A 57,671-nucleotide genomic window follows, 5' to 3' on the forward strand; every position below is an offset into this window, starting at 1 on the left:
CCCGACCGCCGCCCTGTGCCTCCGGTGCGGTGCGGACCTGAACCCGCCGCCACCGCCGCCACCTCCCCCGGCGCCCGCACCGCAGCCGGTCGTCATCGTGCAGCCACCACCACCGCCCGAGCCCTGCGGGCACCCCCGCACCTGGCTCGTCGTGCTCGTCACGGCCTGGGTCGTGGTGCCGCTGACGCTCCTGGTGGTCTGGCTCGTCTGAGGACCTAGCGGTACGCGTCGGCGCGGTGCGCGATACGCACCACGAGCAGCGTCGCGGTGGCCTCGTCGAGGGAGAAGAGCACCCGGTAGTCACCACGGCGTGCTGAGCGCAGACCCTCCAGCTCGCTGCGCAGCGGCTTGCTCATCCGCTCGGGCTTGGTCGGGAGGGTCACGGTGATGAACTCCACCACGGCAGCGGCCACCTTGGCGGGCAGGCGGTCCAGCGACCGGATCGCCCCGGGAGACACTGCGACCTGCCACGCTCGCCCTTCGCTCATCGGGGAGGCAGGCCGTACCGGGCGCGCAGGTCGGCCGCGCCGGTCGTGCGACCCTCCTCGGCTGCCGCGCGAGCCTCGACGACGTCGTCGCGAACCCCGGGCTGGGAGAGCCAGAAGATCGTCTCGTGCAAGGACTCCAGATCGTCCTCGGACATGAGCACCGCGGCACCGTGCCCGTGGCGGGTGATCCGGATGATCTCGTGCTCGCGATCCGCCTCGTCCACCAGCGCCGAGAGCTTGTCCTTGGCCTCGCTCAGTGCCACGGTCTTCATGGCGCCATTCTAGCCAGAGATCTAGCCTGAGCGGTGCCCTGAGCGCAACGGCCGGTCACGGCGTGACCGGTGGACCCGAGACGGACACGTTCGCGCTCTGCGACGCCACGAACGTCGTCGCGCCGGTGTACCGGGCTCGCACGTTCTCGGTGACCCCCGCAGCGGGCGTGTAGGTGCAGGTGGCGACCCCGGTCGCCAGCGCGACCGCGGCGCAGGAGGCGATGGGCACCGCGGGACCGGTCGCCGGGACGACCTCGAACACGACGTTGCCGGTGGCAGCCGCGGGGGTCACGGTCGCGGTGAGGACGCCGGCGGCGGCCGCGAGCGCGGTGGTCGTCGTCCGCTGGACCGTCACGGTGAGGTCGGGGCTGGTCGAGGCCGCCCAGGACCCGGCGCCGGAGTACACGACGCGGAGCGTGGCGACGCCGCTGCCCCAGCCGTCGGCGGTCGCCGTGAGGGTCTGGTCCGCGCCGGTGGCGACCGGGTCGGAGCCCACGTCGACCCAGGTATCGGTCGCGGTGCGGCGCTGCAGCTGGAGGGTGCCGGTGCTGACCGTGGCGCTGCCCGTCGCGGGCTGCACGCGGGCGGTGACCGTGACGGTGCCGCCGGTGACGACAGTCGGGGCGTCGATGCTGGCGGTGGTCGTCGTCGCGCGGGCGGAGACGTCCATGGTGACCGCGCGGAACGTGGTGCCCGCGGGGATGGTGCCGCCGGTCACGGTGACCACCCAGCCGCCGCTGACGGTCGCGGTGACCGTCGCGGCGGTGTCCGGCAGGAACAGGGCGGAGTCGCCGCCGCCGACGGCCACCGTCACGGGCGTCGCGGTGCCGCCCTGCGTGACGGTCGCCAGCACGGTGGCCGGCACGCCGCTCACGCTCGACGTGGCGCGCAGCGCGAGCTGCGTCTCGCGGACGGTCACCGCGGCCGGCACCGCCCCGGTGCCGGTGGCCGGGACGACGACGGTCCCGGTGTGCGAGCCGAGGTGTCCCGACGGACCGGAGACGGTGACGGTCCAGGTGCCGGTGGGCACCTGGTTGAACGTCGTCGTGTACGTGCTGGCGCCCGCGCCCGTGCGCACGACCGGCTGCGCGGCCGGCCCCGAGGCGGTGGCGCTGGTGAGGCTGACCAGCGCGCCCGTGAGGTCCGTGCCGTTCGCCGACGTCACGGTCACCTGCACCTGGCGGGTGACGTCCTGCAGCAGCAGGTCGACGACGATGCCCTGACCGGGCTGCACGGCGACGTTGCGGGTGGCCCCGAGCCCGTCGACCGTCGTGGACACGGTGTAGGTGCCGGACACGACCGCCGGGAACGCGTACTGGCCGTTGACGTCGGACGTCGTCGTCCGCGCGGTGCCCGTCTCGGGGGTCAGCGTCACGACGGCGCCCTCCACCAGGTCCGTGCGCCCGTTGGAGCGCTGGTGCTGGACGAGGCCCTGGATCGAGCCCGACGGCGTGGTCATCGGCACGCTGATGGACGTCGAGCCGCCCGGTGCGATGGTCACCGGCAGCGTGAGCGGTGAGTAGGTGTCGCCGGAGATGTTGAGGTTGTAGGTCAGGGGCGGCACGTCGAAGAACACGTACAGCCCGCCGGGGCAGGGCGCGGTGCTGTCGTCCGGGCCGCACGTGGGCGAGATGGTCCGCGGACCGGTGGAGTCCAGGTAGCTGAGCTGCATCGTCAGACCCGGCACCACCGTGGCGCCGTCGTAGGCCCGGACGCGCAGCTCGCCGTTCTTCGCCGGGAGCAGGATCGGGGGCACCGTGACGTCCAGGCCCGTCACCGGGTCCGGGACCGTCACCGGGGTGGCGGCCACCGCGTCGTGGCCGGGAGCCGTGGCCGCGACCAGCCACTCGCCCTCCGCCAGCCCGTCGGTCACCGTGGTGCCGGTGACGCGGTACGCGCCCGTCGGCCCCGTCGTCCCGACGAAGGGCGTGCCGCCGACGCCCTGGCGCACCGTCACCTGCGCGTCCGGCAGGTCCTGCTCGAGCCCCGTGGTCAGCACCGACCGCACCAGCCCCTGGACCAGGCCCAGCCGCCGGACGGTGACGACCTTCGGGTTCTCGGGCCGGTCCCCCGCGTCGAGCCGGACCTGCGTGGTGGTCCGTGCGTGCCCCGGCGCCCGGACCTCCACCGTGTACAGGCCGGTGGGCAGGTCGCCGAAGTCGACGTACGTGTCACCGGGGTTCGCCGCCCGCTGCTGGGTCACGCCGCTGGCCAGCGTGAGGGTGACGATCGCCCCCTGGACCAGCACGCTCGGGTCCTGCGTGGTCGCGACGGAAACCCGCAGGAACCCGAACTTGCGCAGCGTGAAGACGAGCGCGTCCGGGTCGGGTGCCGCCGGCATGGCGACGCCGGGGTCGACCGTGAAGGTGAGCTGCTCCAGGTCGTAGCCCGGCAGGGTGGCGGTGACCGTGTAGGTGCCGGGGCGGATGAGGCGGCTGCCCGCGGGCCCGGTGGGGTCGTCGCCCTGGGCGGAGTCCGACCACACGACGACCGGGGTCGAGCCCACGAGCACGGCGCTCAAGGAGACCTGGCCGGCGCCGGGCGGGGCCGACTGGACGGAGAACCGCACGTTGCGCACGGCGTCCTCCAGAGCGGTGCCGGTGAGCACCGGGTCGAAGGCCATCGTCCCCGAGAAGGCCACGCCCGCGGGCGACAACGTGATCGTCGCCAGTGCGGACGTGGGCACGTCGGAGGCGGAGAACGGCTGGAAGCCGTCGGCGGTGACCGTCACGTCCACGCGCGGCTGCACCAGCGGCAGCAGGATCGTGCTGTCGGGGCTGGTGGTCTCCTCGAGGCACGTACCGCCGGTGCACACGGTGAAGACGCCCTCGGCCGGCGTGACCGCCGTGGCGGACGCCCGCACCGGCGTCAGCCCGGAGAACCCCGTCGTGCCCGTGACCGTGACCGTCGCCCCGCGCACGGGCGTCTGCTTGCCCGCGACGAGCTGGGTCACCACGGTGCCGGAGAACTTGTCGACCGGCTGCGTGAGGACGATCTGGACCGAGACCTCCTGGTTGAGGCCCACGGTCACCGGGCTGGCCAGCGAGCCCGTGCTGTCTCCGGTGGCGGTCACCTGGTAGTCGCCCTGCTCGAGCCCGATCACCTGGGTGAGCCCGTTGAGGTCCGTGCGATCCGTGGGCGTCGACAGCACCGACGGGGGCTGGGTCGTCACGGTCGCGAGCACGGCCGGCACCAGCGAGGAGCTCCCGTTCGAGCGCATGACGGTGACGCTCAGCCGGCCCAGCCGGTCGAGCACCGCGTCGAACCGGCGCGACGACCCGGGCACCAGCGCCACGCTGCCCGGAACGGGCGGCAGGTACTCCCCGCCGGCGGGCGGCACGACGAACACGGTGTACGGACCGGCGGTGAGGCGGTTGATCTCGTAGGAGCCGTTGACCCCGATGAAGCTGCACGCCCCACCGGGCACCGCACAGGTCGTCGTGTCGCCGGTGCACGGGTCGGTCGGGAGGGCACCCGGGGTGCCTGGCACCGCGATGACGCAGGTGCCCGTGGACACGGCACCGACCCGCGCCTGGACCGTCCCCACGATCGACGGTGACTGCTCGAGCGCGACCGGGGTGGCCTCGACGACGCGACCCAGGGGCACGGTGACGTTGACGTGACCGTCCTCGTACCCGGGGGCCGAGATCGTCAGCCGGTACAGGCCCGGCAGGAGACCCGGGTCGGCGGCGGCCGGGAAGGTGTAGTCGAGGTCGGGCTCGGTGTAGGCGGTGAACGGACGGGTGTCCCCCGTCAGGTCGGTGACGTCACCCGTGACGGTGATCCGGCAGTCCTCGCCGGGCAGGATGTTCGGGCAGGTGACCTGGCCGCCGGTGCTCGCGTCGCGCACGCTGCCGCGGATGCGGGACGTCGCGACGAGCCCGTCGCCGGGGATCGGCGCCAGGACGAGGTCGGCCCGCGCGGTGCCGCCGCTGGCCACGGTGACCTGCGCGGACCCGGGCTCGTGCCCGAACACGGTGGCGGTGAGCACGTACTGCCCGGGCTCGATCCCGGACAGCCGGAAGGTGCCCGACCCGTCGGACGCCGCCATCGTCTTGTAGGTGCCGGTCGGTCCGTCGAGCGTCAGACCGGCTCCGGCCAGGCCGTCGCCGTCGGTGGACGTGACCGTGCCCTCGACCACCCCGCCGACGGACGTCATGACGATCTCGAGCGGGTCGACTCCCCCCGGGCCGATGTCGACCTGCCGCGTCTGCGTCGCGTAGCCGGCCCCGGAGACCGTCACCGTGTACGAGGCGGGCACGGGCAGGTCGGGCAGGACGACCGTGCCGGCGCGGTCGCCCGTCACCGTCGTCGCGGTGCGCGTCACCTCGCCCGCCGACGCCGTGACCGTCAGGCCGCCCAGCCCGCCGAACCCGCCGAGGGAGTCGGTGCCCCGCACCGTCCCGGACAGCGTGGCGACCCCGCTGCGCAGTGCCAGGTTCACCGTGCGCGCGCCGTCGGCCTCGAGCCGCAGGAGCACGGACTGCGCGCCCAGGCGCTCGGTGCCCGCGGTGACCAGGTAGGTGCTGGGGGTGGACAGCCCGTCGACCTCCCAGTACCCGACGCGCCCGCTGGTGGCGGTCCGGGTGGTGACGGTCGTCGTGCCGTCGGACAGCGTGATCTCGACGCCGCCCGCCGGCCCGTCCGGACCGGTGACGGACCCGGACATCCGCCCGTTCCCGGGGACCATCTCGAGCGTCAGCGGGGCGGCGGCCGCCTCGGCTCCCGTGACCAGGAACCGCTGGGTCTGGTACCCGGGCTTCGACAGCACGATGAGGTAGCGGCCCGTCGCGGACAGGTCGGCGAACGCCCACGTGCCCTTCTCGTCCGTCGTCGTGCTGCGGCGCTGCGACGCCTCGTCGGTGAGCTCGACCGGCAGCCCGAGACCCAGCACCTTGCCCGCGCCGGTCGACGGCGTCGCGTCGGCGGCCGCCACCCGGGCCGCGGCGGCCCGGGCGGGCGAGGCGACGGCGGAGAGCCCGCCCGCGAGCGCGACCAGCCCGTCGTCGGTGCCAGCCGCGGTCGCGGGCGGTGTCGCGGTGCCCTCCGGCGCGAACGCCGACGCCGGTGCCACCTGCACCTGCACGCCCGCAGGCTCCGATCCGGTGACCTGCCCGGCCACGCGGACCCCCGGGACGGTCGGGACCGGGCCAGGAGGGGCTCCCTCCTCGGCGCCGGCATCGGGTCCAGCCTCGACGCCACCGTCCTGCGGTGGCTGTGCCGGTTCCTTCGCCTGCTCCTGCGACCGGTCGGCGACCACCTGCGACACCAGCGGCAGCGCCGCCAGCACACCGCCGATCCACAGCAGCGACACCATCGTGATCGCGACGGCCTTGAGCGCCGTCGAGGTGAGCAGCGGACGCAGCGCGACCGAGCCGTCGAACCGCTGCGGTGCCCGCGCCCCCGTCGCGACCACGTGGAACGGCGACCGCCGCGTGCTGCCGACCACGCGGGGCCGCAGCGCCCGGACCTGCCCGGGGATCCGGATGGTCTGGTGCGCGGCGAGGTCGACGTCGGCGGCATCGAGCCGGACCGCGAGGTCGGCGTCGCCGAGCGCCTCGAGACGCACCCGGACCGGCTGCTCGCCGGTGTTGGCCAGGACCACCTGGATGGGCCGCTTCCGGACCGCCCGGGAGTCCGCGGGCTCGACGCTGAGCACCAGGTCGCTGACGCCGTCGACGCGCAGCACGACCTCGGCCAGCGACGTCGCGGGTGCACCGCCGGAGCCGCGGGCCTCGACCGCCACGACGAACGGGTAGTCCCCGGGGGCCGCCCCGACCGGGGGCATGAGCGGCAGCTCGACCGTGACCGTCGCGTCCGCGGGGACGCCGGGGACCGCGACGGGCGCGGGCAGCCAGCCGCCCTCCAGGCCGATCACGGAGAAGGCCAGGTCCTGGGCCAGCGACGTGATGTTCCGGGCGTGCACCCGCAGGACCGCGACCTGGCCCGGGGACGCGTGCGCGCCGGGCTCGGCGAGGACGCTCGGGGCGCCCTTCGTGGTGCGCTGCGGTGCGACGGCCACGTCGATCCTCGCTCAGTCGGTGGGGATGGACAGGTCGACGGTCAGCTGCTGGCTGGCGCTGACGGTCTGCGGGGTGGAGGTGACCAGCACGGTGCCGGTGGGTGTGGTGCGCACCTCGACGATGTACTGCTCGGGGGCGCCGACGTCGCCGAACGTGTAGGTGCCGTCGGCGCCGGTGGTCGTGGTCGCGATCGGACCCGCGGCCGTCCCGTACTGCGCCGCGAGGTACAGCAGCACGGAGCGTCCGTCCTGGACCGGCCTGCCGGACTGCGTGACCGTCCCGGAGATCGAGGCGGGTGCGACGAGCACCGGGCTGAGGTCGCGGACCTGCGCGGCCGCCAGCACGACGATCGTCGAGGTCGGGCGGGTGCCGGCCCGCGAGAACGTCACCGTGTACGTGCCGGGCGGCAGGGTGTCGACGACGTACCGCCCGACCTCCGAGGCGGGCGTGGACGCGGTGGTCACCACCCGCTGGGTGGTCCCGGAGCTCACCGTCACGGTCACGTTCCCGACGGGGCTGGTCACGCCGCTGGTCGTGCTCTGCCGGACGACCCCCGAGATGGTGCCGTCCGCTGCGCGCAGCGTCGCGTTCACCTGGGTGGCGCTCGGCGCACCGGACGTCACGGTGCCGAACCCGTCGATGCTGACCGAGAGGACCTGCGACTCCAGGTCGGCCCGGGAGAACGTCACCGTGTACGTGGACGGCACGCGCAGACCGGTGACCTCCCAGCTGCCCGCGGGCGCGGACGACCGCGTGACCGTCTGTGCCGTGACGGCGCCGTCGGTCACCGTCACGAGCACCCCGCTGGGATCGCCGCCCGGCACCGTCACGAGCCCGCCGATGCTCGACTGGTCCTGTCCCAGCAGCACCGAGACGCCCGTGAGCTCCTGCGCGGGCGTCAGCGTGAGGTTGAGCGTCGCGGGCGCGAACCCCTCGGCGGTGACCACGACCGTGTACGTGCCGGGCGTCGGCAGCCCGCGCAGCGTGAACGAGCCCACCGGGTCCTCGGTGAGCGTGACCGTCTCGACCACCACCTGCCCGGCGCTCGCGACGACGGTCGCCCCGCCGACCGGCCCGGCCGCGCCGCTGACCGAGCCGGCGATGGACCCGTCGCCGGTGAGCAGCGACAGCTGGATCCCGCTGCGGTCCTCCCCCGCGGCCACGTCCACGCGCTGCACCGCGCTGGCGAACCCGGCCTTCGACACCACGAGGTCGTACACCGCGGGCGACGGCAGGTCGGCCACCTCGAACGTCCCGTCCGCGCCGATCGGGACGGTCCGCACCACCGCGCCGGTGCTCCCGGTCGCGGTCGCCTCACCCGGCTCGGGCCCGACCTCGCCCTCCAGCGGCGGCACGTCCAGCGGCAGCTCGACGGTCAGCTGCGCACCCCCGACGTCCGCGCCCGAGACCGTGCCGGCCAACGTCGCGGGGACGCCGCCGACGACCACCGTGAGCCCGCCGACGGTCTGCCCGGTGGTCAGCTCGACCGGCTGCGCGTCCGGCTGAGCGGCCGCCGACGGGTACCAGACGGGGGCGAACCCCGCGCCCGTCACCTGGATCGTGTACTCCGCCGCAGGCAGGTCCGACATCGAGAACGTGCCGTCCGCCCCCGTGGCCTGCGTCTTCACCGGCTGCGACGGGTCCTCCGCCCCGAACAGCAGCACCGTCACGTCCTGCGCCGGTGCCCCCGTGCTCAGCTGGATCACCGTGCCCTCGACCGTCGACGTCCCCGTCTGGGCGGCGGCCTGCCGGGCCTGCGCCACCTGGATGGCCAGGTCCCGGTCGGCCGCCGAGCGGCCCACCACCGAGCTGAGCGCGATCGTGATGATCAGCGCGAACGTGGAGATGGCCAGCAGGAGCCCGAGCAGCCCGAGCATGCCGCGAGACAGCAGCGGCTTCTGGACGAAGACCCCCGACGCGGCCGGCGGCGCGTCCGTGGGCGGCGCGGTCGGACCCTCGAGCCGCAGCTCGAACGGCCGCAGCAGCGGGTCGCCGACGAACGGCCGCTTCGCGCTCGCGGCCAGCGCCACGGAGGTGCTCTGGCCGGGCGCGAGGCTGAACCCGTCGGGGTCGAACGTGTACCGCGTCGCGGCCTCGGGGTCGCGCGCGACGAGCCGGGCGTGCTGGACGGTGTTGCCGTCGTTGCGGACCACCGCGGCGAACGCGGCGACCTTCCCGGCCGTCACCGTCGCCGGCTCCAGGCTGACCGTCGTGCGCGGCAGGGCGGGGACCTCGATCGTGACGTCCTCGATCGCGATGGCCGCCTGGTCCGTGACGTCGCGGACCTGGACGGACACGCGCCGGTCGCCCGCCGGGATCCCTTCCGGCAGCGTCAGGATGATGCCGACGGACACCGACTCGCCGGGGAACAGCCGCGGCGACGGGTCCTCGATCTCCACCCACGAGGGGTCCGCGCCGAGCACCCGCAGCACGTACCCGGAGATGACGTCGGAGCCGTTGGTGACGACGACGCCCAGCGTCGTGGGCGTCCCCGGGGCCGCGACGGCGCGCCGCGGCTCGACCGACAGGCGCATGTCAGCCGCTCCCGGCGATGGGCAGGTCCTGCGACGTCGAGGCCCCGGGCCGGACGGTGACGACGGCCGTGGCCAGCACCGCGCCCCCGTTCGTCACGGACACGGTGTAGGTCCCGGCGGGCAGGTCGGGCAGCAGGTAGGTCCCGGCGCCGAACGCACCGGACGCCGTGGTGGTGGTCGTGCGGGTGATCGTCCCGTCGGTCGCCTGGACCGTCGCGCCCGGGACGCCCGCGCCGTCCTGCGTCACGCGGCCGGTCACGGTCCCGAGCGCCGAGGTGAGGGTCACGCTCACCGGTGCCGGCGGCCCCGCGTCGGTCAGGGTCACCGGCACGCTCGCGGGGGTGTACCCGTCCTTGGTGAACGTGAGCGTCACCGACCCGGTGGCCAGTCCGGTCAGCGTGAACGACCCCACCGCCCCGGCCGTCAGGGTCGTCGTGGTCACGGTGCTCGCGGACCCGCCCGCCGTCACGGTCACGCCACCAATCCCGGCGCCGCTCGCGTCGACGACGCTCCCGGTGACCGTCCCCGCGCCCCCCGAGAGCACCACCCGCAGGTCGGTCCGCTGCTCGCCGGGGCCGAGGTCGACGACGACCGTCTGCGTGCTGAACCCCTTCTTGGTGAACGTCAGCACGTACGTGCCGGGTGTCCTGAGGTTGGGCACGACGAACTGGCCGACCTGCCCGATCGTCGGGGTGCCCACCACGACCGGCTTGCCGTCCATGGTCGTGCTGACCTCGACGCCACCGACGGGTGCGGACCCGTCCGTCACGGTCCCCGAGATCTGCCCGGTGCCGGCGCCGAGCCGGACGTCGAGCGCGAACCGCGACTGCCCGCCCAGCACCCGCTCGGACAGGCTGCTCGGCTGGTAGCCCTCCGCGACGAAGCTCAGCTCGTACGTGCCCGGCGCGGGCAGGCCCGCGAACGTGTAGGCGCCGGCGGCGTCGGTCGAGGTGACGTACTCGGTGGCCGGGTCGGCGCCGGTCCACGCCGGCTTCGCGGTCACCTGCACCACGACGGCACCCGGCGCCTCGCCGGTCTCGACGCTGCCGCTGATCGAGGCCGGGGCGCCGGTCACGGCGAGGTCCACCCCCGTGGTCACCTCCTGCGCGAGCGCGTCGACCTGGGTCGCCGTGGCGAACGACGTGCCCGCCTCGTACCAGGCGGGGTCGTACCCCTCCGCGGCCACCTCGAGCGAGTACGGCCCGGGGAACAGACCCGCCAGCGCGTAGCTGCCGTCGGCCTGCGTGGCCGCCGACGACACCTCGACGGGGCCGTCCCGGCCCTGCCGCCACGCCGTGACAGTGACCCGCCCGACACCCTGCTGGTCGGTCGCGCCGAGCACCAGACCGGTGAGGGTCGCACCGGTGCCCGCCGGGACCGGGCCGTCCTTGGGCATCGCGCCCGCGGGCATGCCGTCCGGCATCGTCCCCTCGGCGGTCGCGGTGTTCACGAAGAACGACGGCGGCGCCACCTTGGCGAACGGGTCGGCGCCGAGCACCTCGCGCATGCCGAGCACGAACGCCAGCGCCCAGGCCGCGAGGATCGACAGCAGCACCAGCGCCGTCAGCAGGCCGCGGCTGAACGTCGACTTCTGCCGCAGGACCAGCTCGACGTCCGCCGTCGTGTCCGTCGCCTGCGCGACCACCCGCAGGGGCCGGTCGCGGTCGGAGCCGAGCAGCTGGCGGGGCCCGCGCACGAGCACCGTGCTGGTGGCCACCGCCCCGGCCGGCACCGCCATCGTCGAGGGCGTGAGCGAGGTGCGCAGCGTCCGGTCGGTGTCGACGGCCCGCAGCGCGACGTCGAGCGGCACGTTGCCCTCGTTGCGCACCTCGACGGTGAACGCCGCGCGTCCCCGCGTCCGCACGCGCGACGGCGTGGCGGTCAGCGCCAGGCGCGGGTGCGGCGGCACCACGAGGTCGAGGTCGTGGAACGCCTCCGCGGCACCCGGGGCGCTGCCCGCGATCACGAACGTCAGCGGGTAGGTGCCCGCGGGGAACGCGTCGGGCAGGTCCAGCGTCAGCGTCAGCGCGCCGGACGCCTCCGGGAAGAGCGCGAGCGCCCGCGGCTCGGACCGCACCAGCGCCTCGGGCAGGCCGATCGCCCGCACCGACAACGACTCGATGACCTCCGAGGTGTTGATGACCTCGAGCGGGACCACCCCGGAGCTGCCCGGCGACACGTCCAGCCGCTCGACCGTGCTGCTGACCCTCACGGGCTGACGCCCGCCCGCATCGGGACGGCCGAGCCGGACACGGAGGTGACCTCGGGTGCGGTCGCCTCCCAGTCGTACGCGTCGGCGGCGACCGTGACCAGCAGCGTGAACGACGCCTTGAGCGAGCCGCCCAGCCCCGACCACACGTCACGCGGCCGGTTGTGGTCGTCGGCCGCGAGCGCCAGCTGGACGGTCGACGACAGCGGCCGCGGCAGGTGCTGCGCGGGGAGCAGCTGGTGGGCGAGCAGCCGGGTCAGCGCGTCACCGAGCAGCAGGTGCTCGTCCCGCGACGAACCGGCCCAGGCGCTGACCAGGTAGGACAGCTGCACCATCGGCAGCGCGTGCCGGCGCTCCGTCGAGCCGTTCGCGGCCGCCCGCGTGGCCGGCCCGCGCGACGGCTGGCCGCTGCGGGCCACCCCGTACAGGAAGAGGTTGACCGTCAGCCGGTTGACCTGCGCGGACCACGTGCTCGACGGCGGCTCGAACGAGATGTCGCCCTGCTCGGTGGACAGGGGCAGCGTGGTGCGCAGGAGGCGCTCCAGACCGTCCTCGACCACCGGGATCAGCACAGCCTCCTGCCCCCTCACATCCCGTCGATTCCCCGCATGACCAGGCACGACGGGACATCCGCAGGCTATGCAGCGGCCCTGCGCGGCAGCATCGGTAATCGCTACCGAAGTTGCCCGCGTCAGCCTTCGAGGGTCTTCATCGCCCCCGGGTTGAGGATCTGGATGACGCCCCCGTACGCGCACTGGCAGGTGGCGCCGAGCGTCAGGGCGGGCTTGCCACCGACGAGCGTCTGCGTCGCCCCGTTCATCCACGGCGCGACCGTCGCGGGGATGCACGGCATGGGCGTGAGCACCCCGAGCGCCGCGGCCGTCGCAGCCGCGACCGTCGGGTTGGCCAGGCTCGTGCACATGCCGAAGGGCGGGATGTTGACCGCGGGCACCATGTCGGTGATGGCCGCGGCCGGCTTGCCCTCCACCAGCACGCGCGCCAGCGGCAGGACGACGAGCGTCGACGGGGCGATGCCGAAGCTGCACTGCAGCATGGCCGTCGCGGTCGCGGCGGGCTTGCCCATCAGGTCACCACTCCGTCCCCTGCACCGACCGGGTCAGCTGCGCACCGTCGGTCGTGGTGACGAAGCACAGCGTCGTGCGGTCCTCGTCCTGCTCCCAGCTGCGCGGCGACGGCAGCAGGTACGTGAAGAAGAGCTCGGAGTCGCGGTAGTCGACGCCCACGTAGTCCGCGTACTCCTGCGCGCAGGCGCCGTCCGCGAACGACTTCAGGGCGGCCTCGCCGGGGAACGTGTCCGGCGTCGTCTCCGTCCCGGGCTCGGTGTACGTCGCGAGGGCGTACGCCTCCTGCTCGTGGGGCACGTCGCACTCCACGCGGTCCAGCGACGTGAACGTCGTGGTGATCTCCTTCGGCGCCGTGAAGCAGTCGCCCACCTCGACGTCGAAGACCGAGACCTGGTCCGTGCCGTCCCGGTCGAACAGCGAGCAGCTCGAGAGCACCAGCACCGCACCCGCGGCCAGCAGCCCGCCCCACACCCTCATGGGTCTGCAGCCTAGGAGCGGGCTCGGTGCCGTCCATCCGTAGTCGTTGCGTAACTTGCGCCCGACAAGAGACCTCCAGCGCCCCGTGGCAGGATCGCGGGATGACGACCGAGCAGACGGCAGCGCCCGACATCACCCGGAACGCGGGCGGCACAGAGCTGTGGGTGGAGCGCACCGGGAAGCGCCTGTACACGGGCCGCAACTCGCGCGGTGCCGAGGTGAGCATCGGCGGCGTCGAGGTCGACGGGGCGTTCAGCCCGGGCGAGCTGCTGAAGATCGCGCTGGCCGGCTGCAGCGGCCTGTCCGCCGACTCCAAGCTGGCGCACCGGCTCGGCGACGACGTCGACGTCGTCATCAAGGTCTCCGGCATGGCGGACCCGGACGAGGACCGCTACCCCGCGATCGCCGAGGAGCTGGTGGTCGACCTGAGCTCGCTCGACGCCGAGGCCCGTGACCGCCTCATCACCGTGGTGCACCGGGCGATCGACGCGCACTGCACCGTCGGCCGCACCCTCGACGCGGGCGCCCACGTGCAGCTGACCGTGACCGGGGAGCGCTGATGCCGAGCATCGTCGAGGCGGCCCTCGCGAAGGCCGTGACCATCCCGTCGTCCACCATCCACGCGCACGTCGAGTCGCTGCGGCGCAGGAACCCGGAGGCGTCGCCCGAGCAGCTGGTGCGCCTGCTGGAGAAGGAGTACCTGCTGGTCGTGCAGGGCACCGGCGGAGCCGTGGGCGCGACCGCGGCGGCCCCGGCCGTCGGCACCGGTGTGGCCCTCGCGCTCACCGCGAGCGACGTGGCGACGTTCTTCGGGGCGTCGGCCGCCTTCGCGCTGGCCGTGGCGAGCGTGCACGGCATCGAGGTCGAGGACGCCGACCGGCGTCGCGCGCTCCTGCTGACCACGATCCTCGGGGACTCCGGCGCCAAGATCGTCACCGACGGCGCGGAGCTGACCAGCGTCAGCGTCGCGCGGGCGCTGCTCACGCGGATGCCCATGGCGACCGTCCGCAAGGTGAACACGACGATGACCCGGCGCTTCGTGCGCACGCAGGTCACCAAGCAGACCGGGCTGGCCTTCGGGCGCCTCATCCCGTTCGGCATCGGCCTCGTGGTCGGCGTCGCGGGCGCCCGGGCGCTGGGCAAGAACGTCATCGAGGGCGCCCGGCGGGCGTTCGGCCCGCCGCCCCTCACGTTCCCCCGGGTGATCGAGATGGCGGGGCCCGACGACAAGCCGGTGGTCCTGCCGGCCGACGAGCAGAAGCGGCTCACCGGCCGGTTCAAGGCCATCGGGTCCCGGAAGAAGACGTCCTAGCCGCTACCAGCGGACGTGCACGTGCTGCCGGATCCGCCCGTCGTAGATCCCGCGGAGCCCGTCGAGCGTCTCCTCGTCGACGGGCGGCAGCGCGGCCGCCTGCGCGTTCGCGACGGCCTGGGCCGCGGAGCGGGCGCCGGGGATGACCACCGACACACCGGGCTGGTCGATGATCCACCGCAGGGCCAGCTGCGCGGTCGTGGCACCCGCGGGCGTCAGGTCGGCGACCTCGCGCGCGGCCGCCACGCCGACCTCGAACGGCACGCCGGCGAACGTCTCGCCGACGTCGAACGCCTGCCCGTCCCGGTTGTAGGACCGGTGGTCGTCGTCGGCGAACTGCGTGTGCTCGTCGTACTTGCCGGACAGCAGCCCCGACGCCAGCGGCACGCGCGCGATGATCCCGACGCCCTCGGCCGCGGCCAGCGGGAGCACCTGCTCCAGCGGCTTGCGCCGGAAGACGTTGAGGATGATCTGCACCGTCGCGACGTTCGGCCGGACGATCGCCTCGAGGGCCTCGTCGACGGTCTCCACGGACACGCCGTACGCCGCGATCCGGCCCTCGTCGACGAGCACGTCGAGCGCGTCGTACGTGGACTCGCGGCGGAGCACCTCCGACGGCGGGCAGTGCAGCTGCACCAGGTCGAGGGTGTCGGCGTCGAGGTTCTCCCGCGACCGGTCCGTCCACGCGCGGAACCAGGACAGCGTGTAGGCCTCGGCGGTGTGCGGGTCGGCGCGGCGGCCCATCTTGGTCGCCACCGTGATGCCGTGGTTCGGCCCGCGCGCGGCCAGGAACGAGCCGATGAGCTTCTCGGACCGGCCGTCGCCGTAGACGTCGGCGGTGTCCAGGAACGTCACCCCGGAGTCGACGGCCGCGCCCAGCACCTCGAGGGCCGCCTCGTCGGACACCGACCCCCAGTCCGCACCGAGCTGCCAGCACCCCAGCCCGACGACCCCGACCGACCTACCTGTCCTACCCAGCAGCCTGCTCTCCATGGACAGGGACGCTACCCGCGCGGACGATGGGCCGCGTGACGAGTCTGCCGATCGACGCCGTGGTCCGGTCCTTCCCGGTCGACGCGGCCACCGCGTGGGGCCTGGTCGCCGACCTGCGCAACCACGAGCGCTGGATCCCGATGACGCGGGTGTCCCTCGACCGGCCGGCCGCCGCGGGCGCGACGGTCACCGCGGTCTCCGGGCCGTTCGCGCGCCGGGGCTTCCCCGGTCTGGCCGACGTGATGACCGTCGACCGCTACGACCCGCCCGTGGGCGCGGAGCCGGGGGTCGCCACGTTCACCAAGGTGGGGCACGTGCTCAAGGGCCACGCGAGCATCGTCGTCGTGCCGGCCGGCCCGTCGTCGAGCCGGGTGCTCTGGAGCGAGAACGTGTACCTGGCCGGCCCGCTGCCGCGCCGACTCACCGAGGCGGTGCTCAAGCCGTTCCTCGGCGGGATGGTCCGATACGCGCTGATGAAAGCGCGGAACGAGGCTCGCGCAACAGATCGCAACGCTTAGCGCGATTCACGCAACGGATCGCGGCCCAGCGCACAACCTGAGTTGACCGGTCCGGACCGTACCGACTCGTAGCCTTGTCGCAACGACACGCCACGAGGAGCACTCATGACCCTGATCGCCCCCGGACGTACCGATCGCCGCTACCTGATGTGCGAGCCCGTCCACTACACGGTGTCCTACGAGATCAACCCGTGGATGGACAAGACCAGGCACACCGACGCCGACCTGGCCGTCCGCCAGTGGCGCACGCTGCGCGACGTGTACCTGGACCTCGGCCACACGGTCGAGACGATCGACCCGATCCCCGGCCTGCCGGACATGGTCTACGCCGCCAACGGCGCGACGGTCCTGGACGGTGTCGTCTACTCCGCCAAGTTCCGCTACGCCGAGCGCCAGCCCGAGGGCCCCGCGTACCAGAAGTGGTTCGCCGACCGCGGCTATGTCACGCACACCGCCGGCGAGACCAACGAGGGCGAGGGCGACCTGCTCGTCGTCGGCGACCTGGTGCTGGCCGGCACCGGCTTCCGCACCGACCGCGCCGCGCACGCCGAGCTGCAGGAGCTCTTCGGCCGCCCGGTGATCTCCCTCGACCTGGTCAGCCCGCACTACTACCACCTGGACACCGCGCTGGCCGTGCTGTCCAGCGACCCGGCCGACCCCCAGATCGCCTACTACCCCCCGGCGTTCTCGGCCGGCTCCCGGTCCGTCCTGCGCCAGCTGTTCCCCGACGCGGTCGAGGCCACCGAGCGCGACGCCGTCGCCCTCGGCCTCAACGCGGTCTCCGACGGCCTGAACGTCGTCGTCGCCCCCGGCGCGGTGGACCTGGCCGCGGCGATCGCCGAGCGCGGCTACAACCCCATCCCGGTGGACACCAGCGAGCTGCTCAAGGGCGGCGGCGGCGCCAAGTGCTGCACGCTGGAGATCCGGCCCGCGTCCGGCGCCGGGCGATGACGCTCGTGGCCGCGGGGACGTCGGCCCTGGCCCCGAACTACCACCCGCTGCCGGTCACGCTGGTCGAGGGCCTCGGGTCGTGGGTCACCGACGACGAGGGCCGCCGCTATCTCGACCTGCTGTCCGGGTACTCCGCGCTGAACTTCGGCCACCGGCACCCGGTCCTCACGGCCGCCGCGCACGCCCAGATCGACCGGCTGACCCTGACGTCGCGGGCGTTCGACCACGAGCTGCTGCTGCCGTTCGCCGAGCGGCTCGCGGCGCTCGTCGGCCCCCTGGTCGCCGGTCCGCCCATGGTGCTGCCGATGAACACGGGTGCCGAGGCCGTCGAGACCGCGATCAAGGCCGCCCGCAAGTGGGGCTACGACGTCAAGGGCGTGCCCGCCGACCGCGCGACGATCATCGTGGTCGACGGCAACTTCCACGGCCGCACCACGACGATCGTGTCCTTCTCCACCGACCCCGACGCCCGTCGCGGCTTCGGCCCGTACACCCCGGGCTTCCGCGTGGTGCCGTACGGCTCGGTCGACGCGGTGCGTGACGCCATGGACGAGACGACCGTGGCCGTGCTGGTCGAGCCGGTCCAGGGCGAGCAGGGCGTCGTCATCCCGCCCGACGACTACCTGCCCGGCCTCCGCGCGCTCTGCAGCACGCACGACGTGCTGCTCGTCGCCGACGAGATCCAGTCGGGTCTGGGCCGCACCGGCACGACGCTCGCGTCCGAGCTCTGGGGCGTGAAGCCCGACCTGGTCACCCTCGGCAAGGCCCTCGGCGGCGGCGTCCTGCCCGTGTCGGCCGTCGTCGGGCGTGCCGACGTCCTCGGCGTGCTCACCGCAGGCACCCACGGCTCGACGTTCGGCGGCAACCCGCTCGCGTGCGCGGTGGGTCTCGCGGTCGTCGGCCTCCTGGAGACCGGTGAGCTGCAGGCCCGCGCCACGACGCTCGGCCTGCACTGGGGTACGCGCCTCGACGCCCTCGTCGACGAGGGCCTGCTCGCCTCGTCGCGACGCGTGGGCCTGTGGGCCGGCCTGGACGTCACGCCGCCGGTCACCGGCCGCCAGCTCTGCGAACGCCTCCTGGCCCGCGGCGTGCTGGCCAAGGACACCCACGGCAGCACCATCCGCCTTGCTCCGCCGCTGACCATCAGCGTCGAGGACCTCGACCTGGCGACGGATCACCTCACGGCCGCCCTCCGCTGACCACCGGCACGCGAACGTCCGCACTCCTGCGGGCTGGACCCTGCACGAGCGCGGACGCAGCGCCGTCACACGCCACGACGTCCGCACTCGTGAGGGCCTGAGCCTCCTCGAATGCGGACGTCGGGGTGGTGTCAGCTGAAGCGGACGGCGCCGAACAGCCAGCCGTTCAGGCTCGCGCCGCCGACGGACATGCTGGACACGTCGGTGCGGCGCATCTGGGCGTCGTGCCCGGCGGACTGCGACCACGCGGACACCATCGAGGACGCCGAGCCGTTGCTCACGCAGGCCACGATGTTGTCCCCACCGGAGTGCCAGATGCCGCCGGAGTTGGCCATGTCGATCGCGTGCGACACCAGGCCCCCGCTGCGCGAGACGGACAGCTCGGGGAGCCCGAGCGACGACCGGTAGGCGTTGATCGCCGACCCGATCGCGGAGATGCTCGACTCCCCCGCGCCGGATCCCCCGGACCCGCTGCAGACCTTCCCGCCGGCCGGGACCCCGCCACCGGTCGACGGGGCGGGCGCGCCACCACCGGACGAGCTGGGCGAGGCGGGCCGGGCGGTGGTCCGGCTCGGGGCGCTCCCGGAGGAGCGCTTGGCAGCAGCAGCAGCGGCAGCAGCGGCCTGCGCGGCGGCGGCCTGCTCGGCGGCGATCCGCGCGTCCTCGGCTGCCTGCCACGCGGCCTGCGCGTCGATCGCGGCCTGCTCGGGCCCGGCGACGCCAGTCGTGAGCGTGCGCAACGACCGGGCGCTGACACCGGGGGCCGCCAGCGCGGTGCCCACCGCACCGGACGCGCCGGCGAGGGCTGCCCGGGGCGCGTCGCCCGCGTTCGGGACGGCAGCGAGGGTGGCGTTCGCGCGGTCGACGGCGGCCTGTGCCGCGGTCGCCGCGTCGGTGCGGGTGCTCAGGTACGCCGCCTGGGCGACGGCGACGTCGGTGCTGCGCTCGGCGGCGGCGTCCTGCGACGCGGCGAGCAGGTGCTCGTCCACGCGCAGCCCGGCGGCGAGCGCCTCGGCCTCGGCCCGCTGGGCACGCTGGTCGGCGGTGTAGACGCCTCCACCGGCCGCGACGGCGAGCACGACCCCGGCGGCCAGCCCCACCCAGACCGCGCGACGGGCGCCACCCGGTCGAGCTGCGACGGGGGCGGGCGCAGGCTGCGGCTCGACGAGCGGCGACGGTGGCGAGTGTGGCTGTGGGACGTCGGCGACTGCCGGTGGGTCCGCGATCACCGGTGTCGGTGCACTGATCACCGACGGCCGTTGGCTCGGGACAACATCAAGCCGCTTCTCGGTCTCCTTGACCACGTCGCCTCCCCCTCATCAGACCCCGCTTCCTGGGGCCTCCCCTGATGTCGGCACGCGCGGCGTCCGCCTTGAGGCAAGTTGCCGCTTTTGTTGAATCACCCTTTCGGCCTAGTGCGTGCACATTGTCATCGTTTCGATGACCACACCAATCGGGAGGCATGTCGGGCGCGTCGCGCCCCGACGGTCCGCGATGATGAGGGACGTGACCGACGACTCCGGGCTCGACGCCCTCGACACCGCGATCCTGCGCGTGCTCGCGCTCGATGCCCGGGCGACGTTCGCCCAGGTCGGGGAGCACGTGTCGCTCTCCGCGCCGGCCGTGAAGCGTCGGGTCGACCGCCTCCGGGAGCGCGGGGTCATCCGCGGGTTCACCGTCCGGCTCGACCCGGCCGCGATGGGCTGGCAGACCGAGGCCTTCGTCGAGCTGTTCTGCCAGGGCTCCACCAGCCCCGCCACGATGCGCTCGGCGGTCGAGCACTATCCCGAGGTCGTGGCGGCGAGCACCGTGACCGGGGACGTCGACCTCATGGTGCAGGTGCGTGCGCGGGACATGCGGCACCTGGAACGGGTGGTCGAGCGGCTCGCCGCGGAGCCGTTCGTCGCCCGCACCCGCTCGACCGTGGTGCTCTCGGCCCTGGTCCGCCGCCCGGACGTCCCGCCGGCTCCGGAGGGCTGAGCGCTCAGCCGGCGATGCTCTCCGCGGTCGCGCACCGGTTGGTGACCACCATGACCGGGCAGTCGGAGTGGTGCAGGACCGCCTGGCTCGTGGAGCCCAGCAGCAGTCCCGCGAAGCCGCCCCGGCCGCGGGACCCGACGACGATCAGGTCGGTCGCGACGGAGAACTCGGTGAGCAGCTCCGCGCCCGTCCCGTCGAGCGCGATGCGCCGCACGGTCAGGTCCGGCACGTCCGCCAGCGCGCGGTCCACGACGACGTTCAGGCCCTCGGTGACGTCCCGCAGCACCTGCTCGTGGTCGACGGCCGCCGGCAACCACGCGAGGACGCCGGACATCGAGCCCACAGGGACGCCCGCGACCGTGGTCAGCTCCGCACCCCAGGCCTGCGCCTCACCGATCGCGTAGCGCAGCGCGTGCTCTGCCTGCGGGGAGCCGTCGACCCCCACGACGATCCGCTTCACCGGGCGCGGGGCGGGGATCGGCGCGTCGTCAGGCAGCGTCTTGCCGGCCTCCCGCAGGGGGACGACGACCGTCGGGCAGTACGCGTGCGCCGGCAGGGCCGACGACACCGTCCCGAGCAGCCGGTCCGCGAACCCGCCGCGCCCCCGCGTCCCGACGACCGCGAGCCGGACGGTGTGCGACATCTCGACGAGGACCCCCGCGGCGTCGCCGGTCAGCACCTTGGCACTGACCGGGACGCCCATCGAGGACACCCGCTGCGTCGCCTCGGCGAGCACGGCCTTGGCGCCCTCCTGGATCGCCGTGTCGTCCAGCGCGGCGTACCCGCCGTCGAGCGAGGCTGCCGTGAACGACGGCAGCGAGTAGCTGCAGACGAGCCGGACCGCCCACCCGTGGGTACGCGCCTGAGCCGCGGCCCAGTCGAGCGCGTGCAGGCTCGCCGCTGACCCGTCCACCCCGACGAGGACCACATCGTCACGCGTCATCCGGAGCCTCCGTGCTCGTACCGAGCCCGCCGTGCGCTCGTCCCAGTGTCCTCCTCTGGAGCGCAGATGCGCCCTCGAGTTCCCGGAATGATGCCATACGTTGGTGGACGCTTGACGAAAGCGAGACTCAGGCAACCACGTACTGGGACCACAACGGCTCGGAGCGCACCGACGTGGTCCCGAACGCCACCGACCACCGCGGCGCCCGGGGGACGAACGCGAGCTCCCAGCCGATCTCGTGCAGCAGCCGGTCCGCCTTGCGGTGGTTGCACCGCACGCAGGCCGCGACGACGTTGGTCCACTCGTGCCGCCCCCCGCGCGACCGCGGGTGGACGTGGTCGACCGTGTCCGCCCCGCCCCCGCAGTACGCGCACCGGTGGTCGTCCCGCTGCAGGACGGTGCGCCGCGTGGGGGGCACCGGCCGCCGCACGGGGACGTGGACGTAGCGCGTGAGGCACAGGACGACCGGCAGGGGCACGGCGACGTGCTCGGAGTGCAGCACGCGGCCGTCGGTCTCGAGCACGGTCGCCTTGCCGGTCATCACGAGCACCACGGCACGCCGCAGGCTCACGATGCACAGGGGCTCCATGCTGGCGTTGAGCAGCAGGGTGCGTGCTCCGGACGCGATCAGCCCTGGTGAGCCGACCTCGGGCACTGCCCCACCGACGGCCTCGGTGGACAGCTTCGACGCATTCATGAGCACGGCGTTCTCCCGACCTCGGGGGTCGGACCGGCTGGCTGCCGGCCCGGCGAAGCGAAGCAACAGCGTGGTGCACGGCCAGAGTACGCGCCGCCCCCTGCAGAGGCCGCACGCGGTGCCGGGATGCGACGAGGCCCCGACGACTGGTGTCGTCGAGGCCTCGTGGTCGGAGGGCTGGGGTCAGCCGATCCGGATGAAGACGGGAGAGCTCTGCCAGATCGCGCGGAACTGGACCGTCTTGCCCGGGCGGGGCGAGTCGATCTGCTCGTTGCCACCGGCGTAGATCGAGATGTGGCCGGGGCTCCAGATGAGGTCTCCAGGCTGGGCGTCCGCCCGCGAGACGACGGTGCCCGCGGCCTTGATCCCGCTCGACGTGCGCGGCAGGTCGATGCCGAGCTGCGCGTAGACGTAGGAGACGAAGCCCGAGCAGTCGAAGCCGTCGGGCGAGGAGCCACCGGACACGTACGGCGTGCCGACGTAGCGGGCGGCGATCTCCAGGACCGCGTTGCCGGCAACCGACTGCGGTACCGCGGCGCTGGTCGCCTCGGCGGGGGCCGCGGTGGCGACGGCGGCGCGTGCCGCGCTGCGCGACGTGGTGGCCGCGCGAACGGGCGGCGGCGGGGGCGGGGGCGTCTCCGCCGTGACGACGGGAGCGTCGAAGGTCCACGCGGCGTCGACCGGAGCGGTCACGACCGGGGAGGTGTTGAGGACGGCGCGCGCCGACGCGGTCAGCGCGGCGGTGTCCACGGCAGGAAGGGCACCGGCGTCACCACCGGTGGCTGCGCTGGCGGACGAGCCGAGCATCGAGACGACAAGTCCCGACGTCCCGACGACGACAGCAGTCCGGCGTCCGACGGTTCCCATCTGGTCCGAGGCGGCCGAAGCGAGCTCGGTCAGTGGCGTCGAAGGACGGCGCGCCGCACGATGGCGGGCGCGAGTGGTGCTCACGGTCACGCGTTGCCTCTCCTGATGCCTACGAGGTCAGCTGTCGGGTTCGGGTGGGAGAACACCCGGCCGTGTCCCCGATCGAGATCGGTTCTCCGGCTTCACCCCAAGGACACCGAACTTCCGGTGCCCGCAATTGGGTCCCCCGCCCCTGCCGGCGGTCAGTGCGGACCTCGGGGCGGCGGCAGGGTTAGGCGTTCCGCTCGAGGGCTTCTCTGGAGGAGGGTTCCGGGGAAGCAGGTCGAACGTACAGGACCCTCACGGCCATTGTCACGTTCTGGTCACGAGAGATTTGGTTCTTGTCGGACAGCCGTCCTGGAGCCTCCGACGGATCGCCGAGGTGACCTGCAAAGACGCCGGTCATGGGTGTGGGAGCGCGCGCACAGGCGGCCTGAGCCGGTCATGGCAAAGATCACGGCCGACGGCTCAGGGCGCTCCCAGGCGGCTCACAGACGGGCTCCTGCCAGGCTCGTGGCAGGCTCCTGCGGGCCTAGCGCGTGCCGACGAAGATGTGCCGGGCCACGTCGTCCGGCAGGTCCAGCAGCGACTCGGAGCCCGGTCGCGAGACCGTCACCGTGCCGAGGCTGCGCTCGATCGCGATCTCCTGGTGGGGCAGCACGCCCGCCTCCGCCAGCCGCGTCAGCAGCTCGACGTCCACCTGCAGGGGCTCCGCGATCCGGGCGACCACGGCGCGCTCGGAGCCGTCGGCCACGATCTCGCCGCGGTAGGCGACCAGGGACGTGACGCCGTCGAGGAACGTCTCCCGCGTCGTCTCCTCGCCGATCTCGCTCAGCCCGGGGATCGGGTTGCCGTAGGGGTCGAAGTGCGGGTGGTCCAGCAGCGACGCCAGGCGCTTCTCCACCCGCTCGCTCATGACGTGCTCCCAGCGGCAGGCCTCCTCGTGCACGTACGGCCACTCGAGGCCGATGACGTCGGTGAGCAGGCGCTCGGCCAGCCGGTGCTTGCGCATGACACGCACGGCCTTGCCCTCGCCGACCGCGGTGAGCTCGAGGTGGCGGTCGCCGGTGACGACGACCAGACCGTTGCGCTCCATGCGGGCGACCGTCTGGGACACCGTGGGGCCTGAGTGCCCGAGCCGCTCCGCGATCCGGGCGCGCAGGGGGGTGATGCCTTCCTCGGTGAGCTCGTAGATCGTCTTGAGGTACATCTCCGTCGTGTCGATCAGGTCGCTCACTGCTTGGCCTCCCGCGTCGCGTCATCGTCGCGCGGCACCCGCTCGAGGGGCGGGCCGCCACGCTGTGCACAGGTTAGTTGGTCGCACGGACAGCGGTGGCCCCGCACCGCCTATCCTCGGCCTCGTGCCCGCTGCTCACGAGATCACGATCCCCGCGCACCTGCTGCCCGCGGACGGCCGGTTCGGCTCCGGTCCCTCCAAGATCCGGCGGGCCCAGGTCGACGCCCTGGCCGGCCCCGCCGCCGCGCTGCTGGGCACGTCGCACCGGCAGGCGCCGGTCCGCGGCCTCGTCGGCCGGGTGCGCACCGGCCTGGCCACGCTGCTCGGGCTGCCCGACGGGTACGAGATCGTCCTGGGCAACGGCGGCTCGACCCTCTTCTGGGACGTCGCGACGCTCTGCCTGGTCGAGGACCGGGCGGCCTTCGGCACGTTCGGCGAGTTCGGCGCCAAGTTCGCCGCCGCCGCGACGCGGGCGCCGTTCGTCGGCGAGCCCGTCATCACCTCCGCAGCACCCGGCGGCGTGGCGGTGCCGGGCCTCGCGGACGGCGTCGACACGTACGCCTGGCCGCACAACGAGACGTCGACCGGCGTGGTCGCACCCGTCCGCCGCGTCGCCGGTTCACGCGAGCAGGGCGCGCTGGTGCTCGTCGACGGCACGTCGGGCGCCGGCGGGCTCGCCGTCGACGTCGCGCAGACCGACGTCTACTACTTCGCGCCGCAGAAGTCGTTCGCGTCCGACGGCGGCCTCTGGCTCGCCGCCGTCTCCCCCGCGGCCGTCGAGCGCGCTGCCCGGGTCGAGTCGAGCGGGCGCTGGGTCCCGGAGTCGCTGTCGTTCACGACGGCCCTGACCAACTCACGGCTGGACCAGACGCTGAACACGCCGGCCATCGCGACCCTGTTCCTGCTGGCCGAGCAGGTGGACTGGATCCTCGGCAACGGCGGGCTGCCCTGGGCCGCGCAGCGCACCGCGACGTCGGCGGGCCACCTGTACGGCTGGGCGGAGTCGCGGGACTGGGCGACGCCGTTCGTCACGGACCCGGCGCTGCGCTCGGACGTCGTCGGCACCATCGACCTCGACCCGGAGATCGAGGCGGCCACCGTCACCCGCGTGCTGCGCGCCCACGGGGTCGTCGACGTGGAGCCCTACCGCAAGCTCGGCCGCAACCAGCTCCGGGTCGCCATGTACCCCGCGGTCGAGCCGGACGACGTCCTCGCGCTCACCGCCTGCATCGACCACGTGGTGGACCAGCTGGCCTGAGAGCCGCGCCGGCCCCGGACATGACGGACGCCCGCCCCCCGTGGTCAGCACGGGAGGCGGGCGTCTGTCGTCGGAGCGGTCGCTCAGGAGGCCGTGCGACGGCGGCGGGCGACCGCCACCAGCGCGACGGTCAGAGCGCCGACGACGAGGAGCCCGGCGCCGACGGCAGCCAGCGGGCCGACGTCAGAACCGGTCGCAGAGAGCACGGCCGAGGTCGGGTTGGACGAGAGGACCTGGCTGGCCAGGACCTGCTTGCCCGGGGGGTTCGTGTTGCAGTTGGGGCTCGACGGCGGGTAGCCGACGGTGACGGTGTCCTCCGGGTTGACCTGGAAGTTCACGTCGACGCTGGGGCGGACCCAGTCGAACTCGTCGCCCTCGACCCAGGAGCCGTCGGCCAGCTGCGTCCAGCCCGGCCAGTCGATGCCACGACCGGTCGAGTCCTGGACCGCGCCCGGCCAGTTGACGGTGCCCTGGAGCGGGAGGTCGGCGTACACGACGTCCGGCCCGGTCGGGTTGATGAACGTGACGGTGACCGTCGTGTTCGGCGTGCCCTGGGCGACGACCTTGTACTGGAGCTTCGGCACCTCGTTGTCGCAGATCGGCGTGAGGATCTGCACGTTCAGCGTGCACGACGGCGGCACCGGGTAGCCGTCGGGCACGATGCACGACGTCGTGTCGTCGGAGGGGCTGGGCGTCGGTGCGACGAGGGCCTGGGAGGGCAGTGCGCCACCGAGGCCCACGAGAACCGCGATGAACGCGACGACGGCGCCGCGGAGGAGTCTGGCCATGATGGGATCGCCTCGTCTAGGAATTGGACATTTCGCCCATTGTTCCCCGGCGAGCGACCGGATCCGTGCGAACGGACGGGTGATTTCGTCTGATCTGTCCGTTTCACCCGTTTGCCTCAGCAGGAGGCCGTGACGAATCCGGGGCTCGTGAGCGTGGGGGTGGTCCAGACGGTGACCGCCCCGTCCCGCACGGGAACCGCGACGCGGTAGGTCTCCGAGGCGCCGGGCTCCAGGCGCGAGGTCACCACCTCCACCTCGCGGCCGGCCGTCGTCGCGAGCGTCCCCCCGACGTACCCGTCGTCGAGACGCAGGTCCTGCAGCGGGGACCCGACCGGTGCGTACACGGTGATGTTGGTCGACAGCACGCCGACGGGCAGGCCCGCCGTGCCGGTCACGTAGACCGGCAGCGGAGACAGGTCGTCGGGCGGGTCGTAGGACAGGTCGAGGCGGACGGTCGCCGACGGGTCGGGGCCGCTGCACCGCAGGTCCTCGACCGTCACGCTCGTCGTCAGGTAGTAGCCGAGCTTGCCCGCGGTCCCGTCGTTGAGGAACACCCCGACGGCGTCGGGGACGTCACCGGAGAGGAACGCCGCGCCGATCGTCGTGCCCACGAGCGTGGCCTGCTCGTCGGGGTGCGCGGACCAGAGCCGGATCCGGCCCTCGCTCCCGGCCCGGGCGAGCGCGGTGACGAGGTCCTGCTGGTCCCCCTGCCCCGCGCCGACCGCGCGGAAGATGGAGACCGCCACACCCGCGTAGAACGCGTCCGCGGCCGCGGGGTCGGCGATGTCGCGGTAGGCGTCGCGCAGCAGGACCTGGAGCAGGTCGTCGGCCGTGATCGTGGCGCCGCCCGGCCCCGTCACCGGACCCGTGGCGTCCAGCACGTACCGGGCGCCCACCGGGTCGGCGGCGATCACGCCGTCGACCGTCTGCCCCATGTCCTGCGCCCAGCGGGCCGCGAGCAGCTGCGCGCTGCGCGGGAAGTCGGGGGTGATCACCGCGTCCTGCACCCAGCGACCCAGCCGGTCGGTGTCGAGGGCCAGCTCCTCGTCCGTGAGCGGCAGGATCGGGGCGTCGATGCCCTTCAGGTCGATGGTCGAGCGCTGGTCCGTCAGCGAGATGCCCCCGTCCTCCGCGTGCAGCACCGCGAACGCGCCGACGATCCCCCCGGCGCTGCGCAGCTCCGCGGAGTTCAGGGAGACCAGCAGGTACGTCCGCGGGCCGTCGGCGCCGAGCATCGGCGGCAGCAGCGTGGCCACCTGGGCGCCGGCGTCGAGGGCGCCGGCGACCTGGGCCATCCCGTCCTGCAGCTGCTCGACGGGGCCGACCAGCTGCGGGACCAGGGCCCCGGTGTCGATCGCGGCCACCGCTGCCTGCGCCCGGTGCGCGCCCTCCGCGGCCGAGACGATGTCCGGTGCCGCCGCGAGCAGCGGCGCCAGGTCGATGCGACCGTCGGCACCCGGTGCCTGGCGCGACGCCAGGACGTCGTCGACCTGCTGGAGCGCCGGCAGCGCGTCGCGCACGACGTCGTCGAGGGACACCGTGACCACGCGGACCGCCTCGAGGCTCGGTCCCGCCCACGGCAGGTGCTCCGCGACCCGCCAGAGCGGGTCCGCGGTCGCGGTGCGCGCCGTCGAGAGGTCCGCCCGCAGGTCCGGGACGCGCGCCTCGAGCTGGTCGGTGTCCCCCGCGGCGACGTCGGCCTGCAGCTCCTCCACCGAGTCCTTCGCGGACAGCAGCGCGGTCCCCGCCTGGTACCCGCGGAAGGCCAGCCACCCGGCGGCGACCAGCACCAGGACCAGGACGGCCAGCAGGCCGAACGCGACGCGTCGCGCGGTGACACGGCGGGGTGACCGCTGGGCGGGCGCCGGGTCGTCGTCGGGCGAACTGACCTCGGGCGCACGGGGGTCGTCGACGGAGGCGCTCACCCCCAGAGCGTGACATCCCGGACATCCCGGACGGCACCACCACGAGGCAATTCACCCGGGCATCCACCCGGTCGGCCGTCAGGCCGCGGTCTGGCGGTCCGCCGCCTCCTGCGCACCCAGCCGGGCGGCCGTCTGCGCGCGCTCCTCGTGCGGCGCCGGGTACAGCACCTCGAGGTGGGGCCGCGAGCGCACGTGGTACCGCACCGTGACGTCCCACTTCTTCCACGCCCACAGCGCCGCGCCCGTCGCGACGAGCAGCGCGGAGATCGACCCGACGCCGATGGCCCAGCGCGCCCCGAACGTCTCGCCGATCCAGCCGACGATCGGCGACCCGATGGGCGTCGCGCCGAGGAACACCATCATGTACAACGCCATCACCCGCCCCCGTACGGCGGGGTCGGTGCTCAGCTGGATGGTGGCGTTGGCGGCCGTCATCATCGTCAGCGAGGCCAGCCCGACGGGGATGCAGGCGATCGCGAACGTCAGGTACGTCGGCATGAGGGCCATCACGCCCGTCGCGACGCCGAACGCGAACGCGGCGCCGATGACCAGTCGCACCCGGGGCCGCTCCCGCCGGGCCGCCAGCAGCGCCCCCGTCAGGGAACCGATGGCCAGCACCGAGCCGAGGATCCCGTACTCCCCCGCACCCATGCCGAACTCGCTGCGCGCCATCATGGCGCTGGTCAGCTGGAAGTTCAGGCCGAACGTCGACACCACACCGACGACGACCATGATCACCAGGATGTCGCTGCGCCGGCGCACGTAGGCGATGCCCTCGCGCAGCTGCCCCTTGGCACGCGGCGTCGTCGGCATCGGGCTCAGCTCGGACTTCCGCATCCGCGTGAGCGAGAAGATCGTCGCCGCGAACGTCACCGCGTTGATGAGGAACACCCACCCGGTGCCGACCGCGGCGATCAGCAGACCCGCGACGCCCGGCCCGATGAGCCGGGCAGCATTGAACGACGCGCTGTTCAGGCCCACCGCGTTCGACAGCTTGCTCTGCGGCACCAGCTCCGCCACGAACGTCTGCCGCACCGGCCCGTCGATCGCGGTGACGCACCCGAGGACCAGCGCGAACAGGTACACCTGCCACAGCTGCGCGTGCCCGCTCAGCACCAGGACACCCAGCCCGGCCGCGAGCACCCCCTGACCCACCTGCGTCGCGATCAGCAGCTTGCGCCGGTCCACCCGGTCCGCCAGCAGACCCGCGTACGGCGACAGCAGCAGCACCGGCGCGAACTGCAGGGCCGTCGTGATGCCGACCGCCACCCCCGACTCGTCGGTCAGCTCGGTCAGGACCAGCCAGTCCTGGGCGACGCGCTGCATCCAGGTGCCCACGTTCGCCACCAGCGCCCCGGCGAACCACAGCCGGTAGTTCCGGAACTTCAGCGAGGAGAACGTGGGACTCATGAAGCGGCGATCCTCCGCAGGAGCTCGGCGGCGTCGACGAGCAGCGTGCGCTCGTCCTTGGTCATCTGGGTGAGGCGCTCCGCCAGCCACGCGTCGCGTCGGCGGCGGGTCTCCGTCACCTCTTCCGCGCCGGCATCCGTGAGGCTCACGACCACCTGGCGGCCGTCGGTCGGGTGCTCCGCCTTGGCGACCAGCCCCAGCTCCAGCAGGCCGTTGACCGTGCGGGTCATCGACGGCGGCTGGATCCGTTCCCGCTCGGCCAGCTGGCCCGGCGTCAGCGGGCCCTCCTTGGTGAGCCAGGCGAGCACCACGAACTGCGGGTCCGTCAGGCCGGCCTCGCCCCGCTCCGCCCGGATCCGTCGTGAGGCCCGGCCGATGGCGATGCGGAGCTCGCCGGCGAGGTCACGGGAGGAGGGCATGTATTTACTCTACATCATTACTTTGCGTAATGACTTGCCGACGATCGACCATCCCGCGCGACCCGGCAACGTACCGTGGAGCGCATGAGGAGGCAGCTACGTCGCTGGGTCGTTGCCCTGCTCGCCGTGTGCTGCGTGGCGGCCCTCGTGATCGTGCTGAGCCCGTGGCCGCTGCAGCGCGTGTCCGGTGGCGTGACATACCACGCAATCGCCGCGCTCCACGAACGCGGCGTCCCGTCCCAAGTCGACTACGGGCTGATGGAGTTCCTCGCCAACATCGCGCTGTTCGTGCCACTCGGCGCGCTCGGGGTCGTGGTCCTCGGCCCACGACGCTGGTGGGCGGTGCTGGCCGTCTCGGCCGCGCTGTCGATCACGGTCGAACTGGTCCAGGCGGTCGCGCTGCCGCACCGTACCGCGTCGGGCTGGGACGTGCTCGCCAACACGGTCGGCGCGGCCGTCGGCCTCGGTCTGGTCGCCGCCGTCCGGCGGGCGCGGAGCCGGCGCGGGCGCACCGCGTCCGAGATCTCCGGCTCGCCTGTTGCCTGATTCGTCACTCGCCGAGGAACACCTGGGAGCAGAGCATCTCGTCCTCGTCGACCAGGCACCCGATGCCGACCTCCCGCACCGACGGGTCGAGCAGGTTGGCCCGGTGGCCCGCGGATCCGAGCCACGCGTCCACCACGTCCAGCGGGGGTGCCGCGGCGCGCGCGAGGTTCTCCGCAGCCGATGACGACGGCGGGCACGCCTCGATAACAGGGCTCAGGGATTCGTGTTCGAGGTCCTTGCCACCGGCGAGCGCGGTCGCCCGCGCGAGCGCCTCGGCCGTGGCGCAGTCCGACACGGTGAGCGGGGCGAGGCCTTCCTCCGACCGGGCGGCGTTCGTCGCGTCGACCAGAGCGGCCGCGTACTCCTCTGCGGCGACACCGTCGGGCGACCACGCGTGCTCGACCTCGCCCGCCGGCCGCACCACCAGGAACACCGCCACGGCCCCGATGACAAGACCGGCACCGAGCAGCCACCACCCGAGGCGGGCTCCACGCGGCACGATCAGGGACGACCCAGCGCCCGGTAAGTCCAGCCGGCCGCCCGCCACCGGGCCGGCTCGAGGACGTTGCGACCATCGAGGATCCGCGTGTGCGCCACGACCCCCGCAAGGGCGTCGGGCTCCAGCTCGCGATACTCCGACCACTCCGTGGCCAGCAGGACCACATCAGCGTCCTGCGCGGCTTCGAGGGCCGTGGCCGCGAACCGTAGGTCCGGCCACTTGGCGCGGGCGTTGTCGACCGCCTGCGGGTCCGTCACGGTGACGTGCGCGCCCTGCAGCTGCATCTGTGCCGCCACCGAGAGCGCCGGGGAATCCCGCACGTCGTCGGAGTCCGGCTTGAACGCCGCCCCGAGCACCGCGATGCGCTTGCCGACGATGGATCCGTCGCACACCTCGCGTGCCAAGTCCACCATGCGAACGCGCCGCCGCATGTTGATCGAGTCAACCTCGCGCAGGAACGACAAGGCGTCGCTCACACCAAGCTCACCGGCGCGCGCCATGAACGCCCGGATGTCCTTGGGTAGACACCCGCCGCCGAAGCCCAGTCCCGCGTTGAGGAACCGCCGACCGATGCGAGCGTCGTATCCGATGGCGTCCGCTAGCCGCGTCACGTCCGCACCCGTCGCTTCGCAGAGCTCGGCCATCGCGTTGATGAACGAGATCTTCGTGGCGAGGAACGAGTTGGCCGCGACCTTCACCAGCTGGGCTGTCGCGTAGTCGGTGACGACCAGCGGGATGTCCTCGGACAGCGGTGTCGCGTAGACCTCGTCAAGCACCGCGCGAGCCTTGCTGCCCTCGGCGGTCGGCTCGCCGTCGCCGTCCGTCGGCAGACCGTAAACGAGGCGGTCCGGGTGCAGTGTGTCCGCGACCGCGAACCCCTCGCGCAGGAACTCAGGGTTCCACGCGACCACCGCACCGGTGTCGCGCAGCGCCTCGGCGATGGCTTCTGCCGTCCCGACGGGAACGGTGGACTTGCCCGCCACGACGTCCCCGGACCGCAGGTACGGCCGCAGCGACGCCACCGCGGAGTTCACGTACGTGAGATCGGCGCGGAACTCCCCGTGCACCTGCGGGGTGCCCACGCAGATGAAGTGAACGTCCGCACCGGCGGCGTCCGCCATGTCGTCGCTGAACGTCAATCGGCCCGTGGCGCCGACCTCGGTGAGCAGCTCGGGCAGCCCTGGCTCGTAGAACGGTGCCCGCCCGGCGCGCAACGCCTCAATCTTGCGGCGGTCGACATCGATCCCGATTACCTCGTGGCCGAGGTGGGCCATGCTCGCCGCGTGGACGGCACCGAGGTAGCCACAACCGATGACAGACAGGCGCACGGGATCTCCAGTGGGGGTGGTACGGACCTGAGGCGATCGCTCGGTCGTTCGTCGTGGCGAGCCTACAGAGCGCGAACAGCCTCCCGGGCTGGCCGTCTGGCACTTTCACCCAGGATCAGACGGCCGGGCGCCACCTTCCTGAGAACCATGATGATCGCGATGGATCCGACGATGCCGAACATCAGGCCCGCGGCGAAGAGCACTTCGATGGACTCGACACCCGACCGTCGCAGCACCGCGCGCACCCCCGCGATGACGAAGGAGTGGACGAGGAAGATGCCGGCCGAGTAGGCACCGATGCGGGCCAGCAGGCTGCTGCGCATGTTGAGAGACAGGAGGGCGAGGCAGCCGAGGACACCAAGCGCCGTGCCGATGATCTCGTTCCTGTTGTGGACGCGAGGGATGACACCGAACAGACCCAACTGTGTCAGCCCGAAGAGCATTAGTGCGGCGATACCGACGAGCCACTTCCACCGCGCGCGCGCACGTGACCAGTTGAACCGGGCCGCGGCTAGGCCTGTCAGGAAGAAGGTGGACAGGAAGAGCGCGGACCGCAGGCTGAGGAACTCGTAGGAGCGGTCCTGGGCAGGAACGACGACGTCGACGAGGCCGACGACGACGATCGCGGTGATAACGACCCGCAGGTCGTCCAGCCACCCGCGTGTGTCCACCCACGCGATGACGGCGAACACCCAGAATGTGGCGATCAGGAACCAGTAAGGGCTGAGGGAGTAGACCAGCCACTCCCACGGGGCCAGCTGGGTGGGGTTGTTTGCGTCCGGGACGATGCTCTGCGCCAGCCCGATGAGTGGGACGAACACGAGGTACGGGATCAGCAGGCGTCGTGCCTTCTTCCCCATGAACCCGCGGTAGGCGCTGCGGGCGCGCAGAGGGCGCCACCCGTACACGAACCCGGCCAGCACGCTGAACAGGGGCATCCGCAGGTACATGAACGAATCGGCGAACCAGCGGTAGGCGGAGTCGTCGTCCACGCGGATGCCGGCCGTGCTGTTGTGACCGATGACGTGCATGGAGACGAGCAGAAGGCATGCGACGCCGCGCAGCGTGTCGATCCGGATGTCGCGGTTCGCACGTCGTGCCGGCGCGACCGACTGATCGGTAGCCGTCATCTAAGAATCCCCCTGAGAAATGCGTGCCATGAAACTCTAACAACGCGAAACGCCTGCGTTTTACCGTCAACTACCCTGTCTCCTGTGGCGAGAACCCGGCGACAGCGCGTCAGCGCGAGCGTCGCGCTCGCCGCCTACCTCGCGGTCGTCGCCCGGATCACACTGTCCCCAGAGCCGGCATCGGATGCCACATTCGCCGTCGTACGCGGCGTGCTGGCCTGGCTCGTCGAGCACGGCGTCCCACTGACGTATCCAGTCCTCGAGGCCGTCGCGAATGTCGTCATGTTCGTGCCGTTCGGTGTCCTGGTGGGCCTGCTGGTCCGCCGGGCGTGGGTCGTGGTCGCCCTGGCGACCACGACGTCGGCAGCGATCGAGCTGAACCAGCTCCTCTTCCTGGCCTCGCGCGTCGCGACGGTGCAGGACGTCGTGCTGAACACTCTCGGCGCGGTAGTCGGCCTCGGCATGCTGCGGGTGCTCGCCCGTCGGCGCGCGTCATGCCGACCGTCCGCGTACTTCGGCGACGGCCCGGCGCGCGTCGCCGAGGACCCGCTTGCCGAACGGCAGCGTGAGGACGACGACGGCGATGTAGCCCGCGCAGACTCCCGCGGTCACCAGCAGGGCTGACCACGGCGACACGAGCAGAATCGAGGCGCCGAACGCGAGAGCACCGAGCGGAGTGGCGAAGATTGCCACGCTCCAAAGGCCGTCGCGCAGCAGCGCCCCGGAGTCGAAGCCGGTGGACCGGCGGACCTGCGAGAGGCTCAGCAGCCAGTTCAGCGCATACCCGACTGAGTGCCCGACCGCCACACCGACGATGCCCCAAGGCAGCCCGGCAAGCATGATCACCGCAACCAGCGGCTGGGACCACAGGTAGAACCGGAACTGCTGCGTCGAGGCCCCTAGCGACAGGAACACCCAAAAAGTCACCTGGTTCAGCGCTCGGAACACCCCCCCGATCGCCAGTGCCTGGAAGACAGGCACCATCTCCATCCATCGTTCACCGAAGAGGATCAGGATGAGCGGGGACGCCGCCCCGGCTGCAATCGCGTAGAGCGAGCCGAGGAGGACTTCCGGGATCGTCGCGACCAGCCGCACGTACCGCAGGTGACGCCCAAGGTCGGAGGCGACGCGGGACAGGATGGGCACATAGACGCGGGTGAGCGGTGCGGAGATCTGGCTCATCGGGGCCATGAGCAGCTGGTAGGCACGGCTGTAGACGCCGAGCGGTGCGGCGCCCCAGACGTAGCCAATTGCATAGTTGTCGACGTTGCGCGTGAAGTACGCGACGATCTGCGTACCGAACAGGCCGATGCCGTACCGCAACAGGTCACCGATCTTCGCGGCACGGGACGGCAGGCCCGGGAGCCATCGCGCCAGCACCACCGCGAGCAGGCAGCCGGTCAGGGCGATCACCAGGTACTGCGCGACGAGGACCCATATGGTCCGCTGCGTGGTGGCCACGGCGAGCGCCGCGGTGAACCCGAGGACTGTGGGCACGGTGTCCACGATCATCAGCGCACGGAACCGCAGCGTCCGGTTGATCTCCGCGCGGAACTGCGCGGCGAGCCCGTTGACGACGAACGTCCCGGACACGACCATCAGCGCCGGCTGGAGGGTCGGCATGTCGAACAGGTCGCTCAGCGGCCCAGCGAGACCGTAGGCGACGGCGGCCATCACCACGCCGAGGGCGGTGTTGACCCAAAACAGGTTCGACCGCTGCGCTCGCGACAAGTTCGCCTCGCGTGCCGCCGCCGTCGTCAGACCAAGCCCGTACACCAGCTCGCCGAACGCGACGACGCTGGTGACGACCGCCATGACGCCGAAGTCGTCGGGGTCGAGCAGGCGGGCGAGGACGACGGTCGAGACGAGCAGCACGATGGTCCGGACGCCCTGGCCGAGGACCGTCCACGACGTTCCGGTCGCCGCGCTGCGACCAAGGCTGTCGCCGGCGACGAGCGGCTCGCTCACCGGCGGCCACCGGGATCGAGGAGCTCACGCAGCAGGGTTCGCTGGGCGGCAAGCGCCCTGCGGGCGGCGATGACGGCGGTCCGGGTGTCCACGGAACGCACGTCGAGCAGCGCCGCGTCGAGCGGCGGCAGAGAGGATGCCGGGACGCCGTCGTGCTCACCGACCCACGGCATGCCCGCGGCGTCGAAGTGCCGTCGCACCTTCCCCGTCCCGCTCGGGACGGCGCCCAGCGGCACGGCCCCCTCAGTGCACGCGACGACCAGCACGTGGAGCCGGTCACTCACGACGAGGCGTGAGCGGGAGTACACCTCGCGCACGAGATCCTCCTGCTTGCGGTGGTCGGAAGAGCTCCAGGGCACGACCTCGACGTCGGCCTCGATCCGGGCGGCGATCTCGGCGCCGCGGCCGTCGTCACGCGCCACCTGGCTGACGACGACGAGACGAAGCCCGAGGGCCGCAGCCGACTCCTCGATCCAAGCGAACCAGCGGGCGTCGGGCAGCGGCCGGTCGAACCGAAGCGACAACGCGAGGACGTCACGGGTGTCGTCTGCCGGCCACGCGGCGACGGACGTACCGAGGGCAAAGCCGAGATCAGGGACGACGTCTCCGCCGCCCATGGTCAGCGCGGTTCGGGCGTCGCGCCACGACACCACCCGGCAGAGGCGAGCAGCGAGCCGGTACACCCACCGCAGCCCGCGGCGCTGCACGGGCACTCCCGCCCCGACCCACACGCCGCCAGCGCCCCGCAGCCGGCTCAGGGCGAGCAGCGGGAACAGGGCACCGACCCGGACGGCACCCCCGCGCGACACCGGAACCTCGCCGGCGTTCAGCACGGGCACGGCGCCCGAGCGCCACACGGCGGCGAGGGTGTCCCGGTACCACGCACCGAACGAGGCGTGCTGGACGGCACCGTCAGGGAGGCCGAGCCCCGAGACGAAGCCGGGGCTCGCCGGCCCGACGAAGACCGAGAGACGACCGGAGCCGTCGACGGCCTCGACCAGCGCCCGCCGCAGCAGGGAGTCGCCGATGTTGTCGTCCTGACCTGTCGCCCAGAGGCCGACCTCGCGCACCGTCATGTCCATCCGATCTGTCGACGCACTCGCGAGACGACCTTGCCGAACCCGCCGACGGGATTCGCGGCAGCGCACTTGACCCACTCGAGCGCGCATCCGACCCACTCCCCGGAGTGGGAGTGCGCACGCGCGAGCCGTGCGTGCGCACCCGCCGAAATCTCCGCCTCCGTCATCGGGGTGATCCCGATGTCGAGGTGCTGTGCATAGTGTGCTCGGACGGCTTCCTTCGCGACGAACGCGGCCCGGGCGTTCCGCACGGACTTCCCGCCAGCCATCGAGTAAACGCAGGTCGGGTCGTCCCGCACGTCGACACCGCCCACCATGGACAACCGGATCAGCGCCTCGTAGTCGTCGGCGAACCGTGGGTGCAGCGGGGCAGGGTCGATCTCCTGCGACGCACGGAACGCGTCGGCCCGGACCACCTGCGCCGCGGGTGGCCACGGGCCGAAGCCGCGCTGCAGCAGAGTGCGGGTGGTGACCGGGCGGTACCGGACCGGGAACCGGCGTCGCCGCACACCGTCGCTGGTCCCGATCACGGTGCCAGCCGCGACGGCAAGCGCGGGATCCCCCGCGAGGACCCCGACCGACCGTCGCACCCCGGCCGGCACCAGTTCGTCGTCGGAGTCGAGGAAGACGAGGTACGTGCCCTTCGCCCGCCGGGACCCGTTGACGCGCGCCCGGCTCGCACCGCCGTTCTCCTGGCGCACGCACACCGCGCCTGCGTCGCGGGCCGCCTCACCGGTCGAGTCGTCCGAGCCGTCGTCGACGACGATCACCTCGTCGGCCCCGCTGGCGAAGGCGGAGGCGACGGCGCGGGCGATGGTCCGCTCCGCCCGGTACGCGGGGATGATGACCGACAGGCTGGCCTCGCTCATCGTGGTGCCCCGACACCCGAGGCGGCTCGGCGGACGGCGTCCACGACGACCTGCCGCTCGGCGCCGAAGCCCGCACGTGCCGCGGTGACGGCCTGCTCGTAGTCGGCGCGGGCGGCCTCGTCGTCCAGCAGCGACCGCACCTGCTTCTCGACGACCACCGGGTCGAAGCGGAACGAGTTGTGCACGTACTGCTCGAGACCGAGGTCCTGGAACGCTCCGTAGCCCTTGCGCTCGTACGCGAGGTGGATCACGAGGTGCCCGGCACGCAGCGCCATCAGTGCGCCGTGCAGCCGCATCGCTACCACCACCCGGCGGGGCGTGCCCACGTCCTCGATGAGGGTCGCCCGCGGGAGCACCTCCCGCGGGTTCAGCCCGTGCATCGGTGCGGTGTCGTCGTTGCCGCCCGTCTGGCTCTGCACGTACCCGTCGAACGTGCCCAGCCGTGCGGCGAGCGCGACGACGTCGGGTGGCACCGCCCCCCGCACCGCACGCACCGACAGCACCGGGACGTCGTCGGGTGCACCGGGTCGGGACCGCCAGTCGTCGCCCAGGAGCGCCATGTCGGGAGCGCGGACCACCCCTGCGCGCTCGAGCTCGTGCAGGCTGCGCGGATCGCGGACGAAGACCGTCTCGATGCGGGCCAGGGCCGCGCGCACGGGCAGCGAGACGCCGTAGCGCAGCGGTCCGATGCTCTGCGGCAGGTACACCACGCCGCGGCCGCGAGCCGCGGCCGCGAGCAGCTGCGGCCCGTGAACGAGGCCGGCCTTCGCCAGCTCCAGCGGGTGCCCGGCACGCTGGTAGCCACCGCCCACGGCAATCACCATGTCGTAGTCGCGCAGACGGAACAGCTCCGACAGGTACGCGCGCTGGTAGCCACGGCGTGTCGGCTTCGAGCACAGGAGGCGGGCGCCGGTGTACGCGAACGACTCGGTGTCCGACGCCGCTATGGTCAGGTCGAGGTCCGACCCGAAGGCTTCGTGCAGGATGTCGAGGCACTCGTCGACGAGCAACCCGTCGCCGGCGTTGAGCGCGCTGTAGGCGTGCAGGACGAAGACCTTCATGACGTCAGAACCCGTTCGTAGACCTCGATGTGGCGGTCGGTCGACCGCGCCCAGCTGAAGCTGTCACTCCAGATGGGACCCTCCTGCCGGCAGGCTGCCAGCCAGGCCTCGTCGCCGAGCGCGTCGGTGATTCCCGCGGCGATGCCGTCCGCGTCGAGGCTGGTCAGCATCCGGGACGGCCCGGCGACCTCCGGCAGCGAGCCGCGGTCGGACGTGATCACCGGCGCGCCGGCTGCGAGCGCCTCGAGGACCGGGAGCCCAAAGCCCTCATAGAGGCTCGGGAAGACGAACGCCGTGCAGGCCTGGATCAGGGCGACCTTCTCCGACTCCGCGACGAAGCCCAGGTAGGTCACGCGAGGAGCGTCGGCGATCGCGCGCATCGCGTCCTCGGAGTTCCAGGCTGGACGGCCCGCCACGACCAGCGGGGGGAGGCTCGGGTCGGCCGCGTGCGCACGCACCAGCTCGACGAGGTTCTTTCGCGGCTCGATGTTCCCGACGTAGAGAAGGAACTCCTCCGGGAGGGTCGTCGCGAGGTGCGCGGGCAGCCCGACGGGCGTCCTCAGCGAGGCGGTGTCCACACCGTGCGGAATCACGGTCAGGGAGTCCCGTGCGATGCCGAAGATCGCCGCGACGTCGTCGGCGCTCGACTCGGAGACGGTGATGACGTGATCCGTCCCCGCGATCGCCCGGGCGACTCGTCGCCGCCAGACCGACTCCTGCCGGGCGTTGCGGGCGCTGCTGATCCACCGGCTGGCGACGCCGTGCACCGTGACGACGGAAGGGGCCCGTGTGCCGAGCAAGGGCCCGGTGTCGGCGACATAGTGGACGACGGTGCTCTCTGGCCGGTTCCGCAACCCCTCGACCGTCTCCCAGGCAGCCGTGATCGCCGCCCGGGAGCTGTACCGCATCGTCGACACCTCGATCCCGCGCTCGACGAGGCCCGCTCGCACGGCGCGTGCGTAGGTCGTGTTCCCGCCGACGTGACGGTCGAGGATCCGACCTGGCATGACGACATTCCGAACAGGAGACAACGACGATCCTCTCGTAGTGCGCACCGGCGGTCAGCGCAGGTGTACGTGAAACGTGCGGGCGGTCAGCCCTGTCGGCGGCCAGGCCGCACGAGCGAGCTCGTCACGACAGGCGCTTGATTGCTGGACCGGAGAGCCGGTGGCGTCGAACGAGGGTCGCGCACCGCGCCTCCCGTCCTCCGTACCGACGACGGCAGGGCGGCGAATGCGAGCAGCAGGGGGATCCAGTACTGGTACTGGACGAGGAAGGCGGCCGATCCCGCGTAGACGAGAATGGCGGCCACGACGGCGACCGGAAGCGCCCACCGGCCTTGGACGATTCCGTTGACAACGGCGAGCGCCCCCATCGAATACACGACTAGCGCCACGACCGCGAGCAGGACACCGCCTTGGAACCACGCACGCAGCGGGTAGTTGTGGACCACCGTGACACCGTTGAAGGTGCCCGAGCTCTCACCGTCGAGGCCCCGGCCGATGACTGGGTGCGTCCGGATGCTCTCGATCGCGTAGTTGTACGTCTGCTCCCTGTCGAGCAGCGACCCGGTCGCGTCATCGCCCACGCCGCTCACACTTGACACGCGCTCGCTGACGCGGTCGCCGAGGAACGCAAAGCTGGCGCCACCGGCGGACGCGACCGGCACGACGATCGCCACGACCAGCAGACCCGCCGAGACGATCCGTGTGACCGCCCGCTGCGCCACGAGCAAGACCGGGAGCCCGACGACCAAGGCCATGGTGCCGCTCAGGCTGCCGCTCGTCACGAGCGTGCCGAGGTGGATCGGGACCAGCACGACCAGCGCGGGCAGCCATCCCTTGTTGCGGCCGATGACCCAGCGCAGCACCGCCAGCAATGCGAGCGACGACATGAGCCCAAGAATGTTGGGGTGCCCTGCGAGGCCGTTCGCGCGACCCCCTCGCGCGACCTGGCCGAGGACCGCGGCGCCACCGAACTGGAGGAATCCCGCGAGCGCTGAGACGGTCTGCACCGCCACGAAGGCCCACGTCGCCCGGATCGCAAACCTCGGGGAAGCGCGAACGTAGAACGCGAGCACGAATGGAGCCAACCCGATGATGATCGCGAAGCGGGCCCCGGTCCAGAAGCTCGCGGTCGGGTTCACGCCCGCGCCCGTGAGCAGCCCTGCTGCCAGGGAGAGCAGGGCGAGAACCGGCCAGACGGAGGAAAACGCCGGTCGTGCGAGCCGGCCGAACGCGGCGCACGCCAGGATGGCGACCAGCACGCCGTGTGCGGGCAGCCCACCGAAGGAGAACGAGATCGTCCGCTCGACGGGCGTCAGCGCGACGATGGCGATCCAGACCGCGCTCCCGAACGCCACGCGTCGCGGTCGGTCGCCGGAACCGCCGCGCAGGCTGGTCCCTCCTTGCGAGCCCGTCATGCTCGTCGACACCACTAACGAGGTCACGAGCGCGCCCCCTGGCCTGCAACCGTGAGGGTGATCTCGGTGGTGGCTCGCAGGCTCTCGTCGGCGGACCGGTTCTGCAGCACGTGAGCGCGCCCCGACACTGCGAGCCGCTGTCGGCGGTCTCCGTCCCGTGCGAAACGAACGAGTGCCTCGGCAAGGAGATCGACGTCGTCGGGTACGAGGGCGGCTTCCTCGTCTTCCACGAGCTCGCCGAACCCACCCACGGCCGACCCGACGACCGCGCGTCCCATCGCCATCGCCTCGAGCGGGACTAGCGCGGCCCCCTCCCAGCGGGACGGCATGACGACGAGGTCAGCGGCGGCGTACCAATCCCGGGGATCTGTGACCGCGCCGACCAGGCGGACGTGATCGGACGCGTCCGCTGCCAGGCGCTCGCGCCAGGGGCCGTCACCGACGAGGACGAGGACCGCGCCGGCCGGCAGGCTCGAGCGCGCTCGCTGCCACGCGGCCACCAGCACGTCCTGACCCTTCTGCCGGCACAGCCGTCCGACGCAGGCCACGACGAACGCGTTTGCAGGCAAACCGAGCGTGCGTCGCGCGGTCCCGGAGTCGACCGGTTGCCACCGGCTCACGTCAATTCCGTTGTGGACGGTTCGCACGGTGTCGACCCCGAGCGCCGCTGCCCGCTGAGCCTCGGCGTCACTCACGCAGATCGTTACGTTCGTCCATCGGTCCGCGTAGCGCTCCCACGCCCGGACTGCCGTCGAGACGGGCCACCGAACCGCCTCGTCCCCCCAGGCGTGCGGCTGGAACAGGGTCTGCGTCCGACCGCGGAGCACGAGACGCCCGACGAGTCCCGCCTTCGAGCTGTGCAGGTGCACCACGTCTGGCGTCCAGGCCGCCAGGATCGACCGGAGGCTGACCGCTTCCGTGCGGAGCCCCCGGACCGGGGACCGGCGCGCCGACCAGTCGACCACGGGCACGCCCTGCGACCGCAACCGCGCAGCGAGCGGCCCGGCGCAGGCGACCGCGACGTCCACGCCGTGCCGGTGCTGGTGGATGGCCAGATCGTGCACGACCGCTGCGACGCCCGCATCCGTCGGTTGCGTGACGTGCAGAACCCGCGGCGCTTGCCGGTCGCCCACTCAGCGGGCCCCGTCGCCGGTCAGGACGACCTTCACGGTCCGCGCGACGATGAGGACGTCCCCGAACAGAGTCCAGTTCTCGACGTAGTTTACGTCCATCCGGATTCCCTGCTCGACGGACAAGCCGGAGCGGCCGGACACCTGCCACAGCCCTGTCAGTCCCGGCTTGACCAAGAGCCGGCGGTGGGCTGTCCGGTCGTAGAGTGCCACCTCCGCGCCGATCTGCGGACGGGGTCCCACGAGACTCATGTCGCCGCGCAGCACGTTGAAGAGCTGCGGCAGCTCATCCAACGAGTACTTCCGCAGCACGGCTCCGACCTTGGTGACCCGCGGATCGTTCTTAGGCTTGTAGAACAGGCCGACGCTCTCGACGCCCTCGAGTGCGAGAACCTCGCTCAGGCGGTCGTGGGCGTTGGACACCATCGAGCGGAACTTGATCATGCGGAAGCGTCGGCCGTCCTTGCCGATCCGCTCCTGCGTGTAGAACACAGGGCCTCGGCTGGTGGTCGCGACCAAAATTGCCAGCACGAGCAGCAGCGGAGAGATGAGCACGGTGATGAGCGCCGCGCCGACCCAGTCGAAGACTGACTTCAAGATGTACCGGCCACCGGTGAACCTGGGCTCGTCGACGTACATCAGCGGCAGTCCGGACACGGGCTGCATCATCACGCGGGGACCCGCGACGTCGAGAAGCGTCAGGGTGAGTGCAAGGTCGATCCCTTTGCCCTCGAGGTCCCACCCCAGCCGCCGGACCGTCTCCGAGGTGATCGCGTCTGCACCGGTCACTGCGACCGCAGACGCTCCGATCTCCTGGGCGACGCGAGCAGCGCTCTCCATCGACCCGAGGACGGGGACCTTGCGGATCTTCTCGCCCTCCGCGACTTCTCCAGTGGGCACGCAGACACCGACCACTCCGTAGCCTGCGTGCGGGCTGCGGTGCAGCTCGTCGATCAACCGCGCTGCCTTGTCGCGGTGGCCGATCACCAGGAGGCCCGACTTGAAATCGCCTGCCTCGCGACGACGCTGCAGCCATCGACGCCACCCGAACCGCCCGGCCATCACGAGCGCCAGGCCGAGAGGGGCCGCGAACCCCAGATAACCTCGGCCGATCTCCATGCGCAGCAGGTAGGCGATGACGGCGACCGCGGCGAACAGGCGCCAGGTCACGCCGAACACGCGGGAGTACTCGGCCGGCCCGCTGCCGACCACGCGACGGTGCCGGGTGCGGCCGATGGCCAGAGCCACCAGCCAGGCCGAGGCCAGCACCACCGAGACTGAGAGGTAGGACGGCGAGAACTCACCGGAGACTGACGCCAGCCCGGAGTCGAACCGCACGACGTACGCGACCGAGACGGCGATCAGGACCGCTGCCGTGTCCGTGGCGATCAGACGCGCCGCGTACCGCCGCCACCACCGAGGCGAGTCTGCGAGTAACGGGACTGCCGCCGGACGGTCTGCTGCCGACTCCCGTACGTCTGCCACTCCTCGCGCGCGAACGTCTTGATCCGTCATGCCTACCCCCCCGGGTCACGCGCATACCGTCGCAGGCACCGCAGTATTAGCCCCAGGCTACCTCTTCGATAAGACGCTCAATTCCTTCACCTGGCGCATCCGGGACAATTCGCCCCGTTCTTCTGCACATCGGACGCTGATCGTGTACATCGCGCGTGAGACACTCGTTCCTGAATCGCGCACGGTGCGCACGGGGGACGGGGAGTATCGGTTCGTGGAGATTCAGGACTATCTGGTCATTCTGCGCAAACGTTGGGTGTCCATCCTCGCGATCACCCTGATCACCGGTGCAGCAGCCTTCGCCTTGTCACTCACCATGACTCCCCTTTACCAGTCGAAGACTCAGCTGTTCGTCTCGGTGCAGGGCGGGTCCTCCACGAGCGAGCTGCTTCAGGGATCGAACTTCACCCGCCAGCAGGTGACCTCTTACACGCAACTGGTCACCAGTCCCCTCGTGCTCGGTCCGGTCATCGACGACATGGGTCTCGACATGCGCGCCGAGGACCTGGCCAAGCGCGTCAGCGCCAACTCTCCACTCGACACCTCACTGATCAATCTCGAGGTCACCGACGAGAACCCGGGCATCGCCGCCGCGCTAGCTGACGCTATCGCCAGCGAGTTCAAGTCGGTCATTGCCGACCTCGAGACACCGGCGGACGGCGGCACGTCCGCTGTGAAGGTCTCCATCGTCCGCGACGCCGCCGCAGCAGGCACCCCCGCATCGCCAAACATGAAGCTGAATACGGCGCTCGGGCTGTTCCTCGGGCTCGTCGTCGGGGTTGCCATCGCCGTGCTTCGCGAGGTCCTCAACACCCGCATCCGCGGGGAGTCGGACGTAGCCCGGGTGACCACGACCTCCGTCATCGGCATCATCCCCGACGACCCCGACGCCCCCGTGCACCCGCTCATCGTGCAGAGCAGCCCGCACAGCCAGCGGTCCGAGGCGTTCCGGCGGCTGCGGACGAACCTGCAGTTCCTTGACATCGCCGATCGGCCGCAATCCATCGTCATCACGTCGTCGCTGCCGGGCGAGGGCAAGTCGACAACGTCGATCAACGTGGCGATCACGCTGGCCGACGCCGGGACGCGCGTCGCGCTGATCGACGCCGACCTGCGGCGCCCGTCGGTCGCCAAGTACATGGGGCTCGAGGGCAAGGTCGGCCTCACGACCGTCCTGATCGGTCGCGCGAGCGTCGAGGACGTCATCCAGCCGTGGGGCAACGGCTACCTGCACGTCCTGCCTGCCGGTCAGGTACCGCCGAACCCCAGCGAGCTGCTCGGTTCGCTCGCGATGGCGCACCTGCTGGAGAAGCTGACGTCGCAGTACGACGTCGTCATCGTCGACACGGCTCCCCTGCTGCCGGTCACCGACGCGGCGATCCTGTCCAAGCTGACCGGAGGCGCGCTGCTGGTCGTCGGTGCGGACAAGCTGCACCGCAACCAGCTGGCGGAGTCCGTGGGAGCGCTGGAGACGGTCGGCGCCCGGATCCTCGGCATCGTCGTGAACCGGCAGAAGCGCAAGCAGAGCGACCAGTACGCGTACTACGACTACACGCCCACGCCGGCCACGGCGGCCGACTCGGGCCGCGGCGGTCGCAAGAAGCGCAAGGGCGCCCCGCCCGCCCGGGCGCCGCAGCCCTCAGAGCCGTCGGTGGTCACCGGTCCGACGACGTTGTGGCCCGGTGACTCCCTGAGCGACACCCAGCTGCTCGACTTCCAGCGTCAGCAGGCGCAGAACGCGCCCGCACAGCATCAGCGACCGAGCACCTGAGCAACCACGCGCTGAACGGCCGACGGCCCCGGACCTCACGGTCCGGGGCCGTCCTCGTGCGGGAGGCCCGTCGGTGTGCGATGCGTCGATCCGCTCGGCGTCGCCCTCGGCTGCGGGGTCGGAGGCTCGGGGAACTGGGTCCCGGTCGGGCACCGGGAGCGCCTGGGCGGGCACCGAGAGGTTCTGGCACCATCCCACCCGTCGATCGTCGCGTCCCGGCGGTCCGTCCAGCCGTCGCGGACGCGGTACGGCGGATCGGACTCGCCGTTCCGGATCCTCGCGGCTCGAGGAGCCGGCCTGCAGCCGGACCTACCCCGGACACACGAGAGCCCCGCACCAGGTCGGTACGGGGCTCTCGGTCAGTGCGAGGTGCTTCAGGCTGCGGCATCCGCCGAGCGGCGGCGGGCCATGACGACGCCACCGGCGCCGACGAGCACCAGAGCGCCGGCGCCCAGGGCGATCGGCAGCGCGTTGGAACCGGTCGAGCTCAGGTTCCCACCGGGAGCGGCCGCGGACGCGCCCGCGACGGTCACAGCCTGCGTGCTCAGGACGGCGCCCGACGCGGTGTCGGTGGCGACGAGCGTGTAGGTGCCGGCCTGGCTGAGCGTGACGGTGAAGACCGCGGTGCCCGCGGAGTTCGTGGTCTTGGTGAGCGCGCGCGTCCCCGCGATGGTGATCGCGGAGTCGGGGATCGAGGCCGGGTTGCTGGTGATGGTCAGCGTGACGTCGGCGCCGGCGGGGCCGACGACCGTCACGGTGAAGCTCTCACCGGCGGCGGGCGTGGTGTCGGAGACCGTGCCCCTGTTCGTGTAGTCCTGGGCGCCATAGGCCATGGCGGCGGACGGGACGAGCGCGAGTGCAACGGCAGCAACAGCGACCAGAGCGGTGCGGCGAATCTTCATGTGGGTGTCCCCCCGGACGGTCGTGTTACTGGAGTGGCGAGATGTGACTAGAGGCAACCGTACCTGTTACTTACCGCAGGCGGAAGCGACGATTGCGTCACCCTTTTGGCGGGCAGTCGGCGTCGAGCGAATGTGCACGTCAGCGCGCTGTTCCTTTCCGGTGACGATGTCCAGGTCGAGAGTCCCACTTTCCCCCGGTATGAAGGTAAATGTCCGACCTCCTACCCCGAGATCATCATGAAGCTGCGCATGTAGGCCCTGCGGATCGGGTTTCACCCGAACCGAATCGATTCCGCCACCGTCGGGCGCATATACCAGGACGTTTGTCCGAATGTCACCGAGGGGCACGATGTTGTCCAGCCCGACGAGGTAAGGGGGCAGCCCGGCAGCGTCCGGAGGTGCGTCGTACTGCAGCGTCACGACGGCGTGCACGATCTGCGAGCCGTCCGGCCGGCACTCGGTCGCCTCCGCGTCGATGGTCAGGTCGAGGTAGTAGCCGAGCTTGGCCTGCGTGCCGTCGTTGAGGAAGACGCCGATCACGGCCGAGTCGCCGTCGACCCCGCGCAGCGCGCCGCCGAGGACCGTCGGCGCCAGCAGGTCCTGCTCGCCCTCGAGGGTGGACCACACCATGAACCGGCCCTGGCGTGCCGCCTCGGCGAGTGCGTCCATGACGGCGGGTGCGTCGCCCTGGCCGCCCACGACCGCAGCGAAGACCGACGACGCGGTGTCGGCGAAGAAGGCGTCCTGGTCCTGCGGGTCCTCGAGGTCGAGATAGACCTGGTTCAGCAGCCGCTGGGCGGCGTCGTCACCGGAGAGCGTCGTGCCGTCGGAGAGCTCGACCGGACCGGTGGCGTCGAGCACGAGGCCGAGGGCGACCGGGTCGACGGACAGGACGCCGTCGATGGTCCCGCCCACCTCCTGCTCCCAGATGGCCTTGGCCAGCGCACCCGAGCGCGGGAAGTCGGGTGTGAACGTCACGTCGCGCATGTCGGTTCCCAGCAGCGGGCCGAAGAGGGAGAGCTCGGCGTCGGTGAGGGGCAGGGCGGGCTCGGTCAGCCCGCTGAGAGAGCCGCCGGCCCGGGTCTGGACCACCGTGACCGCGCCGGCGTCCGCGCGCAGGTGCAGGACGGAGCCCGGGATGCCGCCGGTCGCCCGCTGCTCGGCGTTGTTCTGCACGAGCACCAGGTAGTTGCGCGGCCCGTCGGCGCCGAGCATCGCGGGCACGAGCTGTGCGGCTCGGGAGGCGGTCGCCGTGGTCACCGCGACGTCGGCCACCTGGTTGCGCAGGGTCTCGACCGGCTCGGCGACGAACCCGAGCAGGGCCGACGTGTCGAGGGCGTCGAGCTGCTCGGCGGTGATCTGCACGGACTCGTCGGCGGCGACGATCGCGGGTGCGGCCTCCTGCAGCGGGGCGAGGTCGACGCGACCGTTCACCGGTGCGAGCGCACCCGGGTCGACGAGCGTCGTCGCCTGCATGAGCGACGGCAGGGCGTGCTGGGCGAGGTCGTCGACGGCCTGGGCAACGGTCTGCACGGCGTCGACGTTGGCACCCACCCACGGGACGCTGCCCGCGAGCGTCCAGACGGGCCCGGTGGTCGCCCGGGCCGCGGTCGAGGAGTGCGCCTGCAGCTGCAGCAGCGTCCGGTCCGCGGACTCCGAGTCGCCGGCCCGCACCTGCTCCTGGAGGTCCTGGACGTCGGTCCGCGCGGCCTGGAGGGCGTCGGCGGCACGCTTGGCGTCCACCGCGAGCCAGGCACCGAGACCGATCACGACCACGAGCGCGACGGCGCAGCCGACGAGGACTCGGCGGAGGTTGCGGCGGCGGCGCGCTTGGACGTAGCTGGTGCGTCGGCGGCGGACCGTCTCCGGGTGCTCGGGCGCCTCCGGGACCGGCTGCGCGTTCCAGTCGTCTCCCCATCCCGGGTGCGTCACGACGTCTCTCTCCCCCTGGCCACAGCCGCCGCCCGGGCAGGCGACCGCGGTCGGAATGGTACCGGCGCCCCCTGGGTCGGCCGGTCAGGCGCGGAGGACCCTAGGTCGGACGCGTGGCACGCGACGCGATCGACGGTGAGCTTCTCCGCAGGAGCCCGCACTCGACGGGGCCGTCGACATGTCGCGCGCGCGCCGCTGTCCCGAGCGGCGCGGCGCCTGGAGTCAGGAGACCTGGTTACGCCGGGCGAGCACGACGATCCCGGCACCTACGGTGATGAGCGCGGCGGCGCCGAGCGACAGGGGCAGGGGGTCCACGCCGGTCGAGCTGAGCTCGGTGGGCGTGGCCCGTGCGACCGCGGAGACGGACTGGTTGAGGAGCACTGCGCCGGTGGCCTGGTTCGACACCAGGATCGTGTAGGTACCGGCGGCGTTCAGGGTGACGACGCCTGCCGCCACCCCGTCGGCACCCGCGGTCTTGGACGTCGCCTGCCGGCCCGCGATGGAGATGGCGGAGTCCGGGGTCGCCGGGTCGGCCGACGTGACCTCGATGGTGATGGCGGTGCCCGGCGCCAGCCCCGCGCAGCCGACCGTCAACGAGCTTCCGACGGACGTCGTGGTCACGCTCAGGGTGCAGGACGCGGTTGGTTGCGGGACGGGGGTCGGTTCAGGAGTGACCGTCGGCGTCGGAGTCGGCGTCGACGTCTCCGTGGGGGTCGGAGTGATCGTCGGCGTCGGGGTGGCCGTCGTCTCGTTGGGATTCGGAACCCCTACAGCGACGGCCGCGGTGATCGCCAGCGGCGAGAGTGCGAGAGCGGCCACCGCGACGGCAGTGACGATCGTGCGCGAGCTTCGCTTCATCCGGCAGTCCCCCGTCCGCGCCGCCCCTGGCGCGCTCGTCCATGCCCGAAACCGACAATAGCGACGATTCGCCCTTCGGCCTACCCTCCGTCGACGGTCCGTCCGCGGGCATGCTCCGGTCGAAGGTGCAGCTCGCCCTCGTGTGCCGTCTGCTCTCGGCACGGCAGGGGCGCGGACAGCAACCCGGCGCACGACTCGCACGAAGGCGCATGCGGGTGCACTTGCTGCGCCGATCGGGTCACGCCATGCCGGTATCCGACGCCCGGGGCCGCACTATAGAGACCGTGACCCCCACCGACCTGGCCGAGCCCTTCCGCGTCCTCGTCGTCTGCACCGGCAACATCTGCCGGTCGCCGGCGGCGGAGCGGCTGCTGGCTGCCGGTCTCGGTGCGGCGTACCGCCGGCCCGATGCCGTGGGCGGGCTGACCCCTGCGATCGAGATCGGCTCGGCCGGGACGGGAGCGCTCGTCGGCTACCCGATGACCGACGAGATGGCGGCGATGGTCGCCGGGCAGGGCGTCGACCCGCAGGGGTTCGAGGCCCGCCAGCTGGTCCCCGCGCTGGTGCAGCAGGCGGACCTCGTGCTGGCGCTGACCCGGCGCCACCGGTCCGCGATCGTGGAGATGGTCCCGTCGGCGGTCCGGCGCACGTTTACGCTGCGCGAGCTGGCCCGGCTGGTCGCCGACGTCGATCCCGCGACGCTCCCGGGCTCCAACGCGACCACGGCGGACCGGGTGCGAGCGCTGGTGCCCGTGGCCGCGTCGCGTCGAGGGCTCATGGCGCACCGGCCCGCGGACGACGACGTCGTCGACCCGTACCGGGGCAACGCGGCGCTCTACCAGAAGTCCTTCGGGCAGCTGCTGCCCGCGATCGAGACGATCGTCGCGGCCGTCCGCCGCTGAGGTACGACGAAGGCCGGGCCCTCGCCAGGGCCCGGCCTTCGTGGTCTCTAGACGCCGAGGACGTTCTTGATCGGGCCGATCAGGAAGTACACGACGAACATCGCCGAGGCCACCCACATGAACGCGTGGATCTCGCGGATCTTGCCGACGGCCAGCTTGATCACGACGAACGTGATGATGCCCGCGCCGATGCCGGCGGTGATCGAGTAGGTGAACGGCATCAGGATGATCGTGAGGAACGCCGGGATGGCGAGCTCCCAGTTCTTCCAGTCGATGCCGGTGATCTGCGTGACCATGAGGAAGCCGACGACGACGAGCGCCGGGGTGGCCGCCTCGAACGGGACCATGGAGACCAGCGGGGCCAGGAACGTGGCCAGCAGGAACGCGATGCCGGTCACGACGGAGGCCAGGCCGGTGCGCGCGCCGTCGCCGACGCCCGACGCGGACTCGATGTAGCTCGTGTTGGAGGAGACGCTGCCGGCGCCACCCGCTGCGGCGGCGATCGAGTCGACGACGAGGATCTTCTGGGTCCCGATCGGGTTGCCCTCCTTGTCGAGCAGCTTGGCCTCGCTGCCGACCGCGACCATCGTGCCCATCGTGTCGAAGAAGTCCGCGAGCAGGAGCGAGAACACGAGCAGCAGGACGGCGACGATCCCGATGGACTCGATCGAGCCGAACAGGGAGAACTGGCCGACCAGCGAGAAGTCGGGCGCCGCGATGATGCCGCCCTCGGGCCAGGACGGCACCTCGAGGGCCCAGCCGCCGGGGTTGACCACGGCGCCGGTCTCGTCGGTCTTGCTGCCGATGTTGCCGACGAGCTCGACGACGAAGGCCAGCACGGTGGCCGTGACGATCGCGATGAGGATGGCGCCGCGGACCCCGCGGACCATGAGGATGATCGCGGTGAACAGGCCGACGACGAAGACGAGCAGCGGCCAGCTGCCCAGCGACCCGGCGATGCCCAGCTCCACGGGCGTCGCCATGCTGGCGGGGATGCGCACGAAGCCCGCGTCGACGAGGCCGATGAACGCGATGAACAGGCCGATGCCGACGCTGATCGCCGTCTTGATCTCCACGGGCACCGCGCGGAACACCGCCGCCCGGAAGCCGGTCAGCACCAGCAGCAGGATGATGAGGCCCTCGAGCACGACGATGCCCATGGCGTCCTGCCACGACATGTCCGGCAGGGAGGCGATCGAGTACGCCACGACAGCGTTCAGCCCGAGCCCCGCCGCGAGCGCCAGCGGGAAGTTGGCGACGACGCCCATCAGGATCGTCAGCACGCCGGCGACGAGCGCCGTGGTCGCCGCGACGGCCGCGAGGTTCGGGGTGTCGCCGCCGCCGAGGAACTGACCGTCGCCGGAGCGGACGGTGCCGATGATGAGCGGGTTGAGCACGATGATGTAGCTCATCGTGAAGAAGGTGACGAGACCACCGCGGATCTCGGTACCGATGGTCGAGCCGCGCTCGGTGATCTTGAAGTAGCGGTCGACAGCGTTCGTCGGGGGCGCAGGACGGTCCGTCTGCGCAGGGGAAGTCGAAGACATGCGCGCAGTGTCGCAGACCGATGTTTCGGGCGTCGTCGGCTTCCGCACACCGCCTCGCCGCGGGCAACTAGGCTCTGCCGGTGCCCTCGTTGATCGCCCGGCTGCTGCACCCCACCCGGACTCCCCCGCCCCCGGTGGACGTCGACCTGGGACGGGTGATGCTCGTCGGGACAGGCGTGTGGACGGTCGCGTTCGTGGTCGCCGCGGTGCTGGCGTGGGGCGAGGACGCGTCATGGATGCCGGCCTGGGTGTGCGCGACCGGGATCGTCCTCGGTCTGCTCGGCATGGTGTGGGCGCGGCGGAACACCGCGCGCCGGGGCTGACGCCCGGTCAGGCCACGAACACCTGGGCGCACAGGAAGCCCCGCGGTCCCTTGGTGCAGCCGACGCCGATCTGCGTGTAGCGGGGGCTGAGGATGTTCGCGCGGTGCCCCTGGGACCCCATCCAGCCGGCGACGACGGCGGTGGCCGTCGGGTAGCCCAGGGCGAGGTTCTCCCCCACGGCGCGCGCGGCGCAGGCCTGCATGATGGGCTCGAGCGGGTCGTGCTCGAACCGGCCCTCGGCGACGAGCAGCGCCGTGCGGTCGACCGCCTGCTGGGCGGCGCAGTCGGAGACGGTCAGGGCGGGCAGCCCGGCCGCGGCCCGCTCCTCGTTGGTGCGGGTGACGATCTGCTCGACCATGGTCGGCTCGGCGGGGACCGGGGCAGGGACCGGCACGGGGACCGGGACGGGTGCGGGAGCCGGTTCCGGCACGACCGGCGGCGCCACGGCGGGGTCCGAGGTCGTCGAGGCCGGCGTGGTCGGCGCGGGTGCCGTCGGGGACTCCGTGGGTGCCGCCGTGGTCGCAGCGGGCGCCGTCGGCTCCGTCCGGCCGCCCGAGCGCGACACGGTGACGCCGTCGCGCGGGGCGGCCAGCTCGAAGGCGTCCGGCGCGTCGAACGGGACGACGACCGAGGTGCCCAGCACGAACGGGGCGGCGACCAGGACGAACGTGCAGACCAGCGCGAGGGAGGCGGTCCGGAGCGGGTGCCGCCGCGGCCTGCCGGCCCGCCGCGCGCGTCGACGTGGACGACTGTCCGGGACGGCGGGGAACGGGTGCACCTCCGGGAGGTTATCTGCTTCCGGACAGATCGGACAGTCCGCCCTCGGACCGGCTCCCCTCGACGACGTCCAGCGCGATCTCCGCGGCCCGGTCGGGGTCCGTGAGCAGGACCTCCACGGCGTAGCGCAGGTCCCAGCGGCCGGCCGCCTGCGCGAGGCCCGCGGCGAGCCCGGCGAGGTGGACCGCGTGCACGACCGAGTCCACCACCCACCACTCGACGGGGGCGCCGTCCACGAGCAGGTCGTCGTGCTGCACCCACGTGGCGGGCGCGTCGGGGAGCAGGGTGCGCACGACGGCGGGGACGTCGTCCTCCTCGCCGCCGGGTGCCGGCTCACCGTCGGCGAGCTCGTCGACGACGGGCAGGTCGAGGAGCGCGGCCGTCGCCTCGGTGCCGGGCACCAGGGCGGCCACGTCGGTGCGCTGGTACCACATCGGGTGGTCGGCGACGGCGGCGTCCTCGGCGTGCACGACGGCCACGCGGCCGGGCCCGACGATCGCGGGCAGCCGCTCCGGGGGCTCGTCGGGGGCCATGGACCGCCAGACGGCGACGGCGAGCTCCGGGTCGACCGGCACCCCGACCGGCCCCCAGCCGTCGAGCAGCTGCGTCCAGCCGGGACCGTCCAGCTCGTCCAGCCCGGCCACACCGCCGAGCGCCCGCTGCACGGCGGCGTCGAGGTGCGCGACGTCGTCCGGGGCGGCGGGCAGCAGCGCGGCCAGGGGCTCTCCGACGGCGAACGGGTGCCCCAGACCGAGCTCGGACCGCTCGCGCAGCCACCACGCCGTGTAGGACGGCGCGAGGGCCGACGACTCGCCGCGCACCGGGTCGACGAGCGCCCGGCGCAGAGCCGGCTCCCCCGCGATGCGCGCGAGCACCTTCGCCCACGCCTCCGGGGCGACCGCGTCCAGGTCCGCGACCGCGACGACCTCACCGGCGTACGCACCCCGGCCGAGCCGCTCCCCGAGGTGCGCCAGGTAGTCGTCCCAGCCGTCCAGCGACTGCGCGGCCAGGGTCGCCGAGTCCGTCGCGCCGTCCCGCAACGACGCCGGGTCGGCCAGGACGTCCGGGACGCGGACCAGCACCAGGTCGGCACGCACCCCGACCGCCGTCAGGGTCTGCGCGCCCCACCGGTCCACGACGTCCACGGACACCGTGCCCAGCACGCGGTCGTCGAGCAGCTCTGCCGCGGGCGACCCGGGCAGCACGAGGCTGTCCGCAGGGGTGGGGTCGCCGTCCGCCGCCGGCAGCGGGAGGAGGCCCAGCCACGGCAGCGCCTCGCTCGGCAGGACCCCGTCCGCGGCGTCGACGAGCGCGAGGACCGTGTCGACGACGTCGTCGGCCTCGGTGTCGTCGTCGGCGAGGTCGAGCACGGCCCGCCGCACGGTGTCCTGCGCGAGCAGCCCCGCGGCGTCCGGGGCCAGGGCGCCGAGCCGCTCCAGCACGGGGTGCGCCGCCACCGGGTCGACGACGCGGACGCCCCAGCGACCCAGGATCCCCACCGCTCGCTCCCCGAGGCGCTCCACGAGCTCCGGGTCGAGCACGACGGTGCCGCGCGCCCCCCGCACCACGCGCCCGTCGGCGAGCGGCACCGGGACGGCGCCCAGCGCCTCGCGCGACTGCGGGTCGTCGGCGAGGAGCGCGAGGGCGTCGTAGAGCTCGGCCCAGCCGCCGTCGTCCACGGCCGGCAGGTCCTCCACGACGTCCGCCAGGGAACGGATCTCGACCCCCACCGCCCGCGCCTGCGACTCGCGCCCGGTCGGCAGGACCACCAGCGCGGTGACGCGTCGGCCCAGCGCCGCAAGGGCCGCCGTGTCGTGGACGGACGAGCCGGCGAGCGCGACCGCCCGCTCCGGGACCACCAGCCCGACCGCGTCGGTCGGCGCCGCCGCGGGGAGCAGCGGGGTACGGGTCAGCCGGTCGACGACGCGGTCCCGCAGGGCGGCGTCCAGCGCACCGGCCGCCAGACCCGTCGGGACCAGCCCGAGCGCGTCGTGGCCCGCCGCCGCCCGACCGTGCGCGAGGCGTGCGTAGACGTCGGCCGCGTGGTCGAGCACCGCGTCGGTGAGCGGGCCGGGGGCCACGTGCCGGCGCGACGGGTCCAGCGGGAAGGTCGCGACGAGCAGCGCGGGGACCGTGCACGGCTCGTCGGTGGGCGTCGGCGCGTGCACCACCTGGTCGGCGCGGGCCAGCCCGGCCCCACCCCGCGGCAGCGCCCACGTGACCCGCCACGCGCGGGCGGCACGCTCCTCCACCGGACGGTCCGCCAGGAGCGCCAGGGGCAGCTCGCCCTCCCCGGTCGCGACCGTCCAGCGCTCCGCCACGTCGGCCAGCCGACGGACCGGGCCCGTGTCGTCGTCGACCACGATCTCGACCAGACCCGGCAGGGCCAGCAGCAGCGGGTCGCCCACGTCGCGCAGCAGCGCACGGACCTCGTCGGCGGCGACCTCGTCGCGCAGCTCCAGGACCACCGCGGTGTCGTAGCCGGTGGGCGGGGAGCCCTCCGTCGGGAACGGGAGCCGGAGCGCCGGCAGCGAGCGGTCGCGCCGGCGCACCTCGTCGGCCAGCGCCGGCTGGTCGGCCGCCGTCTCCGCGAGCAGCTCGGCGGCGTCGGCCACGCTGAACCGCAGGCCGCCCGTGGTCGACAGCACGGAGATCTCGTCGGACACCGACCGCACCGCGGCGAACCCCACCCCGAACCGGCCGACCGCCCGGGCGTCGTCGCGCTTGGCGGACGCCCGCATCGACACCAGCGACGCGACCCCGTCCGCGTCGAGGGGCGCACCCGTGTTCGCCGCGACGAGCACCAGCCGGTCGCCCTCCGCGCGGGCGAGCCGCAGGAGCAGCCGGCCCGGCACCCCCGCGCGGGTGGCCGCGTCCGCGGCGTTCTGCGCCAGCTCGACGACCACGCGGTCGCGGTAGTAGCCGCGGGCGTGGTCCTCCTCCGTGTTGGCGTCCTCCCGCAGCCTCGCCGGGGAGACCCGCCACGCCCCCAGGACGGCCGCGCGCAGGGCAGCCGTCCCGAAGGCGTCGACGGTCACGGCTCCGGGTCGGGGCGCGCCGTGGACTCGTCGGCGGAGTCGGAGGGGGTGATGTCCTCGGGGATGCTCGTCGGGTCCGACGACCCGGAGATCTCGACGGACACGACGTCGGCGGCGACCTCGGTCCCTGCGACCTCGTCGGCGACGTCAGAGACGACCTCGGCCGGAGCCTGGTCCGTCGTGACGTCGTCCGTCGTGACCTCGTCCGTCGCGGCCGCCTCGATAGCAGCAACCGCGTCGGGCTCAGCGACCTCGTCCGTCGCGACCTCGTCGGCCGCGACCTCGGGCGTCGCGACAGCGTCGACGACGACGTCGTCGGCGGCGACCTGCGGGGACGCGGCCTCGGCGGCCGGGGCTGCGTCCTGCTCGTCCGCCGGCGCGGACGGAGCCAGCTGGACCGTCTCGAGGCTGAGCTCGTCGATCAGCGGGTCGGGGGCGGGCCAGTCGGTGGGCGGCGCCTCGGCGTCGGTCTCGGAGTGGGCGCCGCACCCGTGGTCGACGCTGACGACGACACCGTCGTCGGGCGACCACTGGTTGGTGCAGACGCCGAAGACCTGGCCGAGCGAGCCCTGCAGGGGCACGAGGAACCCGCAGCTGCCGCACGCGGCGGCGGACGCGAGCGAGCCGGCGCTCGTCGGGCCGTGCGGGCCGCGGTACCAGCGCTCGGCGGCCTCGTCGCGACCCTGCGGCGACAGCACCCGCACGCGGGCCAGCGCGAGCTCCTCGATGGCGACGTCGTCCAGCTCGGGGTCGCCGGTGGGGGTCCAGCCGGGCTCCAGGCGGGGGTCGTCCGCCTTGAAGGGCAGGACGTCGCCGGGGCCGATGTCACCGGGTCGGATGCGCTCGGACCACGGCAGCCAGGCCTGGCCGAGCACCGCGTCAGGGCCGGGCAGCAGCGCGGCCTCGCAGACGGTGGCGGTCCGGCCGCGCGGCACGCGGGCGACGGTGACGGTCCACTCCCAGCCGCGGTAGCCGCGCGCGGTCGACGCGAACCGGTGGGACACCAGCCGCTCGCCCTCGACGACCAGGCCGAGGTACTCGCCGACGTCGGAGGGGTCCTCGGCCAGGCCGACGGCGACCTCACGGGCGAGGTCGACGGCCGATCCGAGGACCGCGTCCTTCGTTGCTGCAGGCATGCTCAGGCCTCGATGTCGTCCGCGACGGCTCGCAGGAGGGCGGCGTACTGCACCCCACGAGCCTTCTCGGGGTAGCGGCCACGACGCAGGTCGTTGCCGACGCGGTCGAGGACCTTGATGAGGTCCTCGATGATGACCGCCATGTCGTCGGCGGGCTTGCGCGCCGCCTTGGCGACAGAGGGGACGGGGTCCAGCAGCTTGACCGAGAGCGCCTGGGGACCGCGGCGGCCGTCGGCCACGCCGTAGTCCACCTTGGCGCCGGGCTTCGGTGCGTTGACGCCCTCGGGCAGCGCCGACGCGTGCAGGAAGACCTCGCCGCCGTCGTCGCCGGCGATGAACCCGAAGCCGCGCTCGGTGTCGAACCACTTGACCTTGCCGGTAGGCACGGTGAACCCCGTTCATGAGAAGAAGACGTACTGGCCACCAGGTTACCGGCCGTGGCCCAGGAAAATCCCCGCGGGGTCCGTGCCACGTCGGGAAGGCTCGTCGACCGTCCGGCGTTGTCCCGTCCATGACCACCGACGCGCGCTCACGGCTCGAGGACCTGCGCGTGCAGACGCTCGAGCGGCTCGCGGCGCTGCGGGGCGAGCACGACGCGGTGGTCGACGCGTCCCGGGACAGCAACGCCGACGACGAGCACGACCCCGAGGGCGCGACGATCGCGTTCGAGCGGGCTCAGGTCGACGCGCTCGTCCGGGACGCGGTCGGGCGCCTGGAGTCGGTCGACGACGCGCTGGGCCGGCTGGACGACGGCACCTACGGGACCTGCGCCCGGTGCGGCGAGCCGATCGCCTCCGGTCGGCTGGAGGCGCGACCGACAGCCACGACGTGCGTGGGGTGTGCCGGACGCTGACCGGTCAGGACTCGTCGTCCGCCAGGTACGGCGCGTCGGTGCCGACCGGGTCGTCGGTCAGGCCGAGGTCGCCGACCACGTCGCGGTCGGTCGTGCCGTCCGCGTCCGCGTCGAGGTCGTCCACCAGGACGTCCTGGTCGTCGCGCGGGTCCTCGTCCTCGAGCGTCTCGTCCCCGTCGTCGGCGAGCTCGAGCTGGTCGAGGACCACGTCCTCCTCGTCGACCACGTGGATCGCGCCCTCCTCGGCGCTGACCGTGCCGGCCGTGGAACCGGTCTCGATCGCGAACGCGTCGGTGCCGTCGGCCGCCACCGCGTCGTCGTCCTCGACCAGCTGGCCGGCCCCGTCGGGGGCGACGTTCGGGTCGGCCGGCGCGACGTCCTCCCAGACCTCGGGCTCCTCCTCCTCGAGGCGCTGCGTGAGCGTCTCGCCGTGCGCCTGCTCCCAGGCCGTCTCGCCGAAG

The 57,671-nt window shown here is 72.8% G+C and carries 51 protein-coding genes, 1 pseudogene and 1 riboswitch (2 of these 53 only partly in view); of the genes and pseudogenes, 14 read left to right on the forward strand and 38 right to left on the reverse strand.

Annotated features, from left to right (window positions below; all coding sequences use genetic code 11):
- A protein-coding gene (locus CXY01_RS09865) for a hypothetical protein (protein WP_146927246.1) crosses the window boundary here: on the forward strand, nt 1-211 show its 3' end. 266 nt of this gene lie to the left of the window's left edge; 211 of the gene's 477 nt are visible here — the last part of the coding sequence; the start codon falls outside the window, past its left edge; its stop codon occupies nt 209-211.
- A 4-nt stretch (nt 212-215) separates the two neighbouring features.
- Here CXY01_RS09865 and CXY01_RS09870 read toward each other — a convergent pair whose 3' ends face one another.
- The 8 genes from CXY01_RS09870 to CXY01_RS09905 form a co-directional block, all read right to left on the reverse strand.
- Nucleotides 216-488, reverse strand: coding sequence for a type II toxin-antitoxin system RelE family toxin (locus CXY01_RS09870; protein ID WP_146927247.1), 273 nt, complete (start codon nt 486-488; stop codon nt 216-218).
- Nucleotides 485-760: a type II toxin-antitoxin system Phd/YefM family antitoxin gene (locus CXY01_RS09875; RefSeq protein ID WP_146927248.1), complete on the reverse strand. Its 276-nt coding sequence runs from the start codon at nt 758-760 to the stop codon at nt 485-487. The genes CXY01_RS09870 and CXY01_RS09875 overlap by 4 nt, the downstream gene beginning before the upstream one ends.
- A 55-nt stretch (nt 761-815) precedes the next feature.
- A complete protein-coding gene (locus CXY01_RS09880) occupies nt 816-6,782 on the reverse strand; it encodes a carboxypeptidase regulatory-like domain-containing protein (RefSeq protein ID WP_146927249.1) in 5,967 nt (1,988 codons plus the stop codon).
- A 12-nt stretch (nt 6,783-6,794) separates the two neighbouring features.
- The gene (locus tag CXY01_RS09885) at nt 6,795-9,317 is read right to left on the reverse strand and encodes a carboxypeptidase-like regulatory domain-containing protein (protein ID WP_146927250.1); all 2,523 of its coding nucleotides are present in this window, start codon (nt 9,315-9,317) and stop codon (nt 6,795-6,797) included.
- A gap of 1 nt (nt 9,318) precedes the next feature.
- Entirely contained in the window at nt 9,319-11,529 is a 2,211-nt protein-coding gene (locus CXY01_RS09890; RefSeq protein WP_146927251.1) for a carboxypeptidase-like regulatory domain-containing protein, read from the reverse strand.
- On the reverse strand, nt 11,526-12,098 hold the full coding sequence (locus CXY01_RS09895; RefSeq protein WP_186813356.1) for a Pvc16 family protein: 573 nt from the start codon (nt 12,096-12,098) through the stop codon (nt 11,526-11,528). The genes CXY01_RS09890 and CXY01_RS09895 overlap by 4 nt, the downstream gene beginning before the upstream one ends.
- A gap of 119 nt (nt 12,099-12,217) precedes the next feature.
- Nucleotides 12,218-12,610, reverse strand: coding sequence for a DUF4280 domain-containing protein (locus tag CXY01_RS09900; protein ID WP_146927253.1), 393 nt, complete (start codon nt 12,608-12,610; stop codon nt 12,218-12,220).
- A 4-nt stretch (nt 12,611-12,614) separates the two neighbouring features.
- Entirely contained in the window at nt 12,615-13,088 is a 474-nt protein-coding gene (locus CXY01_RS09905) for a septum formation family protein (protein ID WP_146927254.1), read from the reverse strand.
- Nucleotides 13,089-13,189: 101 nt separating this feature from the next.
- Between CXY01_RS09905 and CXY01_RS09910 the strand changes: the two genes are divergently transcribed.
- Both CXY01_RS09910 and CXY01_RS09915 read left to right on the forward strand, forming a co-directional pair.
- Nucleotides 13,190-13,648 (forward strand): OsmC family protein, encoded by a 459-nt coding sequence (locus tag CXY01_RS09910; protein ID WP_146927255.1) that lies wholly within the window; start codon nt 13,190-13,192, stop codon nt 13,646-13,648.
- Complete coding sequence (locus CXY01_RS09915) at nt 13,648-14,400, forward strand: hypothetical protein (RefSeq protein WP_246125209.1); 753 nt, start codon at nt 13,648-13,650, stop codon at nt 14,398-14,400. Before CXY01_RS09910 ends, CXY01_RS09915 begins: the two co-directional genes overlap by 1 nt.
- Nucleotides 14,401-14,403: 3 nt before the next feature.
- On the opposite strand, the gene CXY01_RS09920 is transcribed toward CXY01_RS09915, so the two are convergent.
- Nucleotides 14,404-15,393, reverse strand: a complete 990-nt coding sequence (locus CXY01_RS09920; RefSeq protein WP_146927256.1) for an aldo/keto reductase — start codon at nt 15,391-15,393, stop codon at nt 14,404-14,406.
- Nucleotides 15,394-15,428: 35 nt separating this feature from the next.
- Between CXY01_RS09920 and CXY01_RS09925 the strand changes: the two genes are divergently transcribed.
- From CXY01_RS09925 to rocD, 3 genes are all read left to right on the forward strand, one after another.
- On the forward strand, nt 15,429-15,911 hold the full coding sequence (locus CXY01_RS09925) for an SRPBCC family protein (protein WP_186813357.1): 483 nt from the start codon (nt 15,429-15,431) through the stop codon (nt 15,909-15,911).
- Nucleotides 15,912-16,016: 105 nt separating this feature from the next.
- Nucleotides 16,017-16,862 carry a dimethylargininase gene (ddaH, locus tag CXY01_RS09930; protein WP_146927258.1) on the forward strand — a complete coding sequence of 282 codons (846 nt, stop codon included), beginning with the start codon at nt 16,017-16,019 and terminating at the stop codon, nt 16,860-16,862.
- The gene (gene rocD, locus CXY01_RS09935) at nt 16,859-18,061 is read left to right on the forward strand and encodes an ornithine--oxo-acid transaminase (protein WP_146927259.1); all 1,203 of its coding nucleotides are present in this window, start codon (nt 16,859-16,861) and stop codon (nt 18,059-18,061) included. Before ddaH ends, rocD begins: the two co-directional genes overlap by 4 nt.
- Before the next feature lie 131 nt (nt 18,062-18,192).
- On the opposite strand, the gene CXY01_RS09940 is transcribed toward rocD, so the two are convergent.
- Nucleotides 18,193-19,161: a CAP domain-containing protein gene (locus CXY01_RS09940; RefSeq protein WP_186813358.1), complete on the reverse strand. Its 969-nt coding sequence runs from the start codon at nt 19,159-19,161 to the stop codon at nt 18,193-18,195.
- Nucleotides 19,162-19,558: 397 nt separating this feature from the next.
- On the opposite strand from CXY01_RS09940, the gene CXY01_RS09945 reads away from it, so the two are divergent.
- Nucleotides 19,559-20,041: an Lrp/AsnC family transcriptional regulator gene (locus CXY01_RS09945; protein WP_146927261.1), complete on the forward strand. Its 483-nt coding sequence runs from the start codon at nt 19,559-19,561 to the stop codon at nt 20,039-20,041.
- A 4-nt stretch (nt 20,042-20,045) separates the two neighbouring features.
- On the opposite strand, the gene CXY01_RS09950 is transcribed toward CXY01_RS09945, so the two are convergent.
- The 4 genes from CXY01_RS09950 to CXY01_RS09965 all read right to left on the reverse strand — a co-directional run bounded on the left by CXY01_RS09950 (nt 20,046) and on the right by CXY01_RS09965 (nt 23,824).
- Nucleotides 20,046-20,984: a universal stress protein gene (locus tag CXY01_RS09950; RefSeq protein WP_146927262.1), complete on the reverse strand. Its 939-nt coding sequence runs from the start codon at nt 20,982-20,984 to the stop codon at nt 20,046-20,048.
- A 127-nt stretch (nt 20,985-21,111) separates the two neighbouring features.
- Entirely contained in the window at nt 21,112-21,681 is a 570-nt protein-coding gene (locus tag CXY01_RS09955) for an HNH endonuclease (RefSeq protein ID WP_146927263.1), read from the reverse strand.
- Nucleotides 21,682-21,864: 183 nt separating this feature from the next.
- Entirely contained in the window at nt 21,865-22,638 is a 774-nt protein-coding gene (locus CXY01_RS09960) for a C40 family peptidase (protein WP_146927264.1), read from the reverse strand.
- Nucleotides 22,639-22,640: 2 nt separating this feature from the next.
- Nucleotides 22,641-22,806: riboswitch (cyclic di-AMP (ydaO/yuaA leader) on the reverse strand.
- Between the two features lie 313 nt (nt 22,807-23,119).
- Complete coding sequence (locus CXY01_RS09965) at nt 23,120-23,824, reverse strand: iron-dependent transcriptional repressor DtxR (protein WP_146927265.1); 705 nt, start codon at nt 23,822-23,824, stop codon at nt 23,120-23,122.
- 124 nt (nt 23,825-23,948) lie between these two features.
- Here CXY01_RS09965 and serC point away from each other — a divergent pair, with 124 nt between their 5' ends.
- On the forward strand, nt 23,949-25,082 hold the full coding sequence (serC, locus tag CXY01_RS09970; protein ID WP_146927266.1) for a phosphoserine transaminase: 1,134 nt from the start codon (nt 23,949-23,951) through the stop codon (nt 25,080-25,082).
- Between the two features lie 83 nt (nt 25,083-25,165).
- Here the strand turns inward: serC and CXY01_RS09975 are convergent, their stop codons facing one another.
- From CXY01_RS09975 to CXY01_RS09990, 4 genes are all read right to left on the reverse strand, one after another.
- Nucleotides 25,166-25,870, reverse strand: coding sequence for a peptidase (locus CXY01_RS09975; protein WP_146927267.1), 705 nt, complete (start codon nt 25,868-25,870; stop codon nt 25,166-25,168).
- 116 nt (nt 25,871-25,986) lie between these two features.
- On the reverse strand, nt 25,987-27,795 hold the full coding sequence (locus tag CXY01_RS09980) for a DUF4012 domain-containing protein (protein WP_146927268.1): 1,809 nt from the start codon (nt 27,793-27,795) through the stop codon (nt 25,987-25,989).
- 78 nt (nt 27,796-27,873) lie between these two features.
- Entirely contained in the window at nt 27,874-29,205 is a 1,332-nt protein-coding gene (locus tag CXY01_RS09985) for an MFS transporter (protein WP_146927269.1), read from the reverse strand.
- Complete coding sequence (locus tag CXY01_RS09990) at nt 29,202-29,624, reverse strand: MarR family winged helix-turn-helix transcriptional regulator (protein WP_146927270.1); 423 nt, start codon at nt 29,622-29,624, stop codon at nt 29,202-29,204. The genes CXY01_RS09985 and CXY01_RS09990 overlap by 4 nt, the downstream gene beginning before the upstream one ends.
- Before the next feature lie 84 nt (nt 29,625-29,708).
- Here CXY01_RS09990 and CXY01_RS09995 point away from each other — a divergent pair, with 84 nt between their 5' ends.
- Nucleotides 29,709-30,170 carry a VanZ family protein gene (locus CXY01_RS09995; protein ID WP_146927271.1) on the forward strand — a complete coding sequence of 154 codons (462 nt, stop codon included), beginning with the start codon at nt 29,709-29,711 and terminating at the stop codon, nt 30,168-30,170.
- A gap of 4 nt (nt 30,171-30,174) precedes the next feature.
- Here the strand turns inward: CXY01_RS09995 and CXY01_RS10000 are convergent, their stop codons facing one another.
- From CXY01_RS10000 to CXY01_RS10010, 3 genes are all read right to left on the reverse strand, one after another.
- Complete coding sequence (locus tag CXY01_RS10000; protein WP_186813360.1) at nt 30,175-30,609, reverse strand: CAP domain-containing protein; 435 nt, start codon at nt 30,607-30,609, stop codon at nt 30,175-30,177.
- Nucleotides 30,610-30,671: 62 nt separating this feature from the next.
- Nucleotides 30,672-31,997, reverse strand: a complete 1,326-nt coding sequence (locus CXY01_RS10005) for a UDP-glucose dehydrogenase family protein (protein WP_146927273.1) — start codon at nt 31,995-31,997, stop codon at nt 30,672-30,674.
- Nucleotides 31,998-32,059: 62 nt separating this feature from the next.
- Nucleotides 32,060-33,127, reverse strand: a complete 1,068-nt coding sequence (locus tag CXY01_RS10010; protein WP_146927274.1) for an acyltransferase family protein — start codon at nt 33,125-33,127, stop codon at nt 32,060-32,062.
- On the opposite strand from CXY01_RS10010, the gene CXY01_RS21420 reads away from it, so the two are divergent.
- On the forward strand, nt 33,011-33,751 hold the full coding sequence (locus tag CXY01_RS21420) for a VanZ family protein (RefSeq protein ID WP_281285305.1): 741 nt from the start codon (nt 33,011-33,013) through the stop codon (nt 33,749-33,751). The two genes, CXY01_RS10010 and CXY01_RS21420, sit on opposite strands and share 117 nt — an antisense overlap.
- Before the next feature lie 363 nt (nt 33,752-34,114).
- Here the strand turns inward: CXY01_RS21420 and CXY01_RS21185 are convergent.
- The 8 genes and pseudogenes from CXY01_RS21185 to CXY01_RS10055 all read right to left on the reverse strand — a co-directional run.
- Nucleotides 34,115-35,095: pseudogene (locus CXY01_RS21185) on the reverse strand (lipopolysaccharide biosynthesis protein); the annotation flags it as partial.
- Nucleotides 35,092-36,171: a polysaccharide pyruvyl transferase family protein gene (locus CXY01_RS10025; protein ID WP_146927277.1), complete on the reverse strand. Its 1,080-nt coding sequence runs from the start codon at nt 36,169-36,171 to the stop codon at nt 35,092-35,094. The pseudogene CXY01_RS21185 and the gene CXY01_RS10025, both read right to left, overlap by 4 nt.
- Nucleotides 36,168-37,043: a glycosyltransferase family 2 protein gene (locus tag CXY01_RS10030; RefSeq protein WP_146927278.1), complete on the reverse strand. Its 876-nt coding sequence runs from the start codon at nt 37,041-37,043 to the stop codon at nt 36,168-36,170. The genes CXY01_RS10025 and CXY01_RS10030 overlap by 4 nt, the downstream gene beginning before the upstream one ends.
- Nucleotides 37,040-38,104 (reverse strand): polysaccharide pyruvyl transferase family protein, encoded by a 1,065-nt coding sequence (locus CXY01_RS10035; RefSeq protein ID WP_146927279.1) that lies wholly within the window; start codon nt 38,102-38,104, stop codon nt 37,040-37,042. Before CXY01_RS10035 ends, CXY01_RS10030 begins: the two co-directional genes overlap by 4 nt.
- Nucleotides 38,101-39,111, reverse strand: coding sequence for a glycosyltransferase family 4 protein (locus tag CXY01_RS10040; protein ID WP_146927280.1), 1,011 nt, complete (start codon nt 39,109-39,111; stop codon nt 38,101-38,103). The genes CXY01_RS10035 and CXY01_RS10040 overlap by 4 nt, the downstream gene beginning before the upstream one ends.
- 86 nt (nt 39,112-39,197) lie before the next feature.
- Nucleotides 39,198-40,370, reverse strand: coding sequence for an O-antigen ligase family protein (locus CXY01_RS10045; protein WP_186813361.1), 1,173 nt, complete (start codon nt 40,368-40,370; stop codon nt 39,198-39,200).
- Nucleotides 40,371-40,549: 179 nt separating this feature from the next.
- The gene (locus CXY01_RS10050) at nt 40,550-41,659 is read right to left on the reverse strand and encodes a glycosyltransferase (protein ID WP_146927282.1); all 1,110 of its coding nucleotides are present in this window, start codon (nt 41,657-41,659) and stop codon (nt 40,550-40,552) included.
- Complete coding sequence (locus CXY01_RS10055) at nt 41,660-43,171, reverse strand: sugar transferase (protein ID WP_146927283.1); 1,512 nt, start codon at nt 43,169-43,171, stop codon at nt 41,660-41,662. It lies immediately after the preceding gene.
- Here CXY01_RS10055 and CXY01_RS10060 point away from each other — a divergent pair.
- The gene (locus CXY01_RS10060) at nt 43,170-44,942 is read left to right on the forward strand and encodes a tyrosine-protein kinase domain-containing protein (RefSeq protein ID WP_246125213.1); all 1,773 of its coding nucleotides are present in this window, start codon (nt 43,170-43,172) and stop codon (nt 44,940-44,942) included. The genes CXY01_RS10055 and CXY01_RS10060 overlap by 2 nt on opposite strands.
- Nucleotides 44,943-45,316: 374 nt before the next feature.
- Here CXY01_RS10060 and CXY01_RS10065 read toward each other — a convergent pair whose 3' ends face one another.
- From CXY01_RS10065 to CXY01_RS10075, 3 genes are all read right to left on the reverse strand, one after another.
- Entirely contained in the window at nt 45,317-45,844 is a 528-nt protein-coding gene (locus CXY01_RS10065; protein WP_146927284.1) for a DUF4175 domain-containing protein, read from the reverse strand.
- A 66-nt stretch (nt 45,845-45,910) separates the two neighbouring features.
- Entirely contained in the window at nt 45,911-47,776 is a 1,866-nt protein-coding gene (locus CXY01_RS10070) for a DUF4012 domain-containing protein (protein ID WP_146927285.1), read from the reverse strand.
- 222 nt (nt 47,777-47,998) lie between these two features.
- Nucleotides 47,999-48,397, reverse strand: coding sequence for a peptidase (locus tag CXY01_RS10075; protein ID WP_146927286.1), 399 nt, complete (start codon nt 48,395-48,397; stop codon nt 47,999-48,001).
- Between the two features lie 521 nt (nt 48,398-48,918).
- Here CXY01_RS10075 and CXY01_RS10085 point away from each other — a divergent pair.
- Entirely contained in the window at nt 48,919-49,536 is a 618-nt protein-coding gene (locus CXY01_RS10085) for an arsenate reductase/protein-tyrosine-phosphatase family protein (protein WP_246125215.1), read from the forward strand.
- A 47-nt stretch (nt 49,537-49,583) separates the two neighbouring features.
- Here the strand turns inward: CXY01_RS10085 and CXY01_RS10090 are convergent, their stop codons facing one another.
- Entirely contained in the window at nt 49,584-51,083 is a 1,500-nt protein-coding gene (locus CXY01_RS10090) for an NCS2 family permease (protein WP_146927289.1), read from the reverse strand.
- An 80-nt stretch (nt 51,084-51,163) separates the two neighbouring features.
- Here CXY01_RS10090 and CXY01_RS10095 point away from each other — a divergent pair, with 80 nt between their 5' ends.
- Nucleotides 51,164-51,406 carry a DUF2530 domain-containing protein gene (locus CXY01_RS10095; RefSeq protein WP_146927290.1) on the forward strand — a complete coding sequence of 81 codons (243 nt, stop codon included), beginning with the start codon at nt 51,164-51,166 and terminating at the stop codon, nt 51,404-51,406.
- A 7-nt stretch (nt 51,407-51,413) separates the two neighbouring features.
- Here CXY01_RS10095 and CXY01_RS10100 read toward each other — a convergent pair whose 3' ends face one another.
- Genes CXY01_RS10100 through CXY01_RS10115 form a run of 4 tightly spaced genes read right to left on the reverse strand, consistent with a single transcriptional unit; the run spans nt 51,414 to nt 56,743 of the window.
- Nucleotides 51,414-52,184 carry a CAP domain-containing protein gene (locus CXY01_RS10100; protein WP_146927291.1) on the reverse strand — a complete coding sequence of 257 codons (771 nt, stop codon included), beginning with the start codon at nt 52,182-52,184 and terminating at the stop codon, nt 51,414-51,416.
- A gap of 10 nt (nt 52,185-52,194) precedes the next feature.
- Nucleotides 52,195-55,221, reverse strand: coding sequence for an ATP-binding protein (locus CXY01_RS10105; RefSeq protein ID WP_146927292.1), 3,027 nt, complete (start codon nt 55,219-55,221; stop codon nt 52,195-52,197).
- Nucleotides 55,218-56,357 (reverse strand): DUF3027 domain-containing protein, encoded by a 1,140-nt coding sequence (locus tag CXY01_RS10110; protein WP_146927293.1) that lies wholly within the window; start codon nt 56,355-56,357, stop codon nt 55,218-55,220. The genes CXY01_RS10105 and CXY01_RS10110 overlap by 4 nt, the downstream gene beginning before the upstream one ends.
- A 2-nt stretch (nt 56,358-56,359) precedes the next feature.
- Nucleotides 56,360-56,743 (reverse strand): cold-shock protein, encoded by a 384-nt coding sequence (locus CXY01_RS10115; protein ID WP_056019542.1) that lies wholly within the window; start codon nt 56,741-56,743, stop codon nt 56,360-56,362.
- Nucleotides 56,744-56,868: 125 nt separating this feature from the next.
- Between CXY01_RS10115 and CXY01_RS10120 the strand changes: the two genes are divergently transcribed.
- Nucleotides 56,869-57,210: a TraR/DksA family transcriptional regulator gene (locus CXY01_RS10120; protein ID WP_146927294.1), complete on the forward strand. Its 342-nt coding sequence runs from the start codon at nt 56,869-56,871 to the stop codon at nt 57,208-57,210.
- A 4-nt stretch (nt 57,211-57,214) separates the two neighbouring features.
- Here the strand turns inward: CXY01_RS10120 and CXY01_RS10125 are convergent, their stop codons facing one another.
- Nucleotides 57,215-57,671: the 3' portion of a DUF5709 domain-containing protein gene (locus tag CXY01_RS10125; RefSeq protein ID WP_186813363.1), read on the reverse strand. 155 nt of this gene lie beyond the right edge of the window; only the last 457 of its 612 coding nucleotides appear in the window; the start codon falls outside the window, past its right edge; its stop codon occupies nt 57,215-57,217.

The sequence above is a fragment of the Cellulomonas xylanilytica genome, from assembly GCF_007989805.1.
Taxonomy (GTDB): Bacteria; Actinomycetota; Actinomycetes; order Actinomycetales; family Cellulomonadaceae; genus Cellulomonas; species Cellulomonas xylanilytica.

Bases quoted from the DNA above. Each gene is read 5' to 3' on its own strand.
- CXY01_RS09950 (WP_146927262.1), bottom strand. From the start codon at position 20,984: ATGACGCGTGACGATGTGGTCCTCGTCGGGGTGGACGGGTCAGCGGCG.
- CXY01_RS10030 (WP_146927278.1), bottom strand. From the start codon at position 37,043: ATGAGCGAGGCCAGCCTGTCGGTCATCATCCCCGCGTACCGGGCGGAG.
- ddaH (WP_146927258.1), top strand. From the start codon at position 16,017: ATGACCCTGATCGCCCCCGGACGTACCGATCGCCGCTACCTGATGTGC.
- rocD (WP_146927259.1), top strand. From the start codon at position 16,859: ATGACGCTCGTGGCCGCGGGGACGTCGGCCCTGGCCCCGAACTACCAC.
- CXY01_RS10060 (WP_246125213.1), top strand. From the start codon at position 43,170: ATGCCTACCCCCCCGGGTCACGCGCATACCGTCGCAGGCACCGCAGTA.
- CXY01_RS10010 (WP_146927274.1), bottom strand. From the start codon at position 33,127: ATGACGGCTACCGATCAGTCGGTCGCGCCGGCACGACGTGCGAACCGC.
- CXY01_RS09945 (WP_146927261.1), top strand. From the start codon at position 19,559: ATGAGGGACGTGACCGACGACTCCGGGCTCGACGCCCTCGACACCGCG.
- CXY01_RS09915 (WP_246125209.1), top strand. From the start codon at position 13,648: ATGCCGAGCATCGTCGAGGCGGCCCTCGCGAAGGCCGTGACCATCCCG.
- CXY01_RS10035 (WP_146927279.1), bottom strand. From the start codon at position 38,104: ATGAAGGTCTTCGTCCTGCACGCCTACAGCGCGCTCAACGCCGGCGAC.
- CXY01_RS09875 (WP_146927248.1), bottom strand. From the start codon at position 760: ATGAAGACCGTGGCACTGAGCGAGGCCAAGGACAAGCTCTCGGCGCTG.
- CXY01_RS10055 (WP_146927283.1), bottom strand. From the start codon at position 43,171: ATGACGGATCAAGACGTTCGCGCGCGAGGAGTGGCAGACGTACGGGAG.
- CXY01_RS09885 (WP_146927250.1), bottom strand. From the start codon at position 9,317: ATGCGCCTGTCGGTCGAGCCGCGGCGCGCCGTCGCGGCCCCGGGGACG.
- CXY01_RS10025 (WP_146927277.1), bottom strand. From the start codon at position 36,171: ATGACGGTGCGCGAGGTCGGCCTCTGGGCGACAGGTCAGGACGACAAC.
- CXY01_RS09900 (WP_146927253.1), bottom strand. From the start codon at position 12,610: ATGGGCAAGCCCGCCGCGACCGCGACGGCCATGCTGCAGTGCAGCTTC.
- CXY01_RS10090 (WP_146927289.1), bottom strand. From the start codon at position 51,083: ATGTCTTCGACTTCCCCTGCGCAGACGGACCGTCCTGCGCCCCCGACG.
- CXY01_RS09995 (WP_146927271.1), top strand. From the start codon at position 29,709: ATGAGGAGGCAGCTACGTCGCTGGGTCGTTGCCCTGCTCGCCGTGTGC.
- CXY01_RS09985 (WP_146927269.1), bottom strand. From the start codon at position 29,205: ATGAGTCCCACGTTCTCCTCGCTGAAGTTCCGGAACTACCGGCTGTGG.
- CXY01_RS09975 (WP_146927267.1), bottom strand. From the start codon at position 25,870: ATGGCCAGACTCCTCCGCGGCGCCGTCGTCGCGTTCATCGCGGTTCTC.
- CXY01_RS09990 (WP_146927270.1), bottom strand. From the start codon at position 29,624: ATGCCCTCCTCCCGTGACCTCGCCGGCGAGCTCCGCATCGCCATCGGC.
- CXY01_RS10110 (WP_146927293.1), bottom strand. From the start codon at position 56,357: ATGCCTGCAGCAACGAAGGACGCGGTCCTCGGATCGGCCGTCGACCTC.
- CXY01_RS10040 (WP_146927280.1), bottom strand. From the start codon at position 39,111: ATGCCAGGTCGGATCCTCGACCGTCACGTCGGCGGGAACACGACCTAC.
- CXY01_RS10120 (WP_146927294.1), top strand. From the start codon at position 56,869: ATGACCACCGACGCGCGCTCACGGCTCGAGGACCTGCGCGTGCAGACG.
- CXY01_RS09920 (WP_146927256.1), bottom strand. From the start codon at position 15,393: ATGGAGAGCAGGCTGCTGGGTAGGACAGGTAGGTCGGTCGGGGTCGTC.
- CXY01_RS09955 (WP_146927263.1), bottom strand. From the start codon at position 21,681: ATGAATGCGTCGAAGCTGTCCACCGAGGCCGTCGGTGGGGCAGTGCCC.
- CXY01_RS10065 (WP_146927284.1), bottom strand. From the start codon at position 45,844: ATGAAGATTCGCCGCACCGCTCTGGTCGCTGTTGCTGCCGTTGCACTC.
- CXY01_RS09910 (WP_146927255.1), top strand. From the start codon at position 13,190: ATGACGACCGAGCAGACGGCAGCGCCCGACATCACCCGGAACGCGGGC.
- CXY01_RS09870 (WP_146927247.1), bottom strand. From the start codon at position 488: ATGAGCGAAGGGCGAGCGTGGCAGGTCGCAGTGTCTCCCGGGGCGATC.
- CXY01_RS09905 (WP_146927254.1), bottom strand. From the start codon at position 13,088: ATGAGGGTGTGGGGCGGGCTGCTGGCCGCGGGTGCGGTGCTGGTGCTC.